Below are 57,281 nucleotides of genomic sequence, written 5' to 3' on the forward strand. Positions count from 1 at the left end.
CGGCCGGCAGCACGTCGGATATCGCGGTCTCGGTTCCCGGCATCGGCGGCTCGGGCAGCGTCAGCGGCTCCAGGCCGTACGGGAAGTCCCCGAAGTCCCAGCCGTCGGGCACCGGCAGCTCGGTGACGGTGCGGTGGATGCGCGTGCTCATCGGTCTCCTCCTGGCGGCACGTAGGTGAACTCGAACTCCAGGCCGTTGACGTCGAGGACATAACAGCTGTGGACGCCATCCGCGTCGATGACGATGTCGGTGGGCTGCTCGTCCCCGGCGAACGAGAAGCGGCCGGACTCGTACAGCCGGAACCAGCGCTCGCGCCAGGCCCGCAGCTCCTCGGGGGAGCCGGTGGCCAGGCAGACGTGCTGGAACTGGCGGGTGTTGGCGCCGGGGACGGCGCCGTCCTGCCCGGTGCGCTCGAAGAGGTGGAAGCGCAGACCGGCCACCATCACCTCGGTCAGCCGGGTGATGCCGGGCAGGCGGCTCAGCGTCAGGTCGGAGAAGGTGTCCAGCGTCCAATTGGTCCGGCAGCCGAAGAACTCCTCGTACCAGGCGGTGCAGTTGTCGAGGTCGTCCGTCTGCACGCCCACGTGGTGCAGCTCCGGTACGAGATCGAGATCGAGGTCCGTCGGTCGTTCTGTCGTGGTCCCGGTTCGGGGCAAGATTCTGCGCTCCTCTCGGTGCGGTCGTGCTAGGAGAGATGAAAAGGCGTTCTCTTTCTCGTTCAGGCAGGCGATTTCCCGGAAATTCGGTTCTCTAACCGACGGGGGCAAGTGGACGTAATGAATCCGTCGATTCTCTGGAATTTCTCCCTTCCGGGTGTCGAATTTCCTCCTCACAGGGAACACTGGAGTCATGACACAGAATCAGTGGAGCGCGGTGGACGGCTACTTCGACGTGGTTCTCGGTGACGAGGAACCCGCTCTGGCCGCCGCCGCCAAGGCACACATCGGATTCGACCTCCCCGATATCGGGGTCTCCCGCTCCCAGGGAAAGCTGCTGCACTTGCTGGCCCTCGTCCAGGGCGCCGAGCGCATTCTGGAGATAGGCACCTTCGGCGGTTACAGCTCCATCTGGCTGGCCCGCGCCCTGCCGCCCGGCGGCCGACTCGTCACGATCGAGTGGGAGCGCTCGTTCGCCGAGACCGCCGCCGGTCACCTGGCGCGGGCCGGTGTCGCCGACCGCGTCGACCAGCGGGTGGGCCGCGCCCTCGACATCCTGCCCGACCTCGCGAAAACCGCCCAGGAGCCGTTCGACCTGGTCTTCATCGACGCCAACAAGCCCGACACCCCCGAGTACTTCGACTGGGCGCTCGAACTCTCCCGGCCCGGCGGCGTGATCGTCGTCGACAACGTGGTGCTCGGCGGCGCGGTCGCCGACGCCGACAACCCCGACGGCGGTGTCCGCGGGATGCGGAGCTTCCACGAGAAGGTCGCCGCCGAGCCCCGGGTGAGCGCCACCACGATCCAGACGGTGGGCGCCAAGGGCTACGACGGCTTCACCCTGGCCCTGGTCCTGCCCGGTCAGGACGACCGGCCCGAGGCGGCCGACCTGCCCTGACGCCCGGCGGGAGGGCGGCCCCGCGGGGGCGGCGGCGGACCGGACACACGCCGCCCGCCGCCCCCGTCGCCGTGCCGCCCGGCCGCTCATGCCTGGTCGGGCCCGATCAGGTCCGGCGCCGTCCAGCCGTCCAGGTCGTACTCCGCCATGCACTCCTCGGCGAAGCCCCGGTAGCCGTCGACCAGACCGGACGCCGTCTGCGCCATGAGCAGCTCGATGCGCACGTTCTCGTGGTTGCCCGAGTAGTTGCGCTCGTACAGTTCGTGCCGGCCCGCGAACTCCGTGCCCACCGAGTCCCAGATCAGCTTCATCAGCTTGACCCGCTCCACCGAGTCGTATCCGTTCGACCCCCGCATGTACCGGTCCAGGTGTGGCCGCAGTTCGGGGTTCTGGAAGTCCTTGGCGTGTGAGTTCAAGTAGATGAGGCCGCTGCTGAGGTCCTGCAGAATGATCTCGCGGACGCGCGGATAACCGATCGTCATGAACCAGCGGTACGCCATGCCGTAATCCAGGTTCGGCAGTAGCCCGCCGTCGTGCCACGCGTTCGGATTGTGCGCCATCGCGTCACTGAGACCCCAGAACATGTTCCGCCAGGCGAGCACCTCGCCCACCCGGGTCTGGATGCCCCGGAAATCCTTCGTCCCGGTCACGTCCAGCCCCTTGAGCAGGAGACCGGCGAGGAAGTCCAGTTTCACCGCGAGCCGGGTCACGCCGTGGAAGGTGAGCCGGTGCGTGAACCCGGAAGTGTTCAGGAAGGTCCCGGCCTTCGCCGTGTCCCCATAGATGAAGACGTTCTCCCAGGGGATCTTCACCTTGTCCAGGATGAAGACGGTGTCGTTCTCGTCGAGGCGGCTCGACAGCGGGTAGTCGAACGGGCTGCCCATCCGGTTCGCGGCCAGCTCGTACGACTGACGGCAGATCAGCTTCACCCCCGGCGCGTCCATCGGCAGCGTTGCCACGAGCGCGAACTCCTTTTTCTTCACCGGCAGTCCGTAGTGCGCCACGAAGTTGAAGTGGGTCAGCGCCGACCCCGTGGCCACCACCTTCGCGCCGCTGACCACCAGGCCGTCGTCGCACTCCTTCTCGACGTGCACGAAGACGTCGCCGACCTCGTCCGGCGCCCGGTGGCGGTCCACGGGCGGGTTGATCACCGCGTGGTTCCAGAACAGCACCCGCTCCTGCGCCTCCGCGTACCAGCGGCGGGCGTTGTTAGCGAACTCCCCGTAGTACTCCGGGTCCGCGCCCAGCGTCACCAGGAAACTCGCCTTGTAGTCCGGGCTGCGGCCCATCCAGCCATACGTCATCCGGGCCCACCGGGCGATCGCGTCCCGGTCGCCGACCAGGTCCTCCACGGTGCGCGGCACCCGGTAGAACTTGTGCGTGTAGCCGTCGCTGCCGGTGTCCGTGGGCGTGGTCAGCGTGTCGTGGTGCTCCGGGTCGTGCAGCGCGTCGTACAGCCGCGCGGTCATCCGGGCCGTGTTGCGGAACGCCGGGTGCTTGGTGACGTCGTCGACCCGCTCCCCGTACGCCCAGATCTCCCGGCCGTCGCGGATGCTCTCCAGGTACTCGTCGCCGGTCATCGGGCGGGTCTTGCGGCGCGGCCCGGTGCCCCCGGCGGCCCCGATGCCGTCGGCGATGCCGGGGGCGCCCGGCGTGCCCGCGGTGTGCGTCGTGTCCGTCATGTGCGTCAGTCCCCTGTCCTGTCGGTCCTGTCGGTCCGGTCAGTGCGATCGGTCCGGTCGGGCTCGTCGTGCACCGGGAGGTGCGCCACTGGGTTCATGCCGTCCAGGCACAGCGACCAGGCGACGGCGGAGTCGTCCGGCGCCAGCTCCGGGAAGGCGCCGCCGTGGAACAGCAGCGGCCGCCCCGGGCGGCTCTCGAAGTCCTGGACACTCCCGATGTGCAGCGTGTGGTCGCCGCCGTCGTGTATCTGCCAGGGCCGGCAGACCAGGTGGGCCACGGCGCCAGCGAGCCGCGGGTGCGGCCCTCCCTCGTCCACCCACGGCACCGGCTCCGTCATGGGCCGCCCGGCGAAGTGCATGGCCAGGTCGCGCTGCGAGGCGTCGAGGATGTTGACGACGTAGTCGCCGTCCTCCCGCAGCAGCGCGCCTGCCCGGCTGCGCCGGTCCAGCGCCACCAGGGCCAGCGGCGGGTCCAGCGACACCGAGGTGAACGCGTTGACCGTCGTGCCGTGGACGAGGTCGCCGCGGCGGCAGGTGATCACCGTGACCCCGGTGGCGAACTGCCCCATGCACCTGCGCAGGGCGCGCGGGTCGATCGGACGGGGCGCGGTGTCCACGCCCCCTCGCTCAGGCATGCTCATGGGTCCCCCTGGACTCCCAGGGGCCGGCGCTACGGACACCGGCCGCACAACTGTCGTGGACGCCCGGCCGGTGAGCCGCGGCCGGTGCCAGGGCGCCGGTCAGCAGGTCGGCCAGGATGCCGGGGCCGTCCTCGGTCAGGAACGACTCCGCGTGGAACTGGATCGTGGACAGGGCCGGGCCGCGCAGCGCGATCACCTCGTCGCCGACGCGCTGCACCTGGACCGGCCCGCCGACCAGCGGCGGGCGCAGCCAGTCGTCGTCGGCCCGCGCGGCGTAGCTGTTGTAGAAGCCGGCCATGCGGGGCCTGCCCCACAGCGGGACCTGCAGCCGCCTGCCCTGCGCCGGGTCCGGCAGCCGGGCCACCCGCAGCCCCAGCAGGGTGCACACCACCTGGTGCCCCAGGCAGACCGCCGCCAGCGGCAGCCCGGCCACGAGCCGGTCGGCGGCCGTGGCCCGTAGGGCACGCACGCGTGGATTGGACACGTCCCGCGGATCGCCCGGCCCCGGGCCGAGCAGGAGCACCCCGGGCGCCCCGGCGATCCCGCCGCCCGCGCCCGCCGCCCGGTACCAGGGCACCAACCGCACCGCGCAGCCCAGCGACCGCAGTTGGTAGGCGAGCATCGACGTGAATCCGTCCTCGGCGTCGACGATGGTCACCCCGGCGCCCGCGACGGACCGGGCGGCGGGGGCGCCGCCGGTCCCGCGCAGCCAGAACGCCGCCAGCCCGTCGTTGCGGGCGGCCAGCGCGCCGCGCACCGGACCGGCCTCGGCGAGGCCCGCGGCGGACGCCGGGACCGGCGCCCTCGCGGACCGCCGCCCGGACAGGGCGTCCAGCAGGCCCGACAGCTTGGCGGTGGTCTCCGCCGTCTCGTGCGCGGGCACCGACTCCCGGACGACCGTGGCGCCCGCCGTCAGCCGCACCGAGCCGTCCACCCCGAGGTCCGCCGTCCGCAGCATCAGCGCCGCGTCCAGCCGCCGCTGCCCGCCCTCGCAGCCGAGCAGGGCGATGGCCCCGCTGTAGTAGCCCCGGCCGCGCGGCTCGTACCGCTCGATCACCCGGCACGCGTTCTCCACCGGGCTGCCGGTCACGGTCGGGGCGGGCATCGTGGTGCGCAGGATCTCCGTGAGCGGGCGGTCCGAGCGACCAGAGAGGTAGTACTCGGTGTGGGCGAGCCGGGACATCCACTTCAGGGACGGCCCGCTGACGCGCACCTCGTCGCCGCACAGGGCGGCCATCATCTTCAGTTCCTCGTCGACGACCATGTACAGCTCGTCGGTCTCCTTGGGGTCGCGCAGGAAGCGCAGCAGCCCCGGCAGGTCGGCGCCGGTGCGCGGGTAGCGGTAGGTACCGCTGATCGGGTTCATCTCCACCCGGTCACCCCGCACCCGCACCTGCTGCTCCGGGGTCGAGCCGATCAGGTACCGGTCGCCGGTGAAGATCAGGAACGTCCAGTACGCCCCGGTCTCCGTCGTCATCAGCCCGCGCAGCACCGCCAGCGCGGCCGCGCGGTCGAAGGCGCGGATCCTGCCGTGCAGACTGCGCGCCAGCACGAAGTTGGAGCCCTCACCGCGGTGGATCTCGTGGTGGACGATGCCGTCCACCGCCGCCGCGTAGTCGTCGTCGTCGATGTCGAAGCGGGTCTCCTCCACCCGCGGCGCCCGGACCGGCAGGCAGGCCAGCAGCCGGTCGAGCGGGACGCGCCGGTGCTCGCGCACCTCCATGGCCAGCAGCGGCTCGCCGTCGTCGGGGTGCGCGAAGCCGCGTTCCCGGATCTGCCGGTAGGGGACGAGGACGAGGGTGGCCGTGGTGTCGGCGCCGCCGTCGGTGCCCCGGTCCGTGCAGCCGGGCCGGTCCAGGCCGAGGGAGTCCAGGTCGTCAGCATGCCGCACCGGGCCGCTGAGGATCTCCACTGGCGCCGCGCGGTCGGCACCGGGGCGGTGCAGCACCGCGAACGGGCGGCCCGGCGGCGGCAGCAGCGCGTCGTGGGCCTCCGCCGGAGCTGTGGCGGGGGTGAGGGGCGCACTCATGCCGTCGCCCCCACCGGCAGCCGCCAGTGCGCGGCGGCCGCGACGGCCTGGACGAGGCTGAGCCGGGGGTCGCACAGGCTGCGGTAACCCGGCCCGCGCACCGGGACGCAGCCCGCGCCCTCGCACTCGGAGATGTCGTCGGGGGAGGCCTCCAGGTGCAGGCCCGCGCACCGCTCGGAGTTCTCCGCCAGGAGGTCCACGCACTGTCGGATCTCGGACATGATCGCGTCGAGGCGGCGCGTCTTGAGCCCGTCGGGCGTCTTGACGGTGTTGCCGTGCATCGGGTCGCACATCCACAGCACCGGGTGCCCGGCCTGCCGGACCGCCCGCACCAGCGGGGCGAGCCCGGTGACCCGGCCGGCACCGAACCGGGCGATGAGGGTGAGGCGGCCCGGGGTGCGGTGCGGGTCGAGCACCGCGCACAGGTCCAGCACCTCGTCGACCGACGCCTCCGGCCCGATCTTGCAGGCCACCGGGTTGTCCAGCTCGGCCATCAGCCGCACGTGCGCGCAGTCCGCCTGCCGGGTGCGCTCGCCGATCCACGGCCAGTGCGTGGAGGCCAGATAGCTGCCGCCGTCCGCGTGGCGCCGCACCTGGGGGAGTTCGTAGTCGAGCAGGAGCGCCTCGTGGCTGGTCCACACCCGGTCCTCGGGAGCGGCGCCCTCACCGCGTCCGAGCCGGTCGAGGGCGGTGACGGCGCAGCGGGCGGCCTCCAGCCCGGCGACGACGCGGGACGGGTCGGGGGTGCGGGCCTCCCTGCAGGCGTCCGGCGCGTTGACGACGGGGCCCCGGAACACCGGGAGCCGTCCGCCGGGCACAGTCTCCCAGTCGTCGGAGCGGGGCTTGGCGAACTGCCCGGCCATCCGCCCGACGCGTACGACGGGCAGCCCGGAGCCGGTGCGCATGACGTCACCGAGAACGTCGAGCATCTCCACCTTGCGTGCGACGTCGCAGGGCTCGCACTCGGTGGTCAGCTCCACGCAGTCGCCGGCCTGGATGAGGCAGAACTCGCCCTCCGCGGCCCGCGCGAGGAGCCCGCGCAGATCGCGGACGCTCGCGTACGACACCAGCGGGGACTCGCGGGCCAGTTGGTCGTGCACCGGGGCCAGGAGGGAACGGTCGGGCCACCGCGGCTGCTGGCGGGCGGGGAGTCCGGCCACCATCGAGGTGATCAACGGGTCGTGTCCGGCGCCCGGAGAGGGGTATCGAGACATGCTGTCGGCCTTCGTTCGGAGACGGGCCCGTGGGGGTGGCCGCCTGCGGATGTCTGGGGGGGAGCCGCTGGGCGGCCCGCTCTACGCGCTCTGCCGCGCGGGGGACCGGCCCTCCAGCTCACCGGCCGCCTCGAACCAGCGGATCATGCGGGCCAGGGAGCGGCGGTCGATGTCGGGCCAGCGCAGCCCGAGCCGGTCGAGGAGCCGGGTGGTCCGCTCGTTGCCGTAGGTGTTCTCGCCGAGCTCCAGGGCGCCCTCCCGGAAAAGCGGCACGGCCGCGGCGAGGGCGTTGCCCCCGGGGCGGCGGGCCGACTCCTCCAGGCGGGTCAGCCACTCCTCGGCGGGCACCGTGTCCAGCCGGTGGCCGCAGTCGCGGACGGCGGCGTGCACGGGCGTGAAGTCGGAGCCGCGCGGGTGGAACAGGTGGTACGTGGCGCCGTCGGCGGACGGCTCGCGGGAGAGGGCGAAAACGGCCCGGCCGACGAAGTCCACCGGCAGCAGGTCGGTGGTCAGCTCCTCCGCGGGAGGGGCGGAACCCAGCTCGATGAAGCTCTTGATCTGGCGCCACAGGAAGTCGTCGCTCTGGCAGGCACCGGTGACGCTGTCGCCGGAGATCCGGCCGATGCGGTAGACGGTCACCGGAATCCCGCGCTCGCGGGCCAGCTGGGCGACGCCCTCGGCGACCCATTTGCTCTGCGTGTAGCCGATGCCCAGCCCCTCGCACGTGTCGGGCACCGCCTCCTCGGTGATCGGCCGGCCCTCGCGGCCGGGGGCGAACACCGCGACGGTCGACATGTGGTGCACGTGCTTGAGCCGTCCCGTGGCGGCGAACTCCAGCACCGAGCGCAGCCCGTCGACGTTGGTCGGCTTCACCGAGGCGTACGGCAGCACGAAGTTGATGTGCGCCGCTGCATGGTGGACCGCCTCGACGGACTCGGCCAGCTTGGCGTGGTCCGCGTCGGACAGGCCCATCCGGGCCCGGGTGAGGTCGCCGGCGACGGCACGCACCCGGTCCCAGACGATGTCACCGGCGATGCCGTATCGGTCGGCCGTGGCGTGCAGCCGGGCCAGGGCGGCGTCCGCGTCGTCGGCGCGCACCAGGCAGGTGACGGTGTGTCCGGGGACGGCCGCCAGTTCCCGCAGCAGCCAGCAGCCGAGGAAGCCGGTCGCGCCGGTCAGCAGGAACCGGGTCGCGGCGTCCGGCGGGACCGGTGTGCGGTCGCCGGGCCGGACGGTGTCCGGCAGGGTCACGTCGGCGCGCAGGTCGGTCGCCGGCTCGGTGAACGAGGTGGTGCCGCCCGCCCGCCGCTCGTCGATCCGTGCGGCCATCCCGGCGACCGTGGGGTTGTCGAACAGGGTCCGCAGCGGGATGTCGACGGCGAACGACGTCCGCAGCCGGTAGACGAGTTCGGTGGCGATGATGCTGTTGCCGCCGAGCGTGAAGAAGTCGCTCTCGCGCCCGGGGACACCGCCGCCCAGGACGTTCGCCCACGCCTCGGCGATGGCGCGTTCGGTCGCGGTCCGCGGCGGTTGTGCCGCCCCGGGGCCCTCGTCCGCGCCCCGGTCACGCACCTCCCCGGCGAGCCGCCCGGCCAGCCCGGCCCGGTCGATCTTCCCGCTCGACGTGGTCGGAAGCCGGTCCAGCCGGACGAGGTGCGCGGGCACCAGGTACTCCGGCAGCCGCCGGGCCAGCGCGGCCCGCAGCCGTACGGTGTCGTCGGCGCCGTCGCCCGTGACGGCGGCCACCAGTCGCCGGTCGCCGGACCCGAAGTCCACGGCGACCACCGCCGAGTCTCGCACTCCGTCGAGGGCGTCGAGAGCGGCCTCGACCTCGCTGGGCTCCACGCGGTAGCCGCGGATCTTGATCTGGTCGTCGGCGCGGCCCAGGTACTCCAGGTCGCCGCGCGCGTTCGACCGGACGAGGTCCCCGGTGCGGTAGATCAGCTCGCCCTCGCCGCCGTAGGGGTCGGGGAGGAAGCGGCGCGCCGTCTCCTCGGGACGGCCCCGGTAGCCCGGCGACAGGTACGGTCCACCGATGTACAGCTCGCCGGTGACGCCCGGCGGGAGGAGTTCGCGGTCCGGGCCGAGGACGCGCAGTCGCACCCCGTCGACCGCCCGCCCGATCGGCGGCGCCTCGGGCCAGTCGGCAGGGTCACCGGACAGCTCGTGCCAGGTGGCGAGGTGGGTCTCGGACGGGCCGTACATGTTGAGCAGTCGGGCCCTGGGGTGCCGGGCGAAGAACTCCCGGATCTGCGGAGAGACGACCAGCGCCTCGCCCACCGAGGTCACCTCGCGCAGTGCCTCGCAGCGCAGGTCCTCCGCGACGGCGAGCGCCGCGAACCGCTGGAGCGCGATGTACGGCAGGTACAGGCGGGTGACGTCGTGCTCGGCGACGAATGCGGCCAGCCGGTGGAGGTCCTTCTGGAGTTCGTCGGGGATGAGGGCGAGTGCCCCGCCGACGCAGAGCGTCCCCAGGATCTCCATCACGGAGACGTCGAAGGAGAGCGTCATGTACTGGAGGGTGGTGCCCGTCGCCCCGCACGGGGAGACCCGGTGCTGGGCGGCGACCAGATTGCCGATCGTGCGGTCCCGGATGACGACGCCCTTGGGGGCGCCGGTCGACCCGGAGGTGTGGATGACGTAGATCTCGTCGTCGGGCGTCCGGGTCGGGCCGAGCGGTCCGGGGACGGCCGCGGCGATCCGGTGCGCCTCTCGGTCGATCTCCAGCAGTTGTGTCCCGGGCGGGAGTTGTGCTCCCGTGGCGCTGTCGGTGAGGACGAGGAGGGCCTCGGCGTCGTCCAGGACGTACGCCACCCGCTCCGGCGGGTGCGACGGGTCCAGCGGGACGTAGGACGCCCCTGACTTCACCACGGCGAGCAGCCCGGCGACCATGTCGAACGAGCGGGGAAGGGCGATGGCCACCCGGCGCCCGGCCGCCGCCCCCTCCTCGCGCAGGACCCGCGCGAGCCGTCCGGCGCGCTCCTCGAGTTCCCGGTACGTCCACTCGTTGCCGCCGTCGGTCACGGCCACGGCGTCCGGGGTGGCCGCCGCTTGCCGCTCGAACAGCTCGGCCACCGGCAACGGGGGCGCCGAGCGGTCCACACGGTCGTCGTGCGCCAGCACCTCCCGCTCCTCGTCGGCGGCGAGCAGGCCGAGGTCGCGGACCAGGGTGTCCGGGGCGGCCCCGGCGAACCGAGCCAGCAGCCGGCCCAGCCGTCCGCCCATGCTCCGCGCCGTCGCCTCGTCGAAGAGGTGCGCGTCGTACTCCAGGGTGCCGTGCAGCCCGTCCGACTCGCGGGCGAACACCACCGACAGGTCGTACTTCGCGCCGTGCGCCATGTCCCGCTGGATCGTCAGCGGCTGTCCGCCGTGGGTGACGTGGGCGGAGCCGGGGTCGGTCAGGACGAGCATCGTCTGGACGACCGGCGTGTGCCCTCCGGTGCGGTCGGGTCGCAGCCGCTCGACCACCTTGTCGAAGGGGGCCCACTTCAGCCGCAGGGCGTCGGCCACTTCCTCCCGCGCCCGCGCCAGCACCTCGCGCACGGACATCGCGCCCGTGACGTCCTGGCGCAGCACGACCATGTTCACGAAGTAACCGACGAGGTCCTTGGTCTGCGGGTCGTCCCGCAGGGAGACGGGCGAGCCGATGAGGACCCGTTCCTGCCGGGACAGCTTGGCGAGGAACGTGCCGTACACCGCGAGCAGCGCCATGAACAGCGTGACGCCCTCGCGCTCCGCGAGCCGCTCCAGTTTCTCGGTCACCCCGGCCGGGACGCGCAACGGGACGGTGCCGCCGCGGTGTTCCTGCGCGGCGGGCCGGGGTCGGTCGGAGGGCAGGGCGAGCACAGGCAGGTCTCCGGCGAGCCGCTCGGCCCACTCGTCGAGCAACCGCGTGGTCCGCTCGGGCGTGAGGTGCGTGCGGTGCCAGTGCGCGAAGTCGGCGTACTGCGGGCGTCCCGGCACGGCCTCCACCGGCAGGCCCCGCCCGGTGCGGTCGTAGGCGTCGAGGAGTTCCCGCAGGAAGATCCCGGCCGAGGCGGCGTCGGAGGCGATGTGGTGGATGTTGCAGACGATCGCGCTCTCCTCGCTCGGACCGAGCGCGCAGGTCACCGAGACCACGGGCCCGTGCTCCAGGTCGAAGCGGGTGTTCGCCACTCGCTGGGCGAGCGCATCGAGTTCCTTGTCGTCGCCGTAGTGCTCGACGCCGTAGTGGAAGGCCATGTCGTCGTCGGAGACGACCTGGAGGAGCCGGGCGTCGCGCAATGCGTAGGTGGTACGCAGCACTTCCTGTCGCCGCAGCACCCCGGCGACGGCCCGGCGCAGCTGTTCCCCGTCGAGCCGACACGGCAGCCGCGCCAGGAACGGCCCGTTGTACGCCTGCGGGGTCGGCAGGTACTGGTCGATGAGCCAGATGCCGCTCTGGCCGAACGAGGCCTCCGTCGTACCGCCGGTGCGCGGCGCGGACCCGGCCGTCACCTCTTGCCCGCCGGAGCCGGACCGGCCCCGCGCGAGCCGCTCGGCCACGGCCGCCGCGCTCTCCGCGCCCAACCGTTGCCCGGCCGGCGGGTCGACGGCGAATACGGCCCGCAGCACGGCGCCCATTTCGTCCAGCAGCGCGGGGTCGTCGCAGTGGTCGGAGAAGGCCTCGTCCGGTCCGAGGCCGGGGGACCGAAGCGTTCTCCGTGCCAGGTCCAGAATTGCCGAGGTCAAAGGGTTGTTCACGGGTTTGCCACCCTCCGCGGACATCGGGCGACCGGCGCGGCGCGCGTGCCGGTCGCTGTCGGGCACTTCGTCAGCCGTGCGACGAAGAGGTGGTGGCCTGGGCGCGTGACTCCTCGATGAAGCGCGCCAGCTGCTCGACCGTGCCGTGCCGGAAGACCGACTCGGTGGTGATCTCGATTCCGAATATCTTCTGGAGGCGGGAGGCCAGCTGCACGAAGTGGAGGGAATTCCCGCCGTGTCCCAGGAAGGAGTCGGTGGTCGAGAAGTCGTCCATTCCGGAGATCTCGATCCAGGACTGGAGGACGACAGTTTCGAGGGGGTTCCGCATGGTCTTCTCGCCTTTCTTGGATTTCTCGTTCCGGTTGTTCCGGCTTTTCCCGTCGCTCCGAGATTCCACGGTGAGCGCGGTGCGGTCGATCTTCCCGTTCACATTCGTCGGCATTTTCTCCAGGTGCCGGAACGCGGACGGGACCATGTGGGAGGGCACTGCCGCGGAGAGCAGTCGGACCAGGTCCGCTGAGTCGGCGGGGCGGCCGTCGTGGGTGGTGTAGAAGGCCACGAGGTGCTTCTCGCGGGTGTCGTCGTCCTCGAACGCCTTCACGGCGGCGTCCGCGATCCCGTCGAGGGCGCGTATCGCCAGGGTGACGGCGCTGGTCTCCACCCGGAACCCGCGGATCTTCACCATGCTGTCGGACCGCCCGACCAGCACGATGTCGCCGAACTTGTTCCGTCGGGCGAGGTCGCCGGTGCGGTAGAGCAGCCCGTCGCCGTCCGGGTCCCGGCTGAACTTCTCGGCGGTCAACTCCGGCTGGTCGGCGTACCCGAGGGCCACGCCCGTGCCGCCCACGCAGAGTTCGCCCACCTCGTCGGTGTCGCAGGGGCGCAGCAACGAGTCGTAGACCTCCAGCGTGACCGTCGGCAGCGGGCGGCCGATCGGGACGACACCCGCGCCGTCGACGTCCTCGGGCGAGGTCAGCGGGTGAAGGGCGGTAATGGAGGAGTTCTCGGTGCAGCCGTAGCCGTTGTAGACGACCGCGTCGGTGTGCGCCAGGGCCCGGCGCAGGTGGTCGGGAGAGGGGAAGTCGCCGCTGAGCAGCACGATCCGCACCGAGCGCAGGCACTCCGGCTCCTGGTCGACCAGGGCGTTGAACAAGCCGCAGGGGAGGCTGAGCACGGTCGCGCCGCGCTCCTCGACGGCCTCGCGCAGGTCCGGCAGTGAGGGGAGTCCGGGGGGCATCGGCAGCAGGGTGGCGCCGTGCAGGAGGGCGAGCCAGATCTCGATGGTCGAGGCGGCGAACGAGAACGCGGCCGACTGGGTCAGCCCGTCCTGGGGGGTGATGTCGAGGGGGCCGCTGTGCGGGCCGAGCCGCGCCAGTCCGCGGTGCGCGATCCGTACGCCCTTGGGCCGGCCGGTGGAGCCGGAGGTGTACATGAGGAATGCGGCGTCCTCCGGGCCGGTGCCGGGGTCCCGGTCGTCGTCGGGGAGGTCCTCGGCGCCTCGGACCAGGTCGTCCCGGGTGAGTGCGACGTCGCGGGCGTCGGGGGGCAGGCCGTCCGGGTCGTCGCAGATCACCGGCGACGGGCGGGCCTCGCGGAGGATGCGGGCCAGGTACTCCGCGGGGTACGCGGGGTCGAGCGGGACCACGCAGCCGCCGGCCTTGAGGACCGCGAGGAGGACGGCGTAGAGGTCGGGGGACCGGCGCACGTGCACTCCGACGCGGTCGCCTCTCCTGACGCCGCGGTCCTGGAGGTGCCGGGCCATGCGGTTGGCCCGCCGGTTCAGACGGTCGTAAGTGACGCGCTCCGCGCCGTCCGCCAGGGCGACGGTCCCGCCGTGGTCGCGGACCGTCCGTTCGAAAAGAGTGGTGAGGACGAGAGGGGGGTCCGCAGTCGGTTGACCCCCCGTTCGTAATGCGGTTCCTAACTCTTCCGTCGACTCTCCCGGCTGTGCCGGTTCTTTCCATTCCGCCGATTCCGTCCGTAAGGACGGGATGTTGTTCTCCATGATTGCCGATCTCCTCGGGTGGGGGTCCGGAGGAAGAACTCCCGCGGTTCCTGGGGAACGCGCACCGCTCATTCCCGGAGGGCCTGAGGCGGGCTGGTGCAGGGTCAGCGTGCAAAGGTGAAAATATGGTTTCCTTTGGGAAATCGATGCTAATCACGATTTCGCATCGATGTCAAACGTCTGTGCCGGGACGCGAGTTGAGCGGATATTTCGTGCGTAGTGCGCCCGTGCCGACGGACGGCACGCCGTGGCGTGTGGCGCCCGCTTCCGTACCGGTCCGTTCTGTTCTCTGTGCCCGTTCGGTGTGATCGGCCGACGTGTCCGTCACCGGTCCTCGCACTCCCGTACCCCCGCTTCGGGCCCTCACGCCCGCAGATGGTGTCCTCAGGGAAATCATTTCCGGCCGACCATGGCGACCCGGGGGCGGGCCCTTGATATCTTGGTAACTCCCCCCACCGGTTACCCCCCGTACCGGAGCGCTCATGACTCCACGAGACGGCTCGACCTCCACCCGCCATCCGGAACCGACCGTTCTGCAGACAGCCCTGACCCACCTTCAGTGCCTCCTGGTCGCACGCCGGTCCCGCGTCAACCCCGAGGGCGTCAACTGGCACCAGTACGACGTCCTCGAACTCCTGCGGGCGCGCGGCTCCATGCGGCCCTCCGAACTGAGCGACGTGCTGGAGGTCTCCCGGCAGACCACGTCGAAGGCCCTGCGCGTGCTGAAGGACCTCAACCTGGTGACGCAGGTGGCCGCCGGGGAGGATCGGCGCGAGCTGAGCACCTCCCTCACCCCCGAGGGGCACCTCTTCCTCGCCCGGATCGCCCGGGGCCACCACGACGTCGCACGGCTCGCCGCCTCAGTCCTCACCAAGGGCGAGAGCGCCCTGTTCGCGGAACTCTGCGAGAAGGTCGCCGCGGCCATGGAGTCCGACCAGGTGCGGTAAGGCCGCCCGGTGCCCCGCCGGGAGGTTTCTCGTTGCGTCGGGCACAAGCGACCACACCCCCGTCCTCGGCACCTGCGGCACCACCGGCCGCCGGGTCGCCGCCCGCCTGTGCGACGCCCACCATCCGGGTCCGGGCCGCCTCCCGCGACGCCGAGGTCCCCTGCGACTGGCACGACGACACCACCTGGAAACCGGCCCACCGGCGCCGAAGGCGTCTACCTGATGCTCCCCCCACGAGCTGCCGCTCTCCCCGGACTTCGTCCACACCGCGCGGTCCCGGTGGGCGCACGCCGACTGGTCCTGCTGTCCAGCCGCGCCGTCGAGGAGATCGGCGCCGAGCGCCTGATGGCCGCCGAGCGGCTGGTCCGCGACTCCGGGGCGGACTGGACGGTCGTCCCCGGCCGACTGGTTCAACCAGAACTTCGACGAGGGCATTTTCCGCGACGCCGGCCTCGACGGCACGCTGGCGCTGCCTCTCGGCGAGTGCCGCCAGCCGTTCGTCGAGGCGGACGACATCGCCGCCGTCGCCGCCCGGACCGAGGACGGCCACTGCGGCCACACCTACGAGGTGACCGGCCCCGAGGCGCTCTCTTTCGCGGACGTGCTGGTACTGCTCGTGGGTACGCCCAGCTGGCCCGGCATGTTCCTGTCGGCCTACCAGGAATCCGCAGTGATCCAGGAGATCGGCCAGGCGTTCGCGGCCGACGGCATCTCCACGAAGATCCAGCCAGCGGAGGCGTCTGGCAGGGCGACGACGAGACAGCGTTCAACGACGCACTCGGCACGTGGATCATCAAGGGCATGGTCACAGAAACGCACGATGTTCTAGGAAGTCTCCGAGTCGGAGGCGTGTCGATGTACAATGTTGATCGCCCCTGACCTGCAAAAAACTGGCAGGGAGCCGATTTCCAGGAGTCCAAAGTGCTGCGTACTCTCTTCAAGTCCAAGATTCACCGCGCCACCGTGACCCAGGCCGACCTGCATTACGTGGGATCGGTCACCGTCGACGCCGATCTGATGGACGCTGCCGATCTGCTGCCGGGCGAGCTCGTGCACATCGTGGACATAGACAACGGCGCACGCCTCGAGACGTACGTCATCGAAGGGGAGCGTGGCTCCGGCGTCATCGGGATCAACGGTGCTGCCGCCCACCTCGTCCACCCCGGTGACCTGGTCATTCTCATCAGCTACGCCCAGGTCGACGACGCCGAGGCGCGGGCGCTCGTGCCCAGCGTCGTCCACGTCGACGCCGGCAACCGGATCGTCGAGCTGGGGACCGACGCATCCGCCCCCGTGCCGGGCACCCGCACCGAGCGCAGCCCCCACGCCGTTCCCGCGCGGAGCTGACCCGCTCACGCGGCCCCCGATCGAGGGAGCACCCGCCATGGCAGGAGCGAACACCGCAGTCGAGATCCGGGACGACCGGGAGCACGGCAAGCTGGTGGCCTACGAGGACGGGGCGGTCACGGGCGTCATCGCGTACTTCGTGATGTACCCCGAGCCGGGGGCCCTCGTGGCCGTACACACCGTCGTCGAACCCGAGCACCAGGGCAAGGGCATGGCGGGCGCCCTCGCGCGCGAGTTCTATGCCATGGCGGCCCGCGAAGGGGTTCCCGTCGTGCCCCTGTGTCCGTACGTCGCCAGGTGGGCCCAGCGCCATGCCGACCAGGCGCCGGAGGTCCCGCAGGAACTGCTGCGCGGGGCCGAGCGGCAGCTCGCAGCACATCCCGAGCTGCTCTGAAGCCGGGCGGGGCCGCCGTCGGCACAGTGTGTACGTGTGGACTCGGCAGGCGCGGGCAGCCGCACGGGGAGACGGTGGAGATGAGATCGACTCGTCCTCGCCAGCCGTTGTTGGAGGCCCGTGATGACACACCCGTATCCCGACCCCGTGCCGCCCGCGCCGACGCCCCCGCCCGTCCCGGGGCCGCCGACGCCGGTGCCCTCCCCGCCGCCTGTTCCGCCGGGGCCCGTACCGCCGGGTCCGGCGCCGGACCCGATCCCGCAGCCGCCCAACCCGAACCCCGAGCCGGTTCCCGAGCCCGAACCCTCGCCCCAGCCGGCCGGATGAGCGGAGCGGAAGTCCGGAGGGCATGACCACCGGTCCGGGGCGGACCCGTCCGGCCGACGGGTCCCGGACCGGCCGGGGCCGGACCCGCCCGGCGGACGGAACCACCGGTCTAGCGGCGGAGGGTCCCGCAGAGCTCGGTCAGCGCGTCGACGTGGCCCAGCCCGCTCTCCGCCGCCACCGAGTCCAGCGACTGGGCGTCACGCACAGGGGCGAAGCGCAGGCCGGCGCCGCCCGGATCCCCCGCGAATCCGTACACGGCGGGCCGGGGCAGGCTGTTGTAGGCCCACGGGGTCGAGAAGTAGTAGGCCCCCGTGTCGTACAGCGCCACGAAGTCGCCCTCCCGCAGTTCGGGCAGTTCCCGTGCGTGGGCCACGATGTCCCCGGCGAAGCAGCAGGGCCCCGCGATGTCCTGGACGACCGGCCGCCCGCTCCGGGGGCGTCCCTCCGCGTCGAAGGCACCGACCCGGAGCGGCCAGGCCTCAGGCATGAGGACGGTACGGGTGGCGACCTGCGCGCCCGCGTGGGTGAGGGCGATCCGGCGTCCGCCCGCGTCCTTCGTGTACTCCACACGCGCGCCGATGAAGCCGTTCTTCGCCAGCAGCGACCTGCCGAACTCGGTGACCAGGTCGTACCGCCCGTCGAAGATCTTCGGAGCGGCCTCCTTGAGCGCGGTCACATAGTCCGCGAAGGCGGGCCGGGCCTCCTCGCCGGCGAAGTTCACGGGAAGCCCGCCGCCGATGTCGATACCCGTGATGCGCCGGTCACCCAGGGTCGCGTTGATCTCCTCGGCCAGCTCGTACGTCTCGGCGATGCCCGCGGCGATGAGTTCCAGCGAGCAGCCCTGCGACCCCACGTGGGCGTGCAGCCGAGTCAGCCAGGGCCGCTCGGCGAAAGCCCGTACGACCTGTTCCCTGGCGCCGGGGTCCCTCAGGGCCACACCGAACTTCGACGTGGTCGTCGCCGTGCTCATCGGGCCGATGGACCCGCCGCCCACCTGGGGGTTCACCCGCAGGCCGAGGACCGAGGCCGAGTCCGGCGAGCGCAGCCTCTCGATGCGGCGGATCTCGCCGAAACTGTCCGCGTTCACCGCGACACCCAGAGCCAGAGCGAGCCGCAGCTCGTCGCGGGTCTTGGCCGGTGAGTCCAGCACGATCCGTTCCGGGGCGAAGCCGGCCTCGATCGCGAGCCGCAGCTCGCCCGGGCTGGCCACCTCGCATCCCATGCCGCAGTCGGCGAGCAGCCGCAGCACCGGAATCAGGGAGGCGGCCTTCGCGGCGAAGGTGTGCAGAACCCGTACCCCCGGCTCGGCCGCGAAGGCGTCCCTGAGCGCGTCGACGGACGCGCGCACCCCGTCCGCGTCCAGGAAGCCGGCGACCGGACGCTGCTCGCCCAGCAGCTCCTGTGCCACGGCGAGACGGAGCGCCTCGGCGAACCGGGTGGGGCGGAGCTCCTCGGCGCGGCCGGTGGTGCGCGGAGAGCCGGGGGAGCCCCCGGTGGCGGTGGCGTGCGGCGGTGGCGTGCGGCGGTTGTCGTCGATGGGAGCCTCGCAGGTCTCGCAGGCCGGAGCCTTCAGGCGATGAGCGGGACCACGGCCTCAGGGGTCAGCATCCGGAAGGTGAAGGCCTGATGGAAGTAGAGCCGGATACTCGTGGCGTCGTGGTCGAGATAGCCGATGGACAGGTCCTGGCCCAGACAGAGCTCGAAGTCGCCGCCCCGGGTGGACAGCAGCACCCCGCCGGCCACAGCGGGCGCCCACAGGATGGGTTCGTCGAGCTGCCGGGCGAGATGGGTGGTCACGGGATAGCCGTGGTCGGAGGTCTCGGACGCCTCGGTGAAGGCATCAGCGCCGAGCAGCAGCCGGTACGGCCCGTCGACCCCTGAGAGCCGCAGCCGGGTCAGCGCCTGGCTCACCGCGGCCGGATAGTCGCGCGCGTCCGCGGGCAGCGGCAGCGGGGAGTGCGAGGAGCCGTCCCGCAGCCCGGTGATGCCTGCCGCGGCGTAGCCGTCGATGACGGCCATGTCCTCGGCGAAGGCACAGGTGCGGGCGGCGTCCTTCACGGGCTGCCAGTCGCTGTCCTCGGAGCCGCGCTCCACGTCGTCGACGGCCGCCCTGGTCACGGTGAACGGCACCCGCCACTCGATGACGGGGGTCGCCGTACGGGCCCGGGCGATCACATCCGGGGTGGGCGGGTCGATGTCACGCAGATGGCCGTCCCCGATCGCCGCCAGCGTCGGACCCTGCGGGTCGCTCACGTCCACCACCCGGCGGCCCGCGACATGCCTGCTGAAGGTGCGTCTCGCCTCCTCCTCGATCTGGTCCCAGGCGGCTTCGGTGACGGGGGCGAGCTCACGGTGGAGGTTGTTCATCGCGGGGCGCTTTCTTGCAGGCTGCCGATACGCAGCGAACCGTCGCGCACCACCGAGGCGTCGACCGGCGGCCTGGCCTGTGCACCCTGAGGCTCGGGGACGCCAGTCGTACCGGCGGGGGAGGGCGGCGGCGGGGGAGCGTCGAGGAAATCGGCGCGCGGGGCGTGGAAGAGGCTGCCGGTGACCGCGGTGGAGAAGTCGAGAATGCGGTCGTGGACACCGGGCGGGCTGCCCAGGAACATGTTGCGGAGCATCTGCTCGGTGATTCCCGGATCGGCCGCGTACCCGATGAAGTACGTGCCGAACTCGCCCTGTTCGAAGCTGCCGAACGGCATGTTGGCGCGCAGGATGTCCCGTTCGGTCCCGTCGGCCTCGGTGACGGTGTTCAGGGCCACGTGGGAGTCCGCGGGTTTGACCTCGTCGGCGAGTTCCATGTCGGTGAACTTCGTACGCCCGATGATCCGTTCCTGCTGCTCGGTACTCAGCGCGTTCCAGCCGGCCAGGTCGTGCAGATACTTCTGCACGACGACGTAACTGCCGCCTTCGAACGCCGGGTCCTCCGGCCCGACGAGGGCCGCGGCCCTGGCGTCGTCGCCCACGGGATTCTCCGTGCCGTCGACGAAACCGAGCAGATCCCGGTGGTCGAAGTAGCGGAAGCCGTGGACCTCGTCGACCACCTTCACCGCGTCACCGAGCCTGCCGAGCAACTGAGAGACCCACTCGAAGCACACGTTCATCTGCTCGGCCCGGACATGGAACAGCAGATCCCCAGGAGTGGCCGGGGCGTGATGCAGCGGCCCCCGCAGTTCCTGGAACGGGTGGAGCTCCGCCGGCCGGGGGCCGGCGAACAGCCGGTCCCAGGCATCCGAGCCGAAGCCCGTCACACACGCGAGACCGGCGCTCGGCACACGGAAGCCGATCGAGCGGGCGAACGCCGCGAGATCAGGCAGCACCGCGCGTACGGCGGACTCACCGCCGGGCTCGATCGTGGCGACCAGAACCACTGCGGCGCTGGTCAGAGGTGCTACGACCGGCTGGACCACGACGGGTTCCGGTACGGCGTCCGACATGCGCGCGCTCCGTGGTCGGTGGACAGGGCTTCCTGCCACTTATCCACACCAGGCGCCCGGCCGCACCCCCTCCCGGTCCGGCCGGGCGACGCGTCCGGCCGGGCGACGCCTCGCCCCGAGCCGCCACGTCCTCGGCCCTCACCCGGAACGCCCACGCGGCTGACGGCGGTCATCTCACCCGGCGGACGTCTCCGACCTGTCGCCGCCCCAGAGCGTGTGGAACGAGCCCGCACGGTCGGTACGCCGGTAGGTGTGCGCCCCGAAGAAGTCCCGCTGGGCCTGCGTGAGCGCCGCGGGCAGCCGCTCGGCCCGCAGCCCGTCGTAGTACGAGAGCGCGGCGGCGAACCCCGGGGTCGGCACCCCCTGCCGCGCGCCCTCGGCGATCACCGCACGCCAGTCGTCCTGGGCCGCGCCGATCTCCCGCGCGAACTCCTGGTCGGAGAGCAGACTCGGCAGATCGGGGCGGCTGTCGTACGCGGCGCGGATCCGGTCCAGGAACGCCGCCCGGATGATGCACCCGGCCCGCCAGATCGCCGCCACGGCCCCCAGGTCGATGTCCCAGTCGTACGCCTCGCTGCCCGCCCTGATCTGGTGGAAGCCCTGGGTGTACGAGACGATCTTGGAGGCGTACAGCGCCTGTTCGACCCGGTCGGCGAAGGCGGCGGCCTGGGTCCCGGACAGCGGGGTGGGCGTGGGACCCGGCAGAGACCGGGCGGCCTCCCGCAGGTCCGCGTGGCCGGACAGGGAACGCGCGAAGACGGCCTCCGCGATGCCGGAGACCGGGACACCGAGGTCGAGCGCGATCTGTACCGTCCAGCGGCCGGTGCCCTTCTGCTCGGCCCGGTCCTGGACGACGTCGACGAAGGGCTTGCCGGTGGCCGCGTCCGTGTGGGCGAGCACCTCGGCTGTGATCTCGATCAGGTAGGAGTCGAGGCGGCCGGTGTTCCAGGAGCGGAAGGTGTCCGCGATCCGTGCGGGGGAGTAGCCCGCCACGGACCGCAGCAGGTGGTACGCCTCCGCGATGAGCTGCATGTCCGCGTACTCGATGCCGTTGTGGACCATCTTCACGAAGTGCCCGGCGCCGTCCGGCCCGATATGTGCGCAGCACGGCGTACCGTCGTCGGCCTTGGCGGCGATGCTCTCCAGGAGGGGGCCGAGCGAGGTGTAGGACTCCGCGGACCCGCCGGGCATCATGCTCGGCCCGTTCAGCGCTCCCTCCTCGCCGCCCGAGATGCCGGTCCCCACGAAGTGGATACCCCGCTGCCGCAACGCCTTCTCGCGGCGCCGGGTGTCCTCGAAGTGGGCGTTGCCACCGTCGATCAGGACGTCGCCCTCCTCCAGGAGGGCCGCGAACTCGTCGATCACGGCGTCGGTCGCCTCTCCCGCCTTGACCATGATGACGATGCGGCGGGGCTTCTGGAGCGAGGCGACGAACTCCTCGGCGGTCACGGCCGGGACGAAGTCCCCCTCGTCGCCGTGCGCGTCGAGGAGGTCCCGGGTGCGCGCCTCGGTGCGGTTGTGGACGGCGACTGTGTGACCGTGGCGGGCGAAGTTACGGGCGAGATTGCTGCCCATGACGGCGAGTCCGGTCACGCCGATCTGTGCGGTGGCTCCGGACGAGGGGGTGGTGGGCATGGAGGTGCGCTCCTGTTGCGATCGACGTGCTCGTGCGCCGGGCGCGCCCCTGCCGGGGGCGGAGGGGCGGCGCCGGGCCCTTGGTATCCGTACGCAGCCCGGTCATGGTCGCACGCCGGACCCGGGGGAGCCCGGCACGGGGAAGGCGGCAGGGGGCGTGTCACCCCGGCTGTTCGGCCGGGGTGACGGGCCGTCCGGCCGCGGTGTCGACGAGGAAGCCACCGGACTGGTGGTGCCAGAGCTTGGCGTACGCCCCTCCGGTGAGCAGCAGCTCCTGGTGCGTGCCCTGCTCGGCTATGCGGCCCCGGTCGAGGACGATCAGGCGGTCCATCGCCGCCACCGTGCTCAGGCGGTGGGCGACGACCAGGGCGGTCCTGCCCTCCATCAGTTGCCACAACGCCTGCTGGACGAGGGTCTCGCTCTCCGAGTCCAGTGCGCTGGTCGCCTCGTCCAGCAGCAGGACCGGCGCGTCACGCAGGATGGCCCTGGCGAGGGCGACCCGCTGGCGCTGACCGCCGGACAGCTTGACGCCCCGCTCCCCGACCATGGTGCCGAAGCCCGCGGGCAACTGGTCGGCGAACTCGGTGACGTGTGCGGCATCGGCGGCAGCACGGATCTCGGCGTCGGTGGCGTCCGGCCGGGCGAAGAGGATGTTCTCGCGCAGGGTGCGGTGGAACATGGCCGGTTCCTGGGGGACGTACGCGATGAGGCTCCGCAGGTCTGCCTGCGTCAGCCGGCTGATGTCCTGCCCACCGATCAGGATGCGGCCGGACTGGACGTCGGACATGCGTAACAGCAGCCGGGTCAGAGTGGTCTTGCCTCCGCCGGAGCGGCCGACGAGACCGATCCTCGCGCCGCTCGGGACGTCCAGGTCGAGTCCGTCGAAGATCGGCCGGCCGCCGTCGTGCGCGAAGGTGACCTTCTCGAAGCGGACGTCCGCCGTCTTCGCGCGGAGGGGCTCCGGCTCCGGCGGATCGAGCACGGTGGGCGGCGCGACGAGCAGCTCGGTGAACTGCGCGGCCTCGGTCATCGAGCTCTCGAGACGGCGGTAGATCTGGTTGAACTCGAACATGATGCGGGTCGAACCGGTGTAGTAGGTGAACGCCACCACGATCGCCTCCACGCTGCCGCCACCCGCGCCGAACGCGACGGCGAGGAGCAGTCCCAGGCCGTTGGTCAGTACCGACATCGGAGCAACGAAGGTGTCGATGCGGAGGTTTCCGTAGTCCCACGAGCGCAGAGTCAGCCGCCGGGACTCGGCGACCCGGGCCCTGTGCTCGGCGGCCTCGCGCTCCTCGGCGGCGAACGCGCGCACGGTGTCCATGTTCATCAGCGCGTCGGACACATGTCCGGAAACCCGCGCGATCGCCTCCTCGCGCCGGTTGACCAGCTGCTGACGGCGGCGGATGAGCGGGGCGGCGCACACGGCGGTCAGCGCGATCATCGTCAGGAGCCCGGCCACCAGCAGGGGGTCGTAGGTCCAGAGGATCACCGTGCCGAACAGCAGTGGTGCCAGGCTTCCTATGACGCTGAACGTGAGAGTGTCGACGAACTCCTCGAAACGGGAGGCGAAACTCAGCACCCGCTTGGTCAGGGAGCCTGCGAAGTTGTCCTGGAAGAAGGCCGCGTCCTTGGCGAACAGGGCATCCATGCCGGTAACGTACAGGTGCTCGATACCGAGTGCGTCGACCCGGTTGAGGCAGTGCAGGCCGATCCGCCACATCGTCTCCGCCAGGAGCAGGACCCCGGTGAAGACGGCGATGTAGGGCAGTGCCTCGCGGACACCGATGCCCCCGCCGTCCGCTATCCGGCCGACGAGCTTGGCGACGACCAGCGGTGCGAGATAGGTGATCCCGATGTTGCCGATGGCCGGCAGCAGTAGCGCCGGCACGGACAGTGCGGGTACGCGGGACAACTCCCGAAGGTAGTGGCGAAGTGCGATCCGGACCGGGCCGCTGACCGGTCCGGTGCCGTGAGACTGCTGCGATCCCATGCCGACCTCATGTCGTTTCGCGGGCAGTTGCTCCGGGTTCCGCCGCGGTGTGAGGCCTGCGGGAGGGCAGCGCCGTACCCGGCGGAGCGCTCGCCGTGCGTCCGCGGCAAGAGATCCGGGACTGGGAAGTCTCCCGTGGCAGGGCAGGCGGAGTCCAAGCGTTTTCGTGGGGAGGGGCAGTACAACGGTGCGTTTCGGCCGGACCCTGTGCGCGCCCTCGCACCACAGGGCGCGTGCGTACGGTCCTGCCGGGCCGGCAGTGCACGTCGGCGAGGGGCAGGCGCGCAGCCGCGAGGAAGCGAGCCCGTGCCGCGCCTCAGGAAGGGCTGTGCGGGGCGCGTCGGCGGTGATCGGCGGACGGCCGCGAGGGAGCGCGCCCGGGAGGGGAGGGCCGCGAGGGAGCGCGGGAGGGGACGGCGGCGAGGGATCGCGCGGGAGGGGACGGCGGCGAGGGATCGCGTCGGCGGTGGCCGCGGACGACGGCGGGAAGCGCGGCGGCCGTGATCCGGGGCAGGGGCCTGGAGGTACTGGCTCTCCGTGCCGTTCGGCGTGCCGACCGCTGCTCGGAGCGGTCGTCGGCGCCCAGGCCGCCGCCCGAAGCGGCGTCGCCGCGCGGACCGCTACCCGAACAGGTCCTCCTCCTCGGGGATCACGTGCATGGCCGCTTCCTCGGCGGAGGCAGCCGCGCCGTCGATACCGACATCCTGTGCGGTGAGGGTGGCGGGCACGTGGCCGTCGCCGCCCTGAGTGAGCCGCCCGGCACGATCGGTGCCCACTTCCGTGTCGTAGGGCTCTCCGTCACCACCCGCGAGATCGCCGATCCAGTCGTCGGCGGCCCCCGGCGTCTCGGGAACTTCCCTGGTCAGGCGGGTGTCGAGGGATTCGCCCGTGTGCTGCTCCGACGCGGTGGTCCCCTCGTCGTCGACGGCCCAGGGCCGGTCGGGCGGGGAGTACCCCTCCTCCAGGACGTCCGTGACCCCGGACGTGTCCAGGGTGTCCTCCACGTCCAGCAGGTCGGCGGGGTCGGAGGCCTCCGGCTCCTGCGGCTGGTAGACGTCGTCCCCCCGGTCGCTCTCCCTGTCGGTCATGGCGAGTCCCTTCCTCCGGGTCCCCCTGTACGTAATTCCACTCCGGTCCGGCGAGGGGCGCAACGGATAGGGGTCCCGGCCAGCCATGACGCTGATTCAGATGACAATGAAAACGATTGTCGATAGCGTATGTGCGGGCGGCCCGGAACCTCCGCGGGGGTGACTCCTGCCTGCCCGCACAACCCGATCACGCTGTGGAAAAGGGGGAGTTCGTGAGTCATCTGCTGGTGGTCGAGAGCTGGGTGGGGTCGATGAGCAGACTGCTGCCCCGCGCCCTGGGGGAGGCGGGGCACCATTTCACCTTTCTCACCCGCGACCTGAGTCATTACCTGCGGTCGGCGCCCGAGGGGGCCGGTCACCCGCTGCTCACCGCCCGTAACATCGTGACTGCGCCGACCAACGACATCGACCTGCTGATTCCGCAGGTCGAGAAGGCGCACGGCGTCCTGGGCTTCGACGGGGTGGTCACCTCCTGCGACTACTACCTGCCGACCGCCGCCCGGATCGCCGCCCGCCTCGGCCTGCCGGGCCCCTCGCCCGAAGCCATGGAGAACGCCTGCCGCAAGGACGCGACCCGCGCAGTCCTCGCCGCCGCAGGCGTCCCCGGTCCCCGCTTCGCCGTCTGTACGGACGCGGCGGACGCCGTCGTGGCCGCCCGCGGCCTGGGCTACCCGCTGGTCGTCAAACCGGTCGACCTGTGTGCCGGCATGCTCGTGCGCCGGGCCGACGACGAGGAGCAGCTGGCCGAGGCCTGCCGCGCCCTGGCGGCCTTCCCGTACAACGCGAGGGGGCAGCGGCGCTCGCCCCACATCCTGCTGGAGGAGTTCCTCCCGGGGCCGGAGGTGAGCGTCGAGACCGTGACCTGTCGCGGGGTCGCCCACGTCGTCGGGGTGACGGACAAGAGCGTCGGCGGGGCCACGGCCTTCGTCGAGACCGGACACATGTTCCCGGCCGCCCTCGCCCCCGACGCGCTCGCCGCGGTCACCGCGACCGCGCTGGCCGCGGGGGCCGCGCTCGGGCTCGACGACGTCGTGGCGCACACCGAGATCAAGCTGACGGCCGACGGCCCCCGGGTCGTGGAGGTCAACCCCCGGCCCGCGGGCAACCGCATCACCGAACTCGTCCGCCATGTCACCGGGATCGATCTGGCCGCCGTCTGCGTCGACGTGGCACTCGGCAGGGAACCCGTCCTCCAGCCGCGCGACACCGGGCTGCGCAGTGCGGCCATCGGCTTCCTGGTTCCCGAGGCCGCCGGGACCCTCGCCTCCTTCGACGGCGCCGCCGGAGTGGCGGACACCGACGGGGTCATCGAGGCGCAGTTCGCCGAGGCGGGCCGCACGGTCGAGGCTGCGGACAGCAACAACGCCTACCTCGGACACATCATGGCGGGCGACACCACCGGACTCGGCGCCCGTCGACGCGTCGAGTCCCTCCTCGCGGGAGTGCGCCCCCGGCTGGTGCACTCATGACGGCGGGCGGATCTCCGCGCACCCTGACCCCGTGTCTCGACACGCTCCTCGACCAGGTTCTACGAGGGGAATTCGGCCCGGACCCCCGGACCCGGCGCATCGATGTCGCCTTCACCACCTCCCAAGCCGTACGGCACGAAGGGCGGCACGGCGGCTATCGCAACGAGGTCCTCAGCCTGCGTCTGGGCCGCAGCGTCGGCTCGTGCGCGGTCGAACCGGGCGCCCTGCCCGACGGCACGGTCGAGGACTGTGCCGGTGCGGAGCTGGCCGCGCTGCTCGCTCATCCGCTGCTGCCGGTCCGGGTCGCGGCACTCGACGCCTTCCTGATGGACGTCCTGCCGCACGCCCCCGCCCAGGGCGCCCGGCCCGTGGACATCCCCGCCGGCAACTCCCTGGAACGCTCGCGGGCCCGCGCCTGTGCGGTGGTCGACCTCCTGGAACTGCCGCCCGGACGAACGGTTCTGGTGGTCGGGGTCGTCAACTCACTTCTCGCAGAGATACGTACACGAGGCATGCGTGCAATTCCCTGCGACTTCAAGGGCGGCACCACGGAATGGGGCGAGCCCATCGCGACCGACGCCCTCGACGAGGTCGGCCGCTGCGACGCGGTGCTGGCCTCCGGAATGACGCTCGGCAACGGCACCTTCGAACCGCTGCGCCGGAGCGCGCGGGAACACGGAAAGCCGCTGGTCATGTTCGCGCAGACCGGAAGCGCGGTCCTGCCGCGTTTCCTCGGCGCGGGAGTGGCGGCGGTGTGCGCGGAACCGTACCCCTTCTTCTGGCTCGACGGCGGACCCGGCACCCTCCACCGCTACCGGGCGCACGACGGAGGCACCTCATGAGCACCCTGTCCCTGCCCGCCCTCGCTCCCAACCGCGAGCTCCTGTCCCTCATCGGCCACACCCCGCTCGCCCGGATCACGACCGGACTGCCCGCGCGGCATCCGGGCTTCTGGGCCAAGCTCGAAGGACACGCCGTCGGAGGCATGAAGGCCCGCGCGGCGGTGTCCATGCTGCTCGGTGCGGAGGAACGCGGCGAACTGCTCCCCGGGGCACCGGTCGTCGAGTCCACCTCCGGCACCCTGGGCATAGGGCTCGCCTTCGCGGGACAGGCGCTCGGGCACCCGGTCGTACTGGTGGGTGACAGTGAACTGGAGCCTTCCATGCGCCAGTTGCTCCGCTCGTACGGAGCTCGGCTCGAAATCGTCGACCGCCCGGCCGTGCACGGCGGCTGGCAGGGCGCCCGCCTCCAGAGGCTGCACGACCTGCTCGGCCGGCTGCCCGGAGCCTACTGGCCCGACCAGTACAACAACCCCGACAACAGCGCCGGTTACGCCTCCCTCGCGGCGGAACTTGCGACCCAGCTCGACCACCTCGACATCCTCGTCTGCAGCGTCGGTACCGGCGGACACAGCGCCGGCATCGCCGGGCCCCTGCGCCGGCACTGGCCCCGGCTGCGCCTCATCGCTGTCGACTCCACCGGATCGACCATCTTCGGGCAGCCTCCCGCGCCCCGGCTGATGCGCGGTCTCGGCAGCAGCATCCACCCGCGCAACGTCGCCTACGAGGCCTTCGACGAGGTCCACTGGATCGGTCCGGCCGAGGCCGCGGACGCCTGCAGACGGCTCGCGCGGGGCAATTTCGTCAGCGGCGGATGGAGCACGGGCGCCGTCGCACGCGTTGCCGCGTGGGCCGCGGGCGCCCACCCCGGACAGGCCGTCGCGACCGTCTTCCCCGACGGCCCCCACCGCTACCTCGGAACGGTGTACGACGACGACTTCATCACCGCCCACCAACTGGACCCCCGTCTCGCCGCGGACCGTCCCGTCGACATCCCGCACCCGCGCGCCGCGCAGACCGGGGGATGGGCCAGGTGCACCACCGTCACCGATCCACTGGCCGGCGGCGAACCGGGGAGGCAGCCGTGAAACTCACCCAGACCACGGTACGGCTGGTGCTGGCCGAGCCGCTGCGCATCTCGCGCTCCACCATGACCGCCCGCGACGCCGTCCGTCTGACCGTCGAGCACGAAGGGCTCAGCGGTCACGGCGAGGCCGTCACCAGCGTCTTCTACGGCCTCGACACCCCCACGCTGCAACGCCTCGCCGCGCTGACCGCCGAGTCGCTCACCCGTTTCGCGGGCCCGGAGACCGCGCTGCACGCGCTTCGGGTCGGTGAGCTCACCGGACCCGGGACCCCGGCCGCGATGACGGCAGCGACCGAGGCGGCACTCCTCGACCTGGTCGGCAAGCGCACCGCCACCGCCGTCCACCGCTTCCTGGGGTCCCCGGTGGCGCCGAGAGCCGCCACCGCCCGCACCATCTCCCTCATGTCGCCCGGCCGGGCGGCCACCCAGGCACGCGCCCTGGCCGATGCGGGCTTCTCCCTCATCAAGATCAAGGCCGGCGACCCGGACCCCGAAACGGACCTCGACCGGGTGCGCGCCGTCCGCGCCGCCGCGCCCCGCGCCCGGCTCCTCCTCGACCCCAACGGGGCCTGGACTGCGGGCCAGGCGCGCACACTGCTGCCCCGCTTCGCCGAACTCGGAGTCGAGGCAGTGGAACAGCCGCTCACCCCCGGTGACCCCGAAGCCCTCGCCCGGCTCGCAGCGCGCTCTCCCGTGCCCGTCATCGCCGACGAGGACGCGGTCACCTACGAGGACGCGCGGCGGCTCGCCGGGCGCGTCCACGGAATCAACGTCAAGCTCCCGAAGTGCGGCGGTGTCCACGCGGCCCTGCGCATCGCGACCCTGATCGAGGGCAGCGGCACGGACCTGATGCTGGGCTGCCTGACCGCCAGCACCCTGGGCATCGCCCCCGCGGTCCACATCGCCGACCGTGCCCGCTGGGCCGACCTCGACGGGCACCTCCTGCTGGCACACGACCCGTGGACCGGCATCGGCGGCGCGGACGGATTCGTCACCGCCGGCGGAGAGCCGGGCCTCGGCGTGCGACCGCGCGCAGTGGGCGCACCCCGGGCGGACGCCGGGTCCGGTTCCGATGCCGCGGCCGTTGCGGAAGACGCGCCTCGCGCCGGTGCCGACGCCGGTTCCTGTGCCGGATCCCGTGTCGCAGCCGCATCCTGGAGCGAGGCCTCATGAGGACCTGGCACGAAATCCGCGGCTACCCGCTCGCCATCCGTCTGCTGCTGGTCAACCAACTCGGGGTCAACACCGGTTTCTATCTGCTCATCCCGTACCTCGCCACCCACCTGGGCGACGACCTGGGCATGTCGGCGGCCGTCGTCGGCGTCGTACTCGGTGTACGCAATCTCAGCCAGCAGGGCCTGTTCCTCATAGGCGGCTCCGCCGCGGACCGGCTCGGCGCGCGTGGCGTCATCATCGCCGGCTGCGGGATACGCACCGTCGGCTTCGCCCTCTTCGCACTGGGCGACGGGCTGCCCGTCCTGCTCGCCGCGTCCGTGCTCAGCGGAGTGGCCGGCGCGCTCTTCAACCCGGCCGTCCGTACCTACCTCGCCCAGGAGGCGGGGGAGCGGAAGGCCGAGGCCTTCGCCCTCTTCAACGTCTTCGCGACCACCGGTGCCCTCATCGGCCCACTCCTCGGCAGTCTCCTGCTGCTCGTCGACTTCCGGGCCTCCGCGCTCACCGCCGCCGGGATCTTCGCCCTGCTCACTGTTGCCCAGGCACTGGTGCTCCCCGCCCGGGACGTGCCCGCGGCCACCGGCAGCCTCGCCGCCGACTGGCGTGAGGCCGTCGGCAACCGGGCCTTCCTCGCCTTCGCCCTGGCCATGGTCGGGATGTTCACCCTGGAGAACCAGCTCTATCTGCTGCTGCCCGACGGTGCCCGGCAGGCCACCGGCTGGGACGGCGCCGCCGGCCTCGTCTTCCTCACCGGAACCATCGCCGGAATCGCGCTCCAACTGCGGATCACCCGCGCGCTGAAGGGGCGAGGGAGCAGGGGCCGCTGGATCGCCACCGGGCTCGTCCTGATGGGGCTCGCCTTCGTACCCCCCATGCTGGTGGCCGGCACCGGCACACCGCCGGACGGCACACTCGACGCCGCCCTGCGCGTCCTGCCCGTCCTGGCGGGGGCCCTCCTGCTCCACCTCGGCGTGATGACCGCCCAGCCCTTCGTCATGGAGCTGATACCCGGCTTCGGGCGGCAGGCCCTGACCGGTACGTACTTCGGGATCTTCTACGCCGTCTCCGGGATCGCTGCCGCCCTCGGGAACGCCGCTGTCGGCTGGGCCATGGACGCCGCTCAGCGGCAGGGGGCGCACGGCGGTACGACCGAACTCCTGCCCTGGGCCTGCTGCCTCGTGACCGGACTGGCCTCGGCCGCAGGCGTGTTCTGGCTGCAGCGCAGGGGGACCCTCCCCCGGACACAGCCCGCACCCGTGGCGGTGGCGGCATGAAGCAGCGCACGGGGAACCTGCTCACCGATCGCCCCGAACTGTACGAGGCGAGGTTCCCCGACCCCGAACGGCTCGCGGGCCGCTGGGCGGAGGAATGCCTGCGGCGGCACGGCGCGGGCCCGGCCGTCCTGGACCTCGGCTGCGGTACCGGCCGCGACGCGGCCTGCCTCCACCGTGCGGGGCGCCGCGTCACGGCCGCCGACCTCTCCGCCACCATGCTCGCCCACGCCCGCGTCCACCACCCGGGGCCGGTCCACGTACAGGCCGATCTCAGCCGGTTCGACTTCGGGCGGGGGGTCTTCGACGCGGTGGTGTGCCTGGACAGCTCCCTGCTGTACTGCCACACCAACGAGCAACTGGACGGGTTCCTGACGTCCTGCCGCCGCGCCCTGGGGCCCGGTGGACTGCTGGTCGCCGAGATGCGCAACGGCGCCTACTTCCTCGGGCGCGCCGAACCTCCCGCCGCGCCCGGAACCGCCCTCTTCACCTGGGAGGGCACCACCTACCGCTCGACCACCACCCTGCACCTGGACCGAGCCGCGCAGCTCCTGCGCCGCACCCGCCGCTGGACCTCCGACGACGGCACCCCGCCCGTCGAGGAGCGGTCGGCGTGGCGGCTGCTCCTGCCCCAGGAACTGCGCCACTTCCTCACCGTCCACGGCTTCGACGTCCTCGCCCTGCACGACGGCCCCGGGCCACGAACCGAACCCGTCTGGCGTCCGGGTGCCGAACCCGGCACCGCGGCCGACGGAGACCGGCTCCACCTCGTCGCGAGGAAGAGGACGGCCCCCACTTCCGCCCACCCACCCGTAGGAGAGCAACCATGACAGCACCCCACGACAGACACGAGCGCTTCCCCGCCCTGCGCAGGCGGGGCTTCCTCGCCGCCGGCGCGGCAGGCGCCGGCGCGCTCGCCCTCGCCGGTTGCTCCGGATCCGGAGCCACACAGGACACGGGCGACAAGGCGGACGGCGCCCCACGGCGCGGCGGCCGGCTGCGCGCCGCCTTCGCCGGGGGCGGAGCGGCGGAAACCCTCGACCCGCACCTGGGCAACCTCTTCGCCGACGCCGCCCGGGGCAAGGCCCTCTTCGACAAGCTCGCCGACTACGCGGCCGACCTGTCCGCCGAACCGCGCCTGGCCGAGACCTGGGAGCCGAACGCGGCCCTCGACCGCTGGAAGGTCACGCTCCGGCAGGCGGACTTCCACGACGGGAAGCCGGTGACCGCGGCCGACGTCCTGTACAGCTACCGGCGCATCGCCGATCCCGACAAGGCCTACCGCGCCCGCGCGTCCCTGGAACCCGTCGACCTGACGGCGAGCCGGGCCACGGGTGAGCGCACCGTCGAATTCGTACTCAAGCGCCCGACCGCCGAGTTCCCCAACGTCATGGCGGCGTTCGGGACCTACATCGTCCAGGACGGCGCCACCTCGTTCGACCGCGACCCGGTGGGCTCCGGCCCCTTCGAGTTCGTCTCCTTCACACCCGGCCGATCCACCGTCCTGCGGCGCAACGACGCCTACTGGGACGGTGCCCCCTATCTCGACGAGCTCGAATTCGTCGTCGCCAACGAGGAGTCCGCCCGGATCAACGCCCTGCTCGGCGGCCAGGTCGAGTACGCCCACGAGCTCACCCCCGCAACGGGACGCGCCCACGAGAAGGCCGGCACGATCGGGATCGTCCGGCTGCGCAACAGTGCCATGCAGGCGTTCGCCATGAAGACCGACCGCCCGCCCTTCGACGACCCCCTGGTCCGCGAGGCGTTCTTCCACATCGCGGACCGCGCGGAACTGGTCGCCGGCGCCCTGTCCGGCGCGGGCGAGCAGGGGAACGACCTCTTCGGCAAGGGCTACGAGTACTACGCCGACGAACTGCCCCAGCGTGAGCAGGACCTCGACCGCGCCCGCCGGCTGCTGAAGCGGGCCGGCGCGGAGGGCCTGAAGGTCACCCTCGACACCTCCGCCGTCGCGGCGGGGTTCACCGAGGCCGCCGGCATCTTCAGGGACCAGGCGGCACGCGCCGGAGTGGCCGTCGAGGTGCGGATGGGCAGCAAGGACTCGTACTGGAAGGACATCCTCGACTCCGGCACCCTGTGCTGCTACCGGTCGGGCGCCATGCCCATCGAGTCGCACATCTCCCAGCGGCTGCTCACCGGCTCCACCACCAACGCCACGAAATGGCAGGACAAGAAGTTCGACGCGCTCTACCAGCAGGCCCAGTCCACCAAGGACAAGGCGGGACGGGCCGCCCTGTACGGCCGGATGCAGCGGCAGCTGCACGCCGAAGGAGGCTTCCTCGTCTGGGGGTTCGGTGACTGGATCCTCGGTACCGCACCCAACCTGCGCGGCGTCGCGCGAGAGGCACCCGCCAACACCCTGGACTGGGCACGCTTCGACAAGGTCTGGCTGGCGTGAACGGACTGCGTTCCTGGATCGCCCGGCGGCTGGTCCTCGGCGCCCTGCAGACCGCCGCCGTCGTGCTGCTGGTCTTCGCGCTCACCGAGGCACTGCCGGGCGACGCCGCCGTGGCCTTCGCCGGAGACCAGCCCGACCCGGAACGCATCGCGGCCGTCCGCGAGGCGATGGGACTGGACCGGCCCGCCCACGAGCGCCTGGCCGAATGGGTCCGGGGACTGCTCCACGGCGACTTCGGTACCTCGCTCACCTCCGGGCGGCCGGTGTCCGGCTTCCTCGCGGACGGCTTCGGCCCCACGCTGCTGCTCGCCGGCCTCACCGTGCTGCTCCTGGTGCCCCTGGGCGTCGGACTCGGCGTCCTCGCCGCACGGCACGAAGGCCGGTTCACCGACCGCCTGATCAGCTCGGCGACACTCGGCGTCTACGCGGTACCCGAATTCGCCCTCGGCGTCCTGCTGGTGAGCGTCTTCGCGCTGCGGCTCGGCTGGCTTCCGCCGACCGCGGTGGGCTACGGGGACGGCCTCCTCGCCCACCCCGCGGCGCTCGTCCTGCCCGTCCTGGTCCTGCTCGCCAGGCCCGTCTGCTCCCTGGCACGGCTGGTCAGAGCGGGCATGATCGAGGCGCTCGCCGCGCCCTACACCGCACAGGCGCGACGCTACGGACTCTCCGGCACCCGCGTCCGCTACGGGCACGCCCTGCCCAACGCCCTCGCCCCCGCCACCCAGCAACTGGCACGTACCATCGACTGGCTGCTGTGCGGTGTCATCGTCGTGGAGGCCCTCTACGTGATCCCCGGACTCGGCACCGTCCTCATGAACGCGGTCGCCGACCGCGACATACCCGTCGTGCAAGGTCTCGCCGTGGTGTTCGGCCTCGCCACCGTCGTGCTCAACCTCGGCGCCGACCTCGTCACCCACCGGCTCGCGCCACGCTCGGAGGTGGCCGCGTGAGACGTCTTCGCCGATACGGCCCCGGAGCGGCCGTCGCCGCCCTCCCGCTCGGCCTCGCCCTGGCCGGCCCCTACCTGGCAGGTGAAGCCCCGGCCCGCGCGGCCTCCTTCACCCTCGGCGAGGGCTACCGGCTCGGTACCGATTTCGTCGGCCGTGACGTCGTGCACCAGGTGCTGCTCGGAGGCCGGCCCGTGGTCCTCGTCGCGCTCGCCGCGACGCTCCTCGCGTATCTCGTCGCCCTGCCCGTCGGGCTGGCCGGCGCGCTCACCCACCGCAGATGGCTGGAGGAACTTCTGATGCGTCCCCTGGACGTGCTGCTCGCGGTTCCCTCGCTGCTCATGATGCTGCTCGTCGCCGCTGTCTTCCCGCCCGGCGCCGCCGGACTCGTGCTGCTGGTGGCGTTCGTCTCGGTCCCCGACGCGGCCCGGATCGTGCGTGCGGCAGCGGCCGAGGTCGCGTCCCGGCCGGCCGTGGAGGCGCTGCGGATGCAAGGGGAGAGCTGGTGGCGCCTCGCCGTCGGCCATGTCGGGCGGTCCATCGCACGAACCCTGGCGGCCGACGCGGGCATCCGGCTGACCGGAGTGCTCTACCTCGTGGCCACCGCGGCCTTCCTGGGCATCGGAGTCGCCCCCGACGCCTCCGACTGGGCGGTGATGGTCGACCGCAACCGCACCGGACTGCTCATCCAGCCCTGGGCCGTCGTCGTGCCCGCCCTGCTCATCATCGCCCTGACCATGGGCAGCAACCTGCTGGTCGACGCCGCGATGGAAAACCGCACCCCGCCCCGGAAGGGCCGCCGCCCATGAACCAGGAACCAGTGCTCGCCGCCCTCACCGACCTGACGATCGAGGTCGACGGCGAGGTGCTCGTCGACCGGGTCTCGCTCCGGATCCTGCCCGGCACCGTCACCGCGCTGGTCGGTGCGTCCGGCAGCGGCAAGACCACCACCGGCCTCGCCCTGCTCGGCGAGTACCCCGCCGGAGCCCGGGTCACCGGAGACGTCAGCGTGCACGGGGCCCGGATCGGCTACGTCCCCCAGCACCCCGCCGCCGTGCTCAACCCGACCCGCCGGACCGGGGCCCTCCTGCACGACATGGCACGACAGCAGGTACACGGCCTGCCCCGCCGCGAGCGGCGAGCCGCTGCCGGAGAGCTTCGCCTCCAGGCACTCGCCGACGCCCAACTCGACGACGCTGAGACGCTGTCGCGCCGCTACCCGCACCAGCTGTCCGGTGGCCAGCAGCAACGTGCGGTGCTCGCGCAGGCGCTCCTGCTCGGCGCCCGCATCGTCGTCGCCGACGAACCCACCACCGGCCAGGACGCGTTGACGAAACGGCGTATCGTCGGCGAACTGGCGTCGCTGGCCGCTCGTGGCATCGCCGTGCTGCTGCTCAGCCACGACCTGGACGTCGTACGCGAACTCGCCGACGAGGTGCTGGTGATGCGCGGCGGACGCGTCGTGGAGCAGGGCGCGGCCCGCGCCGTCCTGGACACCCCCACACACCCGTGGACCAAGGAACTCCTCGCCGAGCCGCGGAACATGCCGTACGCGGACCCCGGCCACGCAGGCGCGGAGGTGCTCACCGTCGACGCGCTGGTCGCCCGGCACCGGAATCGGGGCGTCCGCGAGCCCGTCCTGCGTGTGGACCGGCTCTCCCTGCGCGCCGGGGAATGCCTTGCCGTGCTCGGACGCTCGGGCAGCGGCAAGACCACTCTCGCCCGCTGCCTCGCGGGACTGCACCGCGACCACTCGGGGCGGATCCTGCTGGACGGGACGGCGCTTCCGCGCAGCCTGCGCGAGCGCGGTCGCGAACAGCTCGCCGCCGTGCAGTACGTGTTCCAGGACGCCCGGGCCGCATTCGACGAGCACCGGCCGGTCCTGGACCAGGTGGCCCGTACCGCGACACGCCTGCGAGGGGCGGGCCGGCGGGAGGCGACGGAGGAGGCACGGCGGGTCCTGAGTGACCTGGGCCTGGACGAGAGCCTCGTCCGCAGGCTGCCCGCCCGGCTGTCCGGCGGCGAACTCCAGCGCGCAGCCCTCGCACGGGCGCTCCTCGCCCGGCCCCGGGTGCTGATCTGCGACGAGATCACGTCGGGACTCGACCCGGTGACCCGGCGCTCCCTGCTGGACCTGCTGGCCGCACTGATCCGGCGGAGCGACGGGCTGAGCGTCGTCCTGATCACCCACGACATCGACACCGCCGCACCGGCGACACGCGTGGCCGTGCTCGACGCGGGCGAGGTGGTCGAGGAGGGGCCGAGGGACCAGGTCCTGACCGCGCCCGAGCACCCGTTCACGGCCGAACTGATCGGCGCTTCACGAGGGTGGGGAGCCGCGGCACGTCCCTGAGCCGGCAGGGGCCCCGGATCGCGGCGCGGGGCCGGGCCCTCGTGGTGTGACCACACGGCAGGCACCCCTGACGGCCCTTGCACAGCAGCGTGCTGCGGCGTCACTCCGGCCACGGTGAGTCGAGGACGGTACGCACGAGGTCCCCACGCTCGAAGCCGGGAACGTAGTGCGGGAGCGCGTCGGCCTTGATGTTGCCGAAGGTGGTCTCCGGCTTCGGCGCGATGCCCTCCGTGAACGCGCCGTTCGAAGTCCGGCCGGGGATGGAGGGCCACGATCGCGGCGCGGTCGGCTTCGGAGACGTCCTCGTAGCCGATGCCGAGCTCGTCGTACTCCAGGACCGGCGCTCCCGGGTCCCTGCGCATGGCCGGCAGGCCGTCAGGTCGCCCGACCGATTCACATCACGGATGCGTCAGTCGGTGATGCAGAGGTGTTGGCCCGCGACGGCCGCCAAGTGCGAGGCTGACCGCGGACCGCGCGGGCGAGGTATGGGGAGTACGGATGAGAGTGTTCACGACGAAGGCCGGGGCGGTCACGGGGCGGCGCGCCGAACGAGATCCCGGCATCGTCGTGCTGCGTGGAATCCCTTACGCCGCACCGCCGTTCGGGCCGAGGCGCTTTCGCGCCCCGCGTCCCGCGCCGTCCTGGGACGGGATCCGGGACTGCGCCGGCTTCGGGCCCGTCGCCCCGCAGTCCGCGCGGTTGCCGGGGGCGCCGGCCTGGTCGCCCGGTGACGAGGACGTGCTCAGCCTCAACGTATGGACCCCCGGCGGGAGCGGCGACTCGATGCCCGTGCTCGTCTGGATCCACGGGGGCGCCTACGTCTTCGGTTCCTCGGCCCAGCCGGACTTCGACGGGACCGTTCTTGCCGGTCACGGCCTGGTGGTCGTGACACTCAACTACCGGTTGGGCTTCGAGGGGTTCGGTCACGTCCCGCACGCCGGGGACGGCGGCATCTGCCCGGACAACCGGGGTCTGCTGGACCAGGTGGCCGCCCTCACGTGGGTGCAGGACAACATCGCCGCGTTCGGCGGTGACGCCGCCCGGGTCACGGTGGCCGGGCAGTCCTCAGGAGCGACCTCGGTCGCCTGCCTCATGGTCATGGACGAGGCGCGAGGCCTCTTCCGGCGCGCTGTGGCCCACAGCGCGGTGAACGCCTGCGCCACGCCAGGGTCGGCCGCCCGGACCACGGCGGAGGTGGCGGCGGAGGCCGGGGTCCCCGCCACGTACGAGGGCCTGGTGTCCGCCTCACCGAAGACGCTGGTCGATGCCTCCGACCGGGTGGCCGACACCTACCGGCGCGACCCCGGATCAGGTCAGCGGCACTACGATCCGGCCATCTACGGCCCCGTGGCAGGAGGACCCACCCTGCCCCTCGACCCCCTCACGGCATGTGCCGGGGGAGCCGGCCGCGATGTGGAGCTGCTGGTCTGTCACACGGCGGAGGAGTACTGGCTGCTGGACGCGGTGGGCAGCTGCGCCAGGATGTCCGATGCCGGTCAACTCGACCGCTTCGTAGCCGACTTCCAGCTGCCACCCACCGTGCTGGAGGCCTACCGCGCACGCGTGCCCGAGGCCTCCGCGCAGGAGCTCTTCCTCGCTCTGTACGGGGACCTGCTGTTCGGCGAGTACAGCAGCCGACTGGCCGAGGCCCACGTGCGAGCGGGTGGCCGCACCCGCCTGGCGCGCTTCGTCCGGCAGCGCGACGGCCTGGGGAAGCCGGTCAGGGCGTGGCACTGCGCGGACATCCCGTTCGCGTTCGGCACCTTGTACGACGAGAACGTCCACTTCCTCATCGGTGGTCCGCCGGGCGATGCCGACCGCGCACTCGCGTCCCGCATGACGCGCGCGTGGGTGCAGTTCGCGGCCACCGGCGACCCCGGCTGGCCCGCGCTCACGCCGACGGGTGGTCCCGTGCGGATCTGGGACACCGCGCCAGAAGAGCCTGGCGGACGGTGGGACGACTTCCGTGGTCCGTGGCGTGAGGCAGGGCTTCCTCTGCTCGCCCCGTGACCTCGCGCCGACGCCGGTCGGCGCGTGAAGGCGTCATTGGCATGGACCTGCCCTTCGAACTGGTCTACAGTCCGTAACGGCACTTCTGAGAGCGCTCTCAGACGGCTCTCGGCTGCTTCCTGTTCCACCCCCACGATGCTGGAACAACACGAAGGGGCACTCCCTTGAGACATACGACGATGGTGCGGACCGGTCTCTCCGCACTGCTCATCATCGGCACCTGGGCGACCGCCGGCCTCACTCAGGCCTCCGCGGCGGACGCCTCCTCCTCCGCCGGAGCCCCCCAGGCCTCCGCGGGCCTCATGACCGCCATGCAGCGGGACCTCGGGCTGACCGAGGACCAGGCCGTGGCCAGGATCACCGCGGAAAAGGCGGCGACCGCGCTGGAAGGAAAGGCGCGGAGCGCCGCCGGCGCGTCGTACGGTGGCTCCTGGTTCGACGCGGACAGCGGCAAGCTGACAGTCGCGGTGACCGACGGCGCCAAGGCCCGAGCGGTCCGTGCCACCGGCGCGCAGACGAGCCTCGTCAGCCATACGGCGCGTCAGCTCGACGCCGCGAAGAACAAGCTGGACGCACTCTCCGCCCCCAGCGGAGTCAGCAGCTGGCACGTGGACCCCCGGGCGAACAGTGTGGTGGTGAACGTCGTCGCCTCCGAGCAGGGTGACAACGATGTCCGCGCATTCGTGGCCAAGGCGCGCGCAGCCGGCCCCGTCACGGTCGAGCAGACCGCCGAGGCCCCGCAGACCTTCGCCGCCGGTACGGTCGGCGGCGACCCGTACTACACGGGCAACGTCCGGTGCTCCATAGGCTTCTCGGTGCACGGCGGCTTCGTCACGGCCGGGCACTGCGGACAGGCCGGGGGAGCGGTGCGGGGCTGGGACGGCTCGGCCATCGGCAACTTCCAGGGCTCGTCCTTCCCCGAGAACGACTACGCGTGGGTCAACGTCGGCAGCGGCTGGTGGACCGTCCCGGTCGTGCTGGGCTGGGGCACCGTGTCGGACCAGCTGGTTCGCGGATCCAGCGAGGCCCCGATCGGTGCCTCCATCTGCCGCTCCGGTTCCACCACCCACTGGCACTGCGGCAACGTCCTGGCGAAGAACGAGACCGTCAACTACAGCCAGGGTGCCGTGCGCCAGATGACCAAGACCAGCGTGTGCGCCGAACCCGGCGACTCGGGCGGTTCGTTCATCAGCGGCGACCAGGCGCAGGGCGTCACCTCCGGCGGCTGGGGCAACTGCGGCAGCGGCGGGGAGACCTGGCACCAGCCCATCAACGAGATTCTCAACCGGTACGGGCTGACGCTTCACACCGCCTGATCCGACTGACCCCGCCGGGTGCCGGTGGCCCGGCGGGGTCACCGGCACCCCGCGGAACATGACTGGTCTGCTGCGGCAGCAGGGTGGCCCCCTGCCGCAGCAGACTTTTGCCATTCCGGGCGTCAGGGGTCCGGGCCCCTTGCGGAGCTGCGTTGAAGGCGCAGTCCACGGCGCCTCCGCGCTTCCATGGCCACTGCCGGACTCCCGGGGCCGCTGCTGAACTTCCGGTCCCGCCGTCGAACCTCCGGGCCCGCTGCCGAACTTCTGGCTCTGCTGACGGACTTCTACTGCTGAGTCGGTCCCCGTGCCCGGCCGGGGCGTACGGTCACACAGTCGGCCCTCCTGCCCAGCCTGAGTGGCGTACGGCCACTTTGCAGGTCCAGCGGGAGCGGGACCTGCTGAGCCGGCAGCCGGAAGCCCTTGTGCACTGGTGGTTCCCGGCAGGGCGAGGGCCCCTTGCACACTGGTGGTTTCCGGCAGTCCGGCAGGGCGAAGGTCCCCTGTGCGCAGGTGGTCCCCGGCAGCGTGAGGGAGCCCTTGCGCCGGTTGGTTCCCGGTCGGACCGGAGCCGAGCAGAGCAGCTTCTCGCGGGCATTCCTCCCACTTCCCGTCGCTGCACCGACCGGGCGACCCGCTCTCTGCGGCGGAAATCTCGACGCGGCCGTCAACTCCTCGACCGCGCGACCGGAGGCCGTTCACCTTCTATTGACATGTTCTCGGCGGCAGCGCAACACTGACAGCGCTTCGGAGAGCGCTCTCCGAAGCGCTCGCGCACACTGCGCCGACAAGCTCCACTCTCCCCCCACCGTGCACCTGAAGCGCACGGGACGCAGAGCAGTATGGAGGTCCGCATGGCCGAATTACTCGGACGAACCCGCTTGGTGTCCGCCCTCGTCGTAGCTGCCGCGCTGGCCCTGGTGGTCATGGGGTTCGCCGCGATCGACGGCGGCGGAGCCCTGAAGGCAGGCGCCGCCCCGAAGCCCGCCGAGGCGCCCGGCGTCGCGTCACACGTGATGCAGGGCCACGTCATGGCGGCGGCCGATCCCGTTCCCTCGGGTGACGACCCCGACGGCGACGGCTACATCCCGGCGAACCCGCCGGTCACCGGAGTGGTGCCGTCCACCGAAATACCGCCGCACCGGTATTTCCACGAGTTCCAGGCGAACTGCTCCGTCAGCCACACCGGATCGGTGGACCCGATCGTCTACCCCGGTCAGACAGGCAAGTCCCACAACCACACGTTCATGGGCAACGACACCACGAACGAGAACAGCACCACCTCGTCGCTCAGCGCGGGCGGCACCGCGTGCAAGGCGCCCGGCGACCTCTCCGCGTACTGGATGCCGACCCTCTACGACGGTGACAGGGAAGTTCGCCCCGTCGGCCCGCAGACCATCTACTACAAGGCGGGAGTCACCGACTACCGGACCGTGCGGCCCTTCCCCGAGGGGCTGCGGTTCGTCGTCGGCAGTCCGACGCAGACGGCCGAGCAGTTCCGGGACCACCCGGGCATGGTCGAGGGGTACGAGTGCGGTGAGAGCTACCACAACTACGAGTTCCCGGCGTCCTGCCCGACCAGCCGGGACACGCAGCTCAACCTCCGTATGCAAGGCCCCAGTTGCTGGGACGGCAGGCATCTGGACACCCCGGACCACCAGGCCCACATGGCGTACCCCGCCGTGATGGGTGCCAATCAGGACGTCTGCCCGGCGACCCACCCGGTCGCGCTGCCGATGATCGAGTTCAAGATGGCCTGGCCGGTCAACGGTGACATGTCGCAGGTGAGGCTGGCCAGCGGGACCGGTCACTCCTTCCACTACGACTTCTTCAACGCGTGGGACGACGCCACGCTCGACGCCATGGTCGGTCACTGCATCGTGGGCGGCCTCCAGTGCGACGCCCGGGGCTACGACCAGAACAACCCCGGTGCGGGCGCCGCGCTGGACGAGAACTACGAACTGCCCTGACCGCTCACGCTCTCCCTCGGGGGTGCACCGCACCCAAGAGGGAGAGCGCTCTCCCACAATTCCCCCACAGAGGAGCCGCAGCCCTCATGAAACTGCCACCTACCATCCCCGCGGCCCGGCGTCGCAGACGAACGACGGCAAGGATCGCCGTCGCCGCCCTCATCACCGCCGCGGCGGCGACCCTCCCCGCGCCGGCCGCGCAGGCGGCCGGAAGCGTGGTGAAGGTCGAGGGGTCGCAAGGAGCCTGGAGACTGACCGTCGACGGTGCGCCGTACACGGTGAAGGGCCTGACCTGGGGCCCCGCGGTCTCCGACGCCGACCGCTACATGCCGGACGTCAGGTCGATGGGTGTCAACACCATCCGCACCTGGGGCACCGACGCCACCACCGAACCCCTGCTGGACAGCGCGGCCGCCAACGGCATCAAGGTCGTCGCCGGATTCTGGCTCCAGCCGGGCGGCGGGCCCGGCAGCGGCGGATGCGTCGACTACCTGACGGACACCGGCTACAAGAACGCCATGCTGGCCGAGTTCCCCCGGTGGGTGGAGAAGTACAAAGACCACCCCGGCGTCCTGCTCTGGAACGTGGGCAACGAGTCGGTGCTCGGCCTGCAGAACTGCTACAGCGGTTCCGCCCTCGAACAACAGCGCGACGCGTACACGACGTTCGTCAACGACATCGCGAAGAGGATCCACGCCGTCGACCCGAACCACCCGGTGACCTCGACCGACGCGTGGACCGGAGCCTGGCCGTACTACAAGAAGAACGCACCCGACCTCGATCTGTACGCCGTGAACTCCTACGGTGCCGTCTGCGACATCCGGAAGACCTGGGAGGACGGAGGCTTCGACAAGCCCTACATCGTGACCGAGGGCGGGCCCGCCGGTGAGTGGGAGGTACCCGACGACGCCCATGGAGTGCCGGACGAGCCGACGGACGTGGCGAAGGCCGAGGGATACAGCAGGGCGTGGCAGTGCGTCACGGGCCACTCGGGAATGGCGCTCGGCGCCACGCTCTTCCACTACGGCACTGAGTACGACTTCGGCGGCGTCTGGTTCAACCTGCTTCCCGCCGGACAGAAGCGGCTCGCGTACTACGCGGTGAAGAAGGCCTACGGCGCGGACACCTCGGGCGACAACACGCCCCCGGTGATCACCGGCATGAGCGTGGACCACGCATCGGCGGTCCAGGCGGGCAAGCCCTTCACCGTGAAGGCCCAGGTCACCGACCCCGACGGTGACCCGCTCACCCACCAGGTCCTGCTCGGCAGCAAGTACGTGGACGGCAGCGGACAACTCGACGACGCACGCTTCACGGACAAGGGGAACGGCACGTTCGAGCTCACCGCCCCCGACCGCCTGGGTGTGTGGAAGGTCTACCTCAAGACCACGGACGGGAAGGGCAACGTCGGCATCGAGACCAGGTCCTTCCGGGTCGTGCCGCCGCAGGTCGGAGGGACGAACCTCGCGGCGGGCAAGCCGGCGACCGCGTCGAGCTTCCAGCCCGGCGGCGTCGGCTGCCCGTGCCCGGCGAGCAACGCCGTCGACGGTTCCTTCGACACGCGCTGGGCGAGCGAATGGGCCGACCAGCAGTGGATCCAGGTGGACCTCGGCACGAGGTCGGCCTTCGACCACGTGCAGCTGGCCTGGGAGACCGCCTACGCCAAGGGATACACGGTCCAGACCTCGGACAACGGCCAGGAGTGGACCACCGTCCACACCGTCACCGAAGGCGACGGCGGCATCGACGACCTCGCCGTCACCGGCGAGGGACGTTACGTACGGGTGAGCACGTCCGTGCGTGGCACCGCCTGGGGCTACTCGCTCCACGAGTTCGGCGTGTACCGGAGCTGACCGCCCGCAGAGCCTGCCGCGCCGTCCCACTCCCCGCCGTCGGCGCGGCCGGAAAGTCCGCGGCGGGCCACGAACCACCGTGGCCCGCCGCGGACTCGCGCGTGCGCACGCTGTCCGGAATCCGTCTGATCCGTGCGCTCCGGTCGGCGAGGCGCCGTACCCGCACCGTGGGGATCGAACCGCCTTCGCGTGGCGCCGCGTTCACGGCACCGCATGGATCGTCCTGCCGTCGCGCGGTGCGGCGTTCAGCGCATCGTGGGGACCGAGCCGCCGTCGCTCAGCACCGCGCTCACCCGGAAGGCGGCGTCCTGCCGTGCGCGGACCGCCAGTGTCGGGCCGTCGGACACCCCGTGTACGGAGCCCGACACCTCGACGCGCCGCACGGCACGGCTGCCCGCGGCGAGGACGTACCAGCCACCGACCGGGGATCGCCACAGGATTCCGGCTGCCACGTGCTGGCCGAACCGGCTGCACAGCGCCGTGTTCCGGTGCTCGGACACCAGTGCGGCCGGCGCGGAGGGCGAGGCAGCGGGCGGGACGAACTGGACCAGTACCCGGCCCGGCCCGCGCCAGGTGTCCGCCCGGGTGCACACCCAGTCAGCCGTGGCACGGGTGCCGGGCAGCGGCTGCCGCGCGAAATGCCAGTCGTTGACCGCGCGGACCCCGGAATGACGCAGATCGCGCAGCGAACACGCGGTGCGGGCCCAGCCGGCCAGGCCGTCGGTCCCGGTCGCCTCGCGCGGCTGCCTGGCCGGAGCGCCTGCTCCCGGCCTCGGGGTGTGCGTGAGGTGCACCGGTGCGAGCTCGCCGAGGTCCGTGACGAGGAACGCGTGCTTCTCCACGATCCGTTCCGACGATCGCAGCTGCATCGCCGGCCAGGAGGCGCACCCACCGCCCGCTCCCGGACGCGGCACCGCCGCGGTGACCCCGTTCTCGTCCACGGGCAGTGACCGTGCCGGTGTGCCGGGCGCGAGGAGGTCCCGGATCGCGGACTCCGCCACCCAGGGCGCCAGCAGAAACCTCGTGGCGGAGCCGCTGCGGCTGACGGCGATCGCCGCGGCCGTGGTGACGTCCGCGTCGTCGACCCGGGCGAAGTCCAGGACGGAGGCTCCTCCTCCGGACAGCGGCTCGGCGTAGCGGACGGCGCGTACCCCCCTGTCGTGGAAGAGCACCACGGCTTCACCGCCGACATCGCCGGCGAACAGCAGCCGAGGGGGCTCTGCGGGAGGCACCAGAGCCGTTCCGGGGGTGGCGGTGACCGCGGTGTCCGCCGGGCGGCCCGCCCAGGTGCCGAGCGCCCGCTCCAGAAGCGCACGGTCGTCGGTGCGTCCGCCACGTGGCGGCCAGGCGGTGAAGTCCACCCGCGAGGTGTCCGCCCACTGCCCGGGGGGTGTCCGTACCAGGGCCGCCGGATCGAGTGCCCCGCCCGGTACCGTCCGGCGCAGCGCGGAGACCGAAGGCCCGGTGTCCTCGGTTCCGGAGCCGGCCGTGAGGGCCAGGCCTCCTCCCGCCACTGCCAGGAGCAGGAGGGCGGTCACGCCGGCCCGCACCCGCTGCCGCCTCCGCAGCAGGTCGCCCGGGCGGGTCTGCACCGTGCAGGGATCGAACTCGTCGGATCGCAGCATGCGTTGTACGTGGTCGTGGTCGTGGTCGTCGACGGCGAGGTGCGCGGCCGCACGTACGGCGCCGGCCGGGTCCGCCACGCCCGCTTCGGCGAGGAGCGCGGCGGTGCTGTCACCGGACAGCGCCTCGAGCAGACGCAGGCCCAGAGCGGCCCTGACGGGCGCGGGAACGTCCGCCAGGGTGCGGTCCAAGGCGAATTCGTCCATTCCGCCGGCGCGGGGGAAGAGGCGGAGCCCTCGCACCACGGGCCCCGAAGGGCGCAGCGTCGCCGGAGCGGGGGCCCGCGCCGGCCACCAGCGGGGCCTTCGCCCGTACGCGAGTGCGGACCGTACGACACGCAGGCGGACCAGGGCGTACGCGGGGGTCTGCCTGCCGTCACCCGTCCGGGCACCGGAGCGCGGAGCGGGGATGCGTTCCCGGTCCGGGTGCGGCAGGTGCTGCGTCCTGCCGTGCAGGGCCCGCTGGACCGCCGCGTGGGCGGCGAGCACTCTGCGGTGCCTGCCGAGAGCCGGCGGCAGCGTGAGATAGGCCAGGCGTACGAGGCGTGGGTAGTGCTCGACGAGTGCCGCCTCGGCTTCCTTCACACCGAGGTGCGCGCCGGAACCGAGGATGCGAAGCGGCGAGGGGTGGAGCGGCATACGAGGGGAGCCTTCCGGGCCGTGGGCAGAGAACCGTCACCCCGGCAAACGAGCCGATCGTGTGACGGTCACATCGGCCCGTGCGGCCGGTCTCCCGCCCGACGGCCGACGGAGCCGAACCGGCCGGTCACATCCCACCCCCACCGCCGGCGCCGGTACCGGTCAGGTCTGTCTCCCGCCCGACGGGGCCTGCCCGCAACGGTCACCCGGCCCCCGGAAACGGCCTGCGTCCTCGACGCGATGTCAGAGCGGTCCCTCCGGGCCCTCGTCGCCCGAGCTCAGCTCCTCGGCCCGCAGGGCCAGATCCTGGAGCACGTCGGCGGAGCTCACGTCTCCCTGGCCGGAGTCATGGATCTGCGCGAGCGCGATGAAGGCAAGGGTGAACGCTCCGACGAGCTGTTCGACGGCGCCGCCGACCTCGCGCCCCACCAGGACGGCCATCTCCTCGACCGTGGCGTCGGAGGGGATGGCGATGTGGGGCATGGTCTCGTTCAGGAGAGTCGTCACCATGTTCCCGCCCGCGTCGGGGTCACCGCCGCCGTCGTCCTCCTCGGCGTGGCGCTGCATCTCGGCCGCTTCCGTGAGAATGCCGATCACTCGCTTGAGGACTTCGCTCTGCTCCATACGGCGAGCATAAGCGCCGGACCTCCCACGCCTCGTCGCCCTCCGTTGGTGTGCCGGACGGCGGACGCCCCGGACACCGGCGGGTGGGGCCGCCGGGCCGGGGCTCGGGCCGTGGCCCGGGGAAAGGGCTCAGGCCGCTCCACCCCGCGAGAGGGGTGCCGCCTGAATCCCGGTCACTTGACGGCTCCCGCCGTGAGGCCGGCGACGAGATAGCGCTGCAGGAGCAGGAACCCGGCGACGACCGGCACGCTGACGACGAGTGAGGCCGCCATGACCTGGTTCCAGTACACGTCGTTCTGGGTGGCGTAACCCTGCAGGCCGACCGCCAGGGTGCGGGTGGCGTCGTTCGTCATCACGGAGGCGAACATCACCTCGCCCCAGGCCGTCATGAACGCGTAGACGGAGACGGCGACGATCCCCGGCACCGCCGCCGGTACGACGACCCTGAACAGGGCACGGACCGGGCCGCAGCCGTCCACCATGGCGGCCTCGTCCAGGTCCCTCGGGATGGAGTCGAAGTAGCCGATCAGCATCCAGATGGAGAACGGAAGCGAGAACGTCAGATAGGTGAGGATCAGTCCGCCCCGCGAGCCGTACAGGGCCAGGCCGGTGCTGTTGCCGATGTTGACGAAGATCAGGAACAGCGGGAGGAGGAAGAGGATGCCCGGGAACATCTGGGTGGAGAGGACCGTGACGGTGAAGACCCGCTTGCCGCGGAAGGCGTAGCGGCTCACGGCGTACGCCGAGAACACCGCGATGATCACGGACAGGACGGTCGCCGCCCCGGACACGATCAGGGAGTTGACGAAGTACCTGGCGAGCGGGACGGTCTCCCAGATGTCGAAGTACGGCTGGACCGTCAGCTCGTCCGGGAGCCAGTGGAACTCCCCCGACACGTCCTGGAGTGGTTTCAGGGAGCTGCTGATCATCACGTACACCGGCAGCAGCACGAAGCCCGCGAGGAGTGTCAGGACGACGCGGCGGGTCCAGAGGAAGGACCGTGGCGCCGCCATGGGGGACCGGACGGTGCGCGCGGCGGTGCGGCTAGGCATGCGAGCCCTTCCTTCCGCGTGAGGTGAGGAACAGGTAGACGGCCGTCACGACGAGGAGGAAGAGCAGCAGCAGCACCGACATCGCGGAGCCGGTGCCGAAGTTCCAGGTGACGAACGACGACTGGTAGATGTGGATCGATATGAGGTCCGCGCTCGCGGGAGCCGCCTTCCCGAACAACACGTACGGCGTGTTGAAGTCGTTGAACGTCCACAGGAACAGGACGAGCACCAGGACCTGGTTGACGGGCCGGAGCGAGGGCATCGTGATCCTGCGGATCTGCTGCCAGACGCCCGCGCCGTCGATCGAGGCGGCCTCGTACAGCTCGCGCGGGATGTTCTGCAGGCCTGCCATCAGCATGAGGAAGGCGAAGGGCCATCCCTTCCAGACGGAGACGATGATCAGCGCGTAGATGCTGTTGTCGCCGATCAGCCAGAAGGACGGCTCGTCGGTGAGCCCCAGCTGGTCGTGCAGGACGTGATTGATCATCCCGTTGTCCCGCTGGAACATGAACGCCCAGGTGATGACCGCCGCGTAGACCGGCAGGGCGTACGGGACGAGGAAGACGGCCCGCAGGAACCCCCGCCCCCGGAAGCTCTCCTGGAGCATGATCGCCGCGGCGACGCCGAAGAGCCATGCGAGACCGACGGCAAAGAAGGTGAACGCACAGGTGACGAAGAAGGACTGGAGCAGGGCCTCACCGATCGGCGCGTCGAAGTCGATGGCGACCCTGTAGTTGTCCAGGCCGGTCCAGGGAGCGGCGCCCCAGTTGCTGATGAAGAACTGGGTCAGCCGGCGGAAGCTCATCACGATGCCGACGACCATCGGAATCACATGGATGAGGAGTTCGAGCAGGACGGCGGGGAGGAGCAGGAGATAGGGCAGTCCGCCGCGGCGGATCCGGTCGGGGATGCGCGGCAGTCGCCCGCGCGCATCCCCGCTGCCCCGGTTCGTACCCCTGGTCGACTTGTCGACCAGGTGGTCCGTGGTGACGGTGGCGGTCATGGAGAGGGCCTCACTGCTGCATCGTCTGCTGGGCCTTTTCCAGGCGCGCCTTGACTGATTCGGTGGTGACGGGGGTACCTGCCGCCGCGTCGGCGAACAGCTCCTTGACGGCGGTGCCCACCGCCGTCTCGAACTGCGACTCGTTCGGCACCTGGGGGAGCGGCGCGGCACTGGTGGCGAGCGTGTCGCGCAGGACCTTCAGCTCCGGGGCGGCGAAGGCGGGATCGGACTGGGCGGCCTTGACCGGCGGGATCGACCCGTAGGTCTTGCAGAGGATCCTCTGCTCCTCGTCGCTCGTCATGAACTTCACGAACTTCTTGGCGCCGTCGATGTTCTTGGTGTTCTTGAACACCGCCATGTTGATGCCGGCCACCATGGAGTTCGTCTGCTTGCCCTCGCCCGGGGCGCCGGCCGGGACGGGGACGGGTGCCACGCCCCACTCCTCCGGCTTCATGCCCTGGGCGGCGAACGTGGTGGCGGCGGCCTGCCACAGCACCATGGCCGTCCTGCCCTTGGCGAAGTCCGTCAGCGACTGGTTCTGCGCGTACTCGGCGTTGCCCGGGGCGATGATCTTGTCCTTGGCCATGAAGTCGATGTACTGCTTCACGGCCGCGACGGCACCGTCCGAGGTGAAATCGGCCTTGCCCTGCTCGTCGAAGAAGTCCGCGCCGTGCTGCTGCCCCAGGACGAACGTCTGGTGGATGTTGTTGGAGAGGTTGGAGCCCTCGGCGCCCAGGGCCCACTTTCCGTCCTTGGAGAGCTTCTTGCCGGACTCGACGAGCTCGTCCCACGTGGTGGGGGGAGCGGTGACGCCGGCGTCGGCGAACATCTTCTTGTTGTAGTAGAGGGCGTACGACAGGGAGTAGAGCGGCACCGCGGCGGGGGGCTCGCCTTCCTTGCCCGCGGAGGCGACAGCCGATTCGAGGAAGCGGTCCCTGCCGCCGATCGCCTCGAAGTTCTCGTCGTCCCAGGGGAGCAGCGCGCCGGTGGCCTGGAGCGACGCGGACCAGGTGTTGCCGATGTTGAGAACGTCCGGGCCCTGACCGGACGTGGTCGCGGCGAGGATCCGGTTCAGCAGGTCGGCCCAGGGCACGACCTCCAGCTTCACCTTGATCCCGGTCTCCTTCTCGAACTTCTTGAGTTCGGGCGTGAGGATCTTCTTGTCCGCCTCGATGCTCGGGCCCTGGTTGGACGCCCAGTAGGTGAGGGTCTTCGGCGACTCGTTGCTCCCGCCGGCCGACGACGTGCCACCGCCGCAGCCTGAGACTCCAACGGCTACCGAGACGGCGAGGGTGACTGCTGCTGCGGCTCTGAGGTGACGCATGAAAGGTGGCCCCTTTCCGGGGAGGGCGGCGTTCGGGATCCGAACGGGCGCCTTCACTTAATTTAGGTTGTGATTTAAGAGGTGAAGAAAGTGCCCGTCAAGTGCCGGGACCGGGGTATGTTGCCGGAGGGAAGGGAGCAACATGGCTGAGCGCAGCAGACGGACCGTGCGTGACCTGCGAAGGGGCAACCGGGCACGGGTATTGCAACGGTTGTATTTCGACGGGCCGTTGAGCCGTCAGGAGCTGGGCCCCGCGACGGGGCTGAGCTCAGGATCCATCAGCAACGTGGTCGCCGAGCTGGTCTCGGAGGGTCTGGTGGAGGAGGCGGGGATCGTCGACTCCGACGGGGGCCGCCCCCGCACCCTGCTCCGGATCGCCTCGGGCGGAGGGCTGTTCGTGGGCATCGACATCGGTGAGACCCGGGTCCGCGTCGAGCTGTTCGACCTCTCACTGGCGGAGCTCACGCGTACCGACCGCCTGCTGGCGCAGCACGGATACGACGTCGAGCGCATCGTCGGCCATGTCCGCTCCGGCGTTTCCGACGTCCTGCGGGACGCGGGGGCCGACCCCCGGATGCTGCTCGGTATCGGGATCGGGGTGCCCGGCATCATCGAGCGCGACGCACCGGAGGCCAGGGGCGGACCCGGCGCGGTGGTGCACGGCCAGACCATCGGCTGGAGCGCCGTCCCCTTCGAGCGGCTCCTCCGGGAGGCCGTGGACGTCCCGCCGGAGGTGCCGTTCTTCATCGACAACGGTGCGAAGACACTGGGCCGCGCCGAGATGTGGTTCGGCGGCGGCCGGGGGGCCGACGCGGCCGCGGTCGCGCTGATCGGTTCCGGAGTCGGCGCGAGCGTCAACCGGGGGGACATACTCGACGAGGACCTCTCGAACGCGGCGCTGGAGTGGGGCCACACCACGGTGCAGCTGAGAGGCCGCCGGTGCCGTTGCGGCTCCATCGGCTGCCTGGAGGCGTACGCCGGCGCGGAGGCCATGCGTGAGCGCTGGCAGGAGGCAGGCGGCCCCCTGCCGGCGGACGCCGACGACGAACGCGCCCTCGCCGCACTGCTCGCCGCCGCCTACCCCGGCCCCGGCGGGGGAGCCCCGGACCCGGTGGCGGTCTCGATCCTGGACGAGACGGCGGAGTGCCTGGGCGCGGCGCTCGCCGACCTGGTCAACCTCTTCCTGCCCGAACGCATCCTCCTCGGCGGCTGGGCGGGCCTGCTCATAGGCCCCCATCTCCTCCCGGAGATCCGCCGGTACGCCCAGGAGTACGCCCTGCGTCACGCGGTCGCCCGCACCACGATCGATCTGGGACACCTGGGACCGGACGCCGTCACCGTCGGCGCCGCGACGTTGCCGCTGGCCGACTTCCTGGCCCGCGGTGGCACACGCCCCGCGGGGACACCGCTACCGGCCGGGGGAGCGGCATCCACGGCCAAGGAACGGACGACACCGAGCCGCAGCCGCGCCACGACGGGCTGAGCGGCGCCGGGCGGGCCCGGTGGCATCGAAGGGCGACCGTCGGTCGAGCCGGAAAGTCGGCGACCTGGCAGCCGGCGGCAACTGCCGGTCTCCGGCCTTCGGCCTTCACCGCCGGACAGGCCGCTGACACCCCCGCCTTCGAGCCGGTGATGGCCGCCCTTCGCGTCCCGCGGGCCACGGGGCGCCCCCGCACCCGCCCCGACATGTCGCGGCCAGGCGCCGACAGCGACGGCACGGCGGTCCGTCCGTCGAAGCCAGGGCCTTGGGAACCTGGTCGGCGAAGTGCACAAGCGGAAGTCGTCATTCGCGTAGCGCGGATGATCTTCGCTGACTACGGTGGGCCACCGGATGACGGGCGTGCCCGCTCATCCCACGACCACGCGCTCGGCCGTCGACGCATGCCATGCACGGGAACGCCTCTGCGGCGGGGATGGCGTGCCACCGGGCGACGGCACGTTCCGCAGCCCCGGCCGTCAGACGGTTCGTGTCGCCGGGACCGGAGACGCGCGCCGCCGGACACCGCAGAGGCCAGAATGTGAGCAGACAGATGCAACCGACGTTCGTCCTGGTTCATGGGGCTTTCGCAAACTCCTTCTCCTTCGCGCCGCTCCAAGCCGAACTCGGCCTCCTCGGACATCGCTCCGCTGCTGTCGATCTTCCGGGGCACGGATTCGCGGCGACGTACCCGCGCGCCTACCAGGCGCCGCAGGATCTCGAAGGGCTTGCCACCGCACCCGGGGCCATCAAGGGCGTCACGCTCGCCGACAACGCCACGCACCTCATCGGGATACTGGAACGGGCCAAGCGCAACGGGCCCGTCATCCTCGTCTCGCACAGCCGGGGCGGCATGACGGCCACCGTTGCGGCCAATCGGCGGCCCGACCTGATCGACCACATCGTCTACGTCTCCGCCTGGTGCCCCGTCGACCTCGACGTCGGTGCCTACTACGCCGAGCCCGAGATGGCCACGGTCGACGCCACGGGGCTGGCCTCCGCGATGGTCGGGAACCCTGCCGAGCTCGGACTGCTGCGCTCCAACTTCCGCACCGCCGACCCTGGCGTCCTCGCGGCCTTCAAGGCGGCATTCCTCGCCGACGGGACGGACGAGGAGTTCATGGTCTTCCTCAACACCTTCCAGCCCGACGAGAACCTCGACGCCGGCACACCCGATGACCGGGCACAGGCCGACACCTGGGGGCGGATTCCCAAGACGTACGTCCGGCTGGCCGAGGACACCAGCGTCCCCCTCGCCATGCAGGACCGGATGATCCGCGAGGGCGACGCGCTGACGCCGGAGAACCCGTACGACGTCCGAACGCTCCCCAGCAGTCATCTGAAGTGGTTGGTCGACCCGGCACCGGCAGCCCGGATTCTGGGTGAGGTCGCCGAGCTCCTGCCTGCCCGCCCATGAGGGGAACCGGCTGGTAGCGAAGGCCCCGAACTGCCCGAGCGCGCCGATGGTTCTGCCTTCGCGGCCGTGCCCTTCCCGTACCGGTCCCTGCCGGAGCCCGAGGCCGTCCGCCGCTCGAACCCCCCTACGGGCGGGCGGCGTTGCGGCCGAAGGCCTCCTCGTCGGTACGGCTGTACCGCCCGACGGCTGCGCCTCGGGCCGCGACGGCTGCTCCTGGGTTCCTCGACCACCGATACGGCCGTCTCCTGGGCGGCCGAACCTGACCGGCACCGTGGCCGCCTGTCAACCGAAACGCTGGATCGTTGTGTCCGCCCCGCCTTACGGTGATGCCATGAACGATCACTCGGAAGCGCCTGTCGCGCCCGTGGGAGCCTTCGCGCCTCCTTACTACGCGGTCGTCTTCACCGCCGTGCGGACACAGCACCAGCACGGCTACGGCGAGACCGACGCGCGCGTGGAGGACCTGGTGAAGGACGTCCCCGGCTATCTGGGGATGGACCACGCGCAGACCCCTGGCGGGCTGGGCATCACGGTCGGCTACTTCCGCGACGAGGACGCCCTGACGAGGTGGCGGACCGACGTCGAGCACCGCGCGGCTCAGGAGCGCGGGCGGGCCGAGTGGTACGAGCACTACACGCTGCACGTGGCAAAAGTGGAACGGAGCCACGCGTTCACGCGGGCGGAGAACGCGCAGAGCCCGACGACAGGCTGACCGGCCGAGTCCAGCCGTCACACCGCAGCCAGTCCCTACCGGGTCAGTGTCTCGAAGCCGGAGTCCGCGCAGTAGTCCACGAGTCGCCCTTCCGCCTCCGAGTCGTTGTCGTGCATCGCCGCCGACGTGGCCTCACCCAGGGACCGGCCCCCGCCCACGGTCTCCTCCTGGACCGGGCGCATGGCGATGAAGGCGTCCTCGGCGAGCGCCCCGACCTCGTCGAACTCCGAGGCGTCCGGCGGGTCCGCTTCCGCCGCGTTCCGGGCCTTCTGCCACGTCCCCAACTGCGCGCAGTAGTTCTCCCGCTGCTCGGTGAGCCGTTGCTGGTCCGCGGCGTCGGACCCGGAGGAACATCCCGCCGTCAGCACCGCCAGTACGACGAGGGCCGGAAAGACCGCCTTGCGCATGAGTACCACTTCCGTCCGGCCTGAACCGCGCCCGTTCGCCCCTGTCACCTGCGACTCCGCGAGGAGGATACCGGTGCGTGGCACCTCGGCCGCCGCGGCGGTCGTCGGCGGGCGGCGTTGTCACGGGGGAACGCGGCGGTGGAGCGCGCTCCCGCGGAACGGCCACCACTCCGGCACTCAGGCGGAGTGCCGTACCACCAGCAGCGGTTCGAAGATGACGGACGTCGCCGGGCGGTCGGGCGCGGCCGGCCGGTCCAGCAGAAGGCGGCACATCTCCGCCGCCATGTCCTCCACCGGCTGGCGCACCGTCGTGAGTGGGGGCCGGCAGGCCGAGGCGGCGCTGCTGTCGTCGAAGCCGATCACGGCAACGTCCTCCGGCACCCGCCTGCCGTGTTCCCGCAGCACGTGGCAAGCGCCCACGGCCATCAGGTCGTTCGCCGCGAACACCCCGTCCAGGCTGGGATGCCCGGCCAGCAGCCGCTCCATCGCCGCCTCGCCGCTCTCCTGGGTGAACACCCCCTCGGCGACGGGGACATCGCTCTGTCCGCGCCGCGCCATCGCGTCCAGGAACCCGTCGAGACGCTCCTGGCCCGCCGGTAGGTCCAGCGGCCCGCTGATGGTGGCGACCTGCCGGCAGCCGCGTGCCGCCAGATGCGCGGCTGCCAGCCGGGCACCCTCACGGTGGTCCAGATCGACGTAACTGATCCGCGCGGGCCGCCCGGGGCGGGCGTACAGGACCGCGGGCAGTCCGGCGTCCGTGACCAGCCCGGGCAGCGGGTCCCGCGCGTGCGTCGAGACGATCAGGGCTCCGTCGGCGCTGCCCTGCCGCAGGTACGACACCACCTCGTCCCGGGCCCGTGAGGTCTCGGCGAACATCAGCACCGGGTGCATCCCGCGCGGACGCAGGTAGTTGACCACCCCGGTCACCACGCGGCCGAAGAACGGGTCGGCGAACACCTGCGCGGTGAAGGAGCCCTCGTCCGCGTCCGCTTCGACTCCTGCTCCCGACACCACCAGGGCGATGGTCTCCGTACGCCGGGTGACGAGGGAGCGGGCCGCCCGGTTGGGGGCGTATCCGGTGACCGAGACCGCCTGTCGTACGGCTTCCTGGATCGCCGGGTCGACGTTGCGCACCCCGTTGACGACCCGCGAGACCGTGGCACGGGAGACACCGGCCGCTCTCGCCACGTCCTCCAGGGTGGGGGTCGCGCCGGCCGGGCGCGGAGCATCCGTCATGGGCGCATTTATAGCATCAGCCCGGCGCCGGGATAGAGCGCTCTCCCAAGGTGGCCGAAGCTGGTCGGCGGGGGAGCGAGGGCCCGGATCCCGGGGGTGGTGCGCCGGGGCGCACGGGCGGCGAGCGACGAATGTTCACTTGTCACCACCCGTCGTATGCCCATAAGTTGGCCGCTTGCGACGTGTCCTACAGCAGTGGGGGAGCCACATCATGGCCGCGAACGGACGGCACCGCAGATATCAGCCCAGCCGCATCAACCGTGCCTCGCTCACGGTGACGGCGGGAGGTGCGGGCCTCGCGCTCCCGCTCCTCACCGCCGCCTCGGCGGGCGCCGCATCGACGGATGTGTGGGAGAAGGTCGCCGCCTGCGAGTCGACCGGGAACTGGCACATCAACACGGGTAACGGCTACTACGGGGGCCTGCAGTTCACCAGGTCGACCTGGGCCGCCTACGGAGGCACGGCATACGCCGCGCGGGCCGATCTGGCGACCAAGGACCAGCAGATCGCCGTCGCCGAGAAGGTGCTCGACGGGCAGGGCCCGGGAGCCTGGCCGACGTGCTCCGTACGGGCGGGTCTGAAGCAGGGGGCTGAGGCGCCCGGGGCCGACCCGCAGACGAAGCGCCGGGCCGCCGCCGAGACCGGGCAGGGGAAGACGCCGCAGTCCGGCCCGTCCAAGAAGACCGCCGCCGGGGCCGGGGCGGCGAAGGCCTCGCCGACGGCGGTGCCCGGTGAGCGCGAGTCGTACACCGTCGCGCGTGGGGACTCCCTCTCCGGTATCGCCACCGCCGAGCGGGTCCAGGGCGGCTGGCAGCGGCTGTACGCGGCCAACCGGACGGTGGTGGGCGCCGACCCCGACCTCATCCTGCCCGGGCAGCGGCTGTCCCTGGACGTGGCGAACGCCCCCGTGGCGGCGCCGAAGCCCGCGACCGCGGCGCCGAAGCCGAAACAGAAGAGCGCGCAGAAGGCAGCCCCCCAGGCCGCGCCGAAGGCGGTTCCCGAAGCCGCGCCGAAAACGGCCCGCCAGCCCGCGAAGCCCGCGGCCCGGGGCGACAAGAAGACGTCCAAGGCGAGCACCGGACTCACCGCCCCGGTCGCGGCCCGCACGGGGACCCCGTACCACCAGGCGGGATCATGGTCCAGCGGCTACCACACCGGCGTCGACTTCCCGGTACCCACCGGCACGTCGGTGAAGGCCGTGGCATCGGGAAAGGTCGTCTCGGCCGGCTGGGCGGGTGCCTACGGCTACGAGGTCGTCATCCGGCACGGGGACGGCAGGTACAGCCAGTACGCGCACCTCTCCTCGCTCCATGTGCGCGAGGGCCAGCAGGTCGGCAGCGGCCAGCGGATCGCCCGCTCGGGATCCACCGGCAACAGCACCGGCCCGCACCTGCACTTCGAGATCCGCACCGGCCCCGGGTACGGCTCCGACATCGACCCGCTGGCCTACCTCAGGGCGGGCGGAGTCAGCCTCTGACCTGCGGCCTGCCTCAGGGCGCGGAGTCAGCCTCTGACCGCCGGCCTACCTCAGGGCGGGCGGAGTCAGGGTCTGCACCGCGCCGGCAGGCCCTAAGTCACCCCGGCGGGCGGACCCGGACACGGGCCGGGAGTCGCCGAACTCCACGCGGCCGCTCCCGTGGTCCAACGGCAGGGTCAGCGGCAGCGAGAGCGCCGTGGGGGCGGGAAACTGATCGGGGAGGGCGGCCCGCGGCGGCGCACCGGGCTTCGCCGGCTCGGGCAGCACCACGACGCCGTCCGTGTGACCGTCCGCCTCACCGTCCCCAGGCGCGTCGTCGCCGGAGCCTTCGGGGGCGCCCTGCCCGGCCCCGGAGTCCTCGGGCTCCCGCTGCTCCGCCCCCACCCGCTCCGTGGTCAGCAGCACCAGACCCGCTGCCGCGAGCGCGCCGCAGGCGATGGCGAGCAGCGTGCCCGTCATGCCGTAGCGGAACTGCTCCCCGAACATCGTGAGGCCCACCGCGGCCGCGACGACCGGGTTGACCACCGTGACCGTCGCGAGGGGGGCCGCGAGACCCGCGCCGCGGTAGGCGGCC

45 protein-coding genes and 1 pseudogene (2 of these 46 only partly in view) are annotated in these 57,281 nt (G+C 71.8%); 23 read left to right on the forward strand and 23 right to left on the reverse strand.

The genetic code is table 11. From position 1 onward, the window contains the following. Both ACFYQ6_RS07310 and ACFYQ6_RS07315 read right to left on the reverse strand, forming a co-directional pair. A protein-coding gene (locus tag ACFYQ6_RS07310) for a hypothetical protein (RefSeq protein ID WP_361572934.1) crosses the window boundary here: on the reverse strand, nt 1-151 show its beginning. Its footprint begins 806 nt before the window's first position; only the first 151 of its 957 coding nucleotides appear in the window; it begins with the start codon at nt 149-151; the stop codon falls past the left edge of the window. After that, complete coding sequence (locus ACFYQ6_RS07315; protein WP_361572932.1) at nt 148-657, reverse strand: VOC family protein; 510 nt, start codon at nt 655-657, stop codon at nt 148-150. The genes ACFYQ6_RS07310 and ACFYQ6_RS07315 overlap by 4 nt, the downstream gene beginning before the upstream one ends. 193 nt (nt 658-850) lie before the next feature. Between ACFYQ6_RS07315 and ACFYQ6_RS07320 the strand changes: the two genes are divergently transcribed. Then, the gene (locus ACFYQ6_RS07320; RefSeq protein ID WP_361572930.1) at nt 851-1,555 is read left to right on the forward strand and encodes an O-methyltransferase; all 705 of its coding nucleotides are present in this window, start codon (nt 851-853) and stop codon (nt 1,553-1,555) included. A gap of 86 nt (nt 1,556-1,641) precedes the next feature. On the opposite strand, the gene ACFYQ6_RS07325 is transcribed toward ACFYQ6_RS07320, so the two are convergent. The 6 genes from ACFYQ6_RS07325 to ACFYQ6_RS07350 form a co-directional block, all read right to left on the reverse strand. Then, nucleotides 1,642-3,135 (reverse strand): 4-hydroxyphenylacetate 3-hydroxylase N-terminal domain-containing protein, encoded by a 1,494-nt coding sequence (locus ACFYQ6_RS07325; protein ID WP_361573423.1) that lies wholly within the window; start codon nt 3,133-3,135, stop codon nt 1,642-1,644. 107 nt (nt 3,136-3,242) lie between these two features. Then, a complete protein-coding gene (locus ACFYQ6_RS07330; protein WP_361572928.1) occupies nt 3,243-3,878 on the reverse strand; it encodes a flavin reductase family protein in 636 nt (211 codons plus the stop codon). Then, nucleotides 3,865-5,907: a chorismate-binding protein gene (locus ACFYQ6_RS07335; protein ID WP_361572926.1), complete on the reverse strand. Its 2,043-nt coding sequence runs from the start codon at nt 5,905-5,907 to the stop codon at nt 3,865-3,867. The genes ACFYQ6_RS07330 and ACFYQ6_RS07335 overlap by 14 nt, the downstream gene beginning before the upstream one ends. Then, the gene (locus tag ACFYQ6_RS07340) at nt 5,904-7,121 is read right to left on the reverse strand and encodes a 3-deoxy-7-phosphoheptulonate synthase (protein WP_361572924.1); all 1,218 of its coding nucleotides are present in this window, start codon (nt 7,119-7,121) and stop codon (nt 5,904-5,906) included. The genes ACFYQ6_RS07335 and ACFYQ6_RS07340 overlap by 4 nt, the downstream gene beginning before the upstream one ends. 81 nt (nt 7,122-7,202) lie before the next feature. Beyond that, nucleotides 7,203-11,843: an amino acid adenylation domain-containing protein gene (locus ACFYQ6_RS07345; protein WP_388761367.1), complete on the reverse strand. Its 4,641-nt coding sequence runs from the start codon at nt 11,841-11,843 to the stop codon at nt 7,203-7,205. A 70-nt stretch (nt 11,844-11,913) separates the two neighbouring features. Then, nucleotides 11,914-13,920: an amino acid adenylation domain-containing protein gene (locus ACFYQ6_RS07350; RefSeq protein WP_388761370.1), complete on the reverse strand. Its 2,007-nt coding sequence runs from the start codon at nt 13,918-13,920 to the stop codon at nt 11,914-11,916. Nucleotides 13,921-14,330: 410 nt separating this feature from the next. Between ACFYQ6_RS07350 and ACFYQ6_RS07355 the strand changes: the two genes are divergently transcribed. From ACFYQ6_RS07355 to ACFYQ6_RS07370, 4 genes are all read left to right on the forward strand, one after another. Next, a complete protein-coding gene (locus ACFYQ6_RS07355) occupies nt 14,331-14,795 on the forward strand; it encodes a MarR family transcriptional regulator (RefSeq protein ID WP_361572918.1) in 465 nt (154 codons plus the stop codon). 568 nt (nt 14,796-15,363) lie between these two features. Further along, nucleotides 15,364-15,624 carry a hypothetical protein gene (locus ACFYQ6_RS07360; RefSeq protein ID WP_361572916.1) on the forward strand — a complete coding sequence of 87 codons (261 nt, stop codon included), beginning with the start codon at nt 15,364-15,366 and terminating at the stop codon, nt 15,622-15,624. Nucleotides 15,625-15,716: 92 nt separating this feature from the next. Next, a complete protein-coding gene (panD, locus tag ACFYQ6_RS07365; protein WP_388761373.1) occupies nt 15,717-16,142 on the forward strand; it encodes an aspartate 1-decarboxylase in 426 nt (141 codons plus the stop codon). Between the two features lie 37 nt (nt 16,143-16,179). After that, nucleotides 16,180-16,536, forward strand: coding sequence for a GNAT family N-acetyltransferase (locus tag ACFYQ6_RS07370; protein WP_361572748.1), 357 nt, complete (start codon nt 16,180-16,182; stop codon nt 16,534-16,536). Nucleotides 16,537-16,972: 436 nt separating this feature from the next. On the opposite strand, the gene ACFYQ6_RS07375 is transcribed toward ACFYQ6_RS07370, so the two are convergent. The 6 genes from ACFYQ6_RS07375 to ACFYQ6_RS07400 form a co-directional block, all read right to left on the reverse strand. After that, a complete protein-coding gene (locus tag ACFYQ6_RS07375) occupies nt 16,973-18,400 on the reverse strand; it encodes a diaminopimelate decarboxylase (RefSeq protein WP_388762217.1) in 1,428 nt (475 codons plus the stop codon). A gap of 32 nt (nt 18,401-18,432) precedes the next feature. After that, entirely contained in the window at nt 18,433-19,230 is a 798-nt protein-coding gene (locus tag ACFYQ6_RS07380; protein ID WP_361572746.1) for a family 1 encapsulin nanocompartment shell protein, read from the reverse strand. Continuing rightward, nucleotides 19,227-20,300 (reverse strand): Dyp-type peroxidase, encoded by a 1,074-nt coding sequence (locus ACFYQ6_RS07385; RefSeq protein ID WP_388761376.1) that lies wholly within the window; start codon nt 20,298-20,300, stop codon nt 19,227-19,229. Before ACFYQ6_RS07385 ends, ACFYQ6_RS07380 begins: the two co-directional genes overlap by 4 nt. A gap of 174 nt (nt 20,301-20,474) precedes the next feature. Then, complete coding sequence (gene gndA / locus ACFYQ6_RS07390; protein WP_361572742.1) at nt 20,475-21,935, reverse strand: NADP-dependent phosphogluconate dehydrogenase; 1,461 nt, start codon at nt 21,933-21,935, stop codon at nt 20,475-20,477. A 160-nt stretch (nt 21,936-22,095) separates the two neighbouring features. Then, a complete protein-coding gene (locus ACFYQ6_RS07395) occupies nt 22,096-23,928 on the reverse strand; it encodes an ABC transporter ATP-binding protein (protein WP_361572740.1) in 1,833 nt (610 codons plus the stop codon). A 620-nt stretch (nt 23,929-24,548) separates the two neighbouring features. Beyond that, nucleotides 24,549-25,016: a DUF5709 domain-containing protein gene (locus tag ACFYQ6_RS07400; RefSeq protein ID WP_361572738.1), complete on the reverse strand. Its 468-nt coding sequence runs from the start codon at nt 25,014-25,016 to the stop codon at nt 24,549-24,551. A gap of 212 nt (nt 25,017-25,228) precedes the next feature. Here ACFYQ6_RS07400 and ACFYQ6_RS07405 point away from each other — a divergent pair, with 212 nt between their 5' ends. From ACFYQ6_RS07405 to ACFYQ6_RS07450, 10 genes are read left to right on the forward strand one after another with little or no spacing between them, the layout of a single operon-like run. Then, a complete protein-coding gene (locus tag ACFYQ6_RS07405) occupies nt 25,229-26,485 on the forward strand; it encodes an ATP-grasp domain-containing protein (protein WP_388761380.1) in 1,257 nt (418 codons plus the stop codon). Beyond that, nucleotides 26,482-27,327: a Rossmann-like domain-containing protein gene (locus ACFYQ6_RS07410; protein ID WP_361572734.1), complete on the forward strand. Its 846-nt coding sequence runs from the start codon at nt 26,482-26,484 to the stop codon at nt 27,325-27,327. The genes ACFYQ6_RS07405 and ACFYQ6_RS07410 overlap by 4 nt, the downstream gene beginning before the upstream one ends. After that, a complete protein-coding gene (locus ACFYQ6_RS07415) occupies nt 27,324-28,412 on the forward strand; it encodes a PLP-dependent cysteine synthase family protein (RefSeq protein WP_388761383.1) in 1,089 nt (362 codons plus the stop codon). The genes ACFYQ6_RS07410 and ACFYQ6_RS07415 overlap by 4 nt, the downstream gene beginning before the upstream one ends. Next, nucleotides 28,409-29,584: an enolase C-terminal domain-like protein gene (locus ACFYQ6_RS07420; RefSeq protein WP_361572730.1), complete on the forward strand. Its 1,176-nt coding sequence runs from the start codon at nt 28,409-28,411 to the stop codon at nt 29,582-29,584. Before ACFYQ6_RS07415 ends, ACFYQ6_RS07420 begins: the two co-directional genes overlap by 4 nt. Further along, nucleotides 29,581-30,858, forward strand: coding sequence for an MFS transporter (locus tag ACFYQ6_RS07425; RefSeq protein WP_388761386.1), 1,278 nt, complete (start codon nt 29,581-29,583; stop codon nt 30,856-30,858). The genes ACFYQ6_RS07420 and ACFYQ6_RS07425 overlap by 4 nt, the downstream gene beginning before the upstream one ends. Then, on the forward strand, nt 30,855-31,685 hold the full coding sequence (locus ACFYQ6_RS07430) for a class I SAM-dependent DNA methyltransferase (protein WP_388761388.1): 831 nt from the start codon (nt 30,855-30,857) through the stop codon (nt 31,683-31,685). Before ACFYQ6_RS07425 ends, ACFYQ6_RS07430 begins: the two co-directional genes overlap by 4 nt. Then, complete coding sequence (locus ACFYQ6_RS07435; protein ID WP_388761391.1) at nt 31,682-33,271, forward strand: ABC transporter substrate-binding protein; 1,590 nt, start codon at nt 31,682-31,684, stop codon at nt 33,269-33,271. The genes ACFYQ6_RS07430 and ACFYQ6_RS07435 overlap by 4 nt, the downstream gene beginning before the upstream one ends. Further along, a complete protein-coding gene (locus ACFYQ6_RS07440; RefSeq protein WP_361572723.1) occupies nt 33,268-34,221 on the forward strand; it encodes an ABC transporter permease in 954 nt (317 codons plus the stop codon). The genes ACFYQ6_RS07435 and ACFYQ6_RS07440 overlap by 4 nt, the downstream gene beginning before the upstream one ends. Then, nucleotides 34,218-35,027, forward strand: coding sequence for an ABC transporter permease subunit (locus ACFYQ6_RS07445; protein WP_361572721.1), 810 nt, complete (start codon nt 34,218-34,220; stop codon nt 35,025-35,027). Before ACFYQ6_RS07440 ends, ACFYQ6_RS07445 begins: the two co-directional genes overlap by 4 nt. Beyond that, nucleotides 35,024-36,571, forward strand: a complete 1,548-nt coding sequence (locus ACFYQ6_RS07450; RefSeq protein WP_388761395.1) for an ABC transporter ATP-binding protein — start codon at nt 35,024-35,026, stop codon at nt 36,569-36,571. The genes ACFYQ6_RS07445 and ACFYQ6_RS07450 overlap by 4 nt, the downstream gene beginning before the upstream one ends. A gap of 100 nt (nt 36,572-36,671) precedes the next feature. Here ACFYQ6_RS07450 and ACFYQ6_RS07455 read toward each other — a convergent pair. Beyond that, a pseudogene (locus tag ACFYQ6_RS07455) lies at nt 36,672-36,906 on the reverse strand (diguanylate cyclase); the annotation flags it as partial. 163 nt (nt 36,907-37,069) lie between these two features. On the opposite strand from ACFYQ6_RS07455, the gene ACFYQ6_RS07460 reads away from it, so the two are divergent. The 4 genes from ACFYQ6_RS07460 (at nt 37,070) to ACFYQ6_RS07475 (ending at nt 43,717) form a co-directional block, all read left to right on the forward strand. Next, the gene (locus ACFYQ6_RS07460; RefSeq protein ID WP_388761397.1) at nt 37,070-38,581 is read left to right on the forward strand and encodes a carboxylesterase/lipase family protein; all 1,512 of its coding nucleotides are present in this window, start codon (nt 37,070-37,072) and stop codon (nt 38,579-38,581) included. Nucleotides 38,582-38,760: 179 nt separating this feature from the next. Continuing rightward, complete coding sequence (locus ACFYQ6_RS07465) at nt 38,761-39,897, forward strand: S1 family peptidase (RefSeq protein ID WP_361573409.1); 1,137 nt, start codon at nt 38,761-38,763, stop codon at nt 39,895-39,897. An 851-nt stretch (nt 39,898-40,748) separates the two neighbouring features. Continuing rightward, a complete protein-coding gene (locus ACFYQ6_RS07470) occupies nt 40,749-41,864 on the forward strand; it encodes a DUF1996 domain-containing protein (RefSeq protein WP_388761400.1) in 1,116 nt (371 codons plus the stop codon). Nucleotides 41,865-41,950: 86 nt separating this feature from the next. Then, nucleotides 41,951-43,717, forward strand: a complete 1,767-nt coding sequence (locus tag ACFYQ6_RS07475) for a discoidin domain-containing protein (protein WP_388761403.1) — start codon at nt 41,951-41,953, stop codon at nt 43,715-43,717. Nucleotides 43,718-43,962: 245 nt separating this feature from the next. Here the strand turns inward: ACFYQ6_RS07475 and ACFYQ6_RS07480 are convergent, their stop codons facing one another. The 5 genes from ACFYQ6_RS07480 to ACFYQ6_RS07500 all read right to left on the reverse strand — a co-directional run bounded on the left by ACFYQ6_RS07480 (nt 43,963) and on the right by ACFYQ6_RS07500 (nt 49,981). Then, nucleotides 43,963-45,978 (reverse strand): hypothetical protein, encoded by a 2,016-nt coding sequence (locus ACFYQ6_RS07480; RefSeq protein ID WP_388761406.1) that lies wholly within the window; start codon nt 45,976-45,978, stop codon nt 43,963-43,965. Between the two features lie 243 nt (nt 45,979-46,221). Continuing rightward, nucleotides 46,222-46,602 carry a hypothetical protein gene (locus ACFYQ6_RS07485; protein ID WP_361572709.1) on the reverse strand — a complete coding sequence of 127 codons (381 nt, stop codon included), beginning with the start codon at nt 46,600-46,602 and terminating at the stop codon, nt 46,222-46,224. A gap of 173 nt (nt 46,603-46,775) precedes the next feature. Continuing rightward, nucleotides 46,776-47,654, reverse strand: a complete 879-nt coding sequence (locus tag ACFYQ6_RS07490) for a carbohydrate ABC transporter permease (protein WP_361572707.1) — start codon at nt 47,652-47,654, stop codon at nt 46,776-46,778. Next, on the reverse strand, nt 47,647-48,657 hold the full coding sequence (locus ACFYQ6_RS07495) for a sugar ABC transporter permease (protein WP_361572705.1): 1,011 nt from the start codon (nt 48,655-48,657) through the stop codon (nt 47,647-47,649). The genes ACFYQ6_RS07490 and ACFYQ6_RS07495 overlap by 8 nt, the downstream gene beginning before the upstream one ends. A 10-nt stretch (nt 48,658-48,667) precedes the next feature. Then, nucleotides 48,668-49,981 carry an ABC transporter substrate-binding protein gene (locus ACFYQ6_RS07500; RefSeq protein ID WP_388761410.1) on the reverse strand — a complete coding sequence of 438 codons (1,314 nt, stop codon included), beginning with the start codon at nt 49,979-49,981 and terminating at the stop codon, nt 48,668-48,670. Between the two features lie 142 nt (nt 49,982-50,123). Between ACFYQ6_RS07500 and ACFYQ6_RS07505 the strand changes: the two genes are divergently transcribed. The 3 genes from ACFYQ6_RS07505 to ACFYQ6_RS07515 all read left to right on the forward strand — a co-directional run bounded on the left by ACFYQ6_RS07505 (nt 50,124) and on the right by ACFYQ6_RS07515 (nt 53,587). Then, nucleotides 50,124-51,464, forward strand: a complete 1,341-nt coding sequence (locus ACFYQ6_RS07505) for an ROK family transcriptional regulator (RefSeq protein WP_361572701.1) — start codon at nt 50,124-50,126, stop codon at nt 51,462-51,464. A gap of 547 nt (nt 51,465-52,011) precedes the next feature. Continuing rightward, a complete protein-coding gene (locus ACFYQ6_RS07510; RefSeq protein ID WP_361572699.1) occupies nt 52,012-52,875 on the forward strand; it encodes an alpha/beta hydrolase in 864 nt (287 codons plus the stop codon). Between the two features lie 331 nt (nt 52,876-53,206). Beyond that, nucleotides 53,207-53,587 (forward strand): antibiotic biosynthesis monooxygenase family protein, encoded by a 381-nt coding sequence (locus ACFYQ6_RS07515; protein WP_388761415.1) that lies wholly within the window; start codon nt 53,207-53,209, stop codon nt 53,585-53,587. A gap of 35 nt (nt 53,588-53,622) precedes the next feature. Here ACFYQ6_RS07515 and ACFYQ6_RS07520 read toward each other — a convergent pair whose 3' ends face one another. Together ACFYQ6_RS07520 and ACFYQ6_RS07525 are read right to left on the reverse strand one after the other, a co-directional pair. Beyond that, nucleotides 53,623-53,994, reverse strand: coding sequence for a hypothetical protein (locus ACFYQ6_RS07520; RefSeq protein WP_361572695.1), 372 nt, complete (start codon nt 53,992-53,994; stop codon nt 53,623-53,625). 177 nt (nt 53,995-54,171) lie between these two features. Next, on the reverse strand, nt 54,172-55,230 hold the full coding sequence (locus ACFYQ6_RS07525; protein ID WP_388761418.1) for a LacI family DNA-binding transcriptional regulator: 1,059 nt from the start codon (nt 55,228-55,230) through the stop codon (nt 54,172-54,174). Nucleotides 55,231-55,441: 211 nt separating this feature from the next. On the opposite strand from ACFYQ6_RS07525, the gene ACFYQ6_RS07530 reads away from it, so the two are divergent. Further along, on the forward strand, nt 55,442-56,707 hold the full coding sequence (locus ACFYQ6_RS07530) for a transglycosylase family protein (RefSeq protein ID WP_361572691.1): 1,266 nt from the start codon (nt 55,442-55,444) through the stop codon (nt 56,705-56,707). A gap of 45 nt (nt 56,708-56,752) precedes the next feature. On the opposite strand, the gene ACFYQ6_RS07535 is transcribed toward ACFYQ6_RS07530, so the two are convergent. Continuing rightward, nucleotides 56,753-57,281, reverse strand: partial view of a DMT family transporter gene (locus ACFYQ6_RS07535; protein WP_361572689.1) — the final stretch only. Its footprint extends 626 nt past the window's final position; 529 of the gene's 1,155 nt are visible here — the last part of the coding sequence; its start codon lies off the right edge, out of view — the gene reads right to left on this strand; its stop codon occupies nt 56,753-56,755.

The organism is Streptomyces sp. NPDC005494, from assembly GCF_042872025.1.
Classification (GTDB): Bacteria; Actinomycetota; Actinomycetes; order Streptomycetales; family Streptomycetaceae; genus Streptomyces.

Bases quoted from the DNA above. Each gene is read 5' to 3' on its own strand.
- ACFYQ6_RS07320 (WP_361572930.1), top strand. From the start codon at position 851: ATGACACAGAATCAGTGGAGCGCGGTGGACGGCTACTTCGACGTGGTT.
- ACFYQ6_RS07325 (WP_361573423.1), bottom strand. From the start codon at position 3,135: ATGACCGGCGACGAGTACCTGGAGAGCATCCGCGACGGCCGGGAGATC.
- ACFYQ6_RS07330 (WP_361572928.1), bottom strand. From the start codon at position 3,878: ATGAGCATGCCTGAGCGAGGGGGCGTGGACACCGCGCCCCGTCCGATC.
- ACFYQ6_RS07335 (WP_361572926.1), bottom strand. From the start codon at position 5,907: ATGAGTGCGCCCCTCACCCCCGCCACAGCTCCGGCGGAGGCCCACGAC.
- ACFYQ6_RS07340 (WP_361572924.1), bottom strand. From the start codon at position 7,121: ATGTCTCGATACCCCTCTCCGGGCGCCGGACACGACCCGTTGATCACC.
- ACFYQ6_RS07350 (WP_388761370.1), bottom strand. From the start codon at position 13,920: ATGAGCGGTGCGCGTTCCCCAGGAACCGCGGGAGTTCTTCCTCCGGAC.
- ACFYQ6_RS07355 (WP_361572918.1), top strand. From the start codon at position 14,331: ATGACTCCACGAGACGGCTCGACCTCCACCCGCCATCCGGAACCGACC.
- ACFYQ6_RS07370 (WP_361572748.1), top strand. From the start codon at position 16,180: ATGGCAGGAGCGAACACCGCAGTCGAGATCCGGGACGACCGGGAGCAC.
- ACFYQ6_RS07380 (WP_361572746.1), bottom strand. From the start codon at position 19,230: ATGAACAACCTCCACCGTGAGCTCGCCCCCGTCACCGAAGCCGCCTGG.
- ACFYQ6_RS07385 (WP_388761376.1), bottom strand. From the start codon at position 20,300: ATGTCGGACGCCGTACCGGAACCCGTCGTGGTCCAGCCGGTCGTAGCA.
- gndA (WP_361572742.1), bottom strand. From the start codon at position 21,935: ATGCCCACCACCCCCTCGTCCGGAGCCACCGCACAGATCGGCGTGACC.
- ACFYQ6_RS07395 (WP_361572740.1), bottom strand. From the start codon at position 23,928: ATGGGATCGCAGCAGTCTCACGGCACCGGACCGGTCAGCGGCCCGGTC.
- ACFYQ6_RS07400 (WP_361572738.1), bottom strand. From the start codon at position 25,016: ATGACCGACAGGGAGAGCGACCGGGGGGACGACGTCTACCAGCCGCAG.
- ACFYQ6_RS07410 (WP_361572734.1), top strand. From the start codon at position 26,482: ATGACGGCGGGCGGATCTCCGCGCACCCTGACCCCGTGTCTCGACACG.
- ACFYQ6_RS07415 (WP_388761383.1), top strand. From the start codon at position 27,324: ATGAGCACCCTGTCCCTGCCCGCCCTCGCTCCCAACCGCGAGCTCCTG.
- ACFYQ6_RS07425 (WP_388761386.1), top strand. From the start codon at position 29,581: ATGAGGACCTGGCACGAAATCCGCGGCTACCCGCTCGCCATCCGTCTG.
- ACFYQ6_RS07430 (WP_388761388.1), top strand. From the start codon at position 30,855: ATGAAGCAGCGCACGGGGAACCTGCTCACCGATCGCCCCGAACTGTAC.
- ACFYQ6_RS07435 (WP_388761391.1), top strand. From the start codon at position 31,682: ATGACAGCACCCCACGACAGACACGAGCGCTTCCCCGCCCTGCGCAGG.
- ACFYQ6_RS07450 (WP_388761395.1), top strand. From the start codon at position 35,024: ATGAACCAGGAACCAGTGCTCGCCGCCCTCACCGACCTGACGATCGAG.
- ACFYQ6_RS07460 (WP_388761397.1), top strand. From the start codon at position 37,070: ATGAGAGTGTTCACGACGAAGGCCGGGGCGGTCACGGGGCGGCGCGCC.
- ACFYQ6_RS07465 (WP_361573409.1), top strand. From the start codon at position 38,761: ATGGTGCGGACCGGTCTCTCCGCACTGCTCATCATCGGCACCTGGGCG.
- ACFYQ6_RS07470 (WP_388761400.1), top strand. From the start codon at position 40,749: ATGGCCGAATTACTCGGACGAACCCGCTTGGTGTCCGCCCTCGTCGTA.
- ACFYQ6_RS07475 (WP_388761403.1), top strand. From the start codon at position 41,951: ATGAAACTGCCACCTACCATCCCCGCGGCCCGGCGTCGCAGACGAACG.
- ACFYQ6_RS07480 (WP_388761406.1), bottom strand. From the start codon at position 45,978: ATGCCGCTCCACCCCTCGCCGCTTCGCATCCTCGGTTCCGGCGCGCAC.
- ACFYQ6_RS07485 (WP_361572709.1), bottom strand. From the start codon at position 46,602: ATGGAGCAGAGCGAAGTCCTCAAGCGAGTGATCGGCATTCTCACGGAA.
- ACFYQ6_RS07490 (WP_361572707.1), bottom strand. From the start codon at position 47,654: ATGCCTAGCCGCACCGCCGCGCGCACCGTCCGGTCCCCCATGGCGGCG.
- ACFYQ6_RS07495 (WP_361572705.1), bottom strand. From the start codon at position 48,657: ATGACCGCCACCGTCACCACGGACCACCTGGTCGACAAGTCGACCAGG.
- ACFYQ6_RS07500 (WP_388761410.1), bottom strand. From the start codon at position 49,981: ATGCGTCACCTCAGAGCCGCAGCAGCAGTCACCCTCGCCGTCTCGGTA.
- ACFYQ6_RS07505 (WP_361572701.1), top strand. From the start codon at position 50,124: ATGGCTGAGCGCAGCAGACGGACCGTGCGTGACCTGCGAAGGGGCAAC.
- ACFYQ6_RS07510 (WP_361572699.1), top strand. From the start codon at position 52,012: ATGCAACCGACGTTCGTCCTGGTTCATGGGGCTTTCGCAAACTCCTTC.
- ACFYQ6_RS07515 (WP_388761415.1), top strand. From the start codon at position 53,207: ATGAACGATCACTCGGAAGCGCCTGTCGCGCCCGTGGGAGCCTTCGCG.
- ACFYQ6_RS07520 (WP_361572695.1), bottom strand. From the start codon at position 53,994: ATGCGCAAGGCGGTCTTTCCGGCCCTCGTCGTACTGGCGGTGCTGACG.
- ACFYQ6_RS07525 (WP_388761418.1), bottom strand. From the start codon at position 55,230: ATGACGGATGCTCCGCGCCCGGCCGGCGCGACCCCCACCCTGGAGGAC.
- ACFYQ6_RS07530 (WP_361572691.1), top strand. From the start codon at position 55,442: ATGGCCGCGAACGGACGGCACCGCAGATATCAGCCCAGCCGCATCAAC.